Here is a 57,671-nt window from a genome sequence, read left to right on the forward strand (position 1 = left end):
TTCCTCCTCATTATCTAAACACACATATATATAATTTAATTTTTTCATTTTTATTAAAATTAAAAGGTTTTGAAATTTTTATTTCTTTTCCCTTTGACAGTTATTATTATATAATAGTAATTATCCGTTGTAAAGTCTTTTACAGAAATTTTTTAAATATAATTAATATTAAATCTATTACCATTTTTAAATACACTGTTTATTATTTTTCTAATGTATATTTTTGTTAAATAACAAAACAATGCCAAATTTTCAAATTATATATTATGACAATTGTATAATAATACAACAAAAAAAAGACTATAGATTAATCTATAGTCTTTTTCCCTTAACAGAAATTATCTGTTGTTTCTTTGTTGCTTTCTTGCTCTTCTGCAGTCTGGGCATCTTACTGGTTCGTTATCGAATCCTTTTTCTTTGTAGAATGCTTGTTCTCCTTCTGAGAAGATGAATTCCTTACCGCAATCTTTACATACTATTGTTTTATCCATTCTAATTCCTCCTGTTTAAAGACTTAATTAAAACTTATAAATTCTCTAAAAGGAGAAAGTTATAACCTAATTCATTCTTTAATCATTATTTGTATTTGTATTTCTACTTCTTTAATCTTAACAAATTAATTACTTTAAATCAAGTTTTTTTAAAAATTAAAGATTTTTTAGTTCAATTAAAAATTCTATTATTTTTATAATAAAATATAAAAATAGAGAGTTCGTAGAAATCTCTACAAACTCCCATATTTATAAACTATCTGTTATTTCTTTGTTGCTTTCTTGCTCTTCTGCAATCTGGGCATCTTACTGGTTCGTTATCGAATCCTTTTTCTTTGTAGAATGCTTGTTCTCCTTCTGAGAAGATGAATTCCTTACCGCAATCTTTACATACTATTGTTTTATCCATTCTAATTCCTCCTGTTTAAAGACTTAAGTTAAACTTATAAATTCTCTAAAAGGAGAAAGTTATAATCTAATTTATTCTTTAAAAATATTCTTTGTATCTCTACTCTATTAACCTTAACATAGTAATATAAAATATGCAAGAACTTTTTTACTACCTACTTTTACTATGATAATGTAATCATATTTAATTAATAAAAATTTAGTTTCTAAAATATTAATTAAAATACTTAGTTAAATGAAAATTTATATAAAAAATAAGTCTTAGAAAAATTTCTAAGACCTATTAATTAATCTATTTTTATGATTTTAAGCGAAATATCTATCTAATAATCCTTTGAATGCTTGACCATGTCTTGCTTCATCTTTACACATTTCATGTACTGTGTCATGAATTGCATCTAAGTTTAATTGTTTAGCTAATGTTGCTAAATCTTTCTTTCCTTGGCAAGCTCCAAATTCTGCATCTACTCTTGCTTTTAAGTTTTTCTTAGTGTCAGCTTCTAAAACTTCTCCTAATAACTCTGCAAATTTAGCTGCATGTTCTGCTTCTTCAAATGCTGCTCTCTTATATGTTTCTGCTACTTCTGGGAATCCTTCTCTGTCTGCTTGTCTTGACATTGCAAGATACATTCCTACTTCTGTACATTCCCCTACAAAGTTTGCTCTTAATCCTTCTATTACTCTTTCATCAACGCCTTTTGCTACTCCGATTCTATGCTCGTCAGCCCAAGCCATTTCTCCCTTTTGTTCTACAAATTTATCTGCTCCTACTCCACATACTGGGCACTTTTCTGGTGCAGCTTCTCCTTCATAAACATATCCACATACTTGACATACAAATTTTTTCATAATTTTCTTCCTCCTCATTATCTAAACACACATATATATAATTTAATTTTTTCATTTTTATTAAAATTAAAAGGTTTTGAAATTTTTATTTCTTTTCCCTTTGACAGTTATTATTATATAATAGTAATTATCCGTTGTAAAGTCTTTTACAGAAATTTTTTAAATAAAACTATATTCTAATTAAATATTCAAAAAATTTTATGAATAATTTGTTTCTTAAAAGATTTTTTTCTCAATAATTTAATTATATCTTTTATAAAAATAAATTGCTACTTAATTAACAAACAAAAGAAAAAGTTATCTATTCGTTAATAATTTTTCACTTTTAAAATGCAAATAATAATTTCCTCATTTATAGAAATTACAAATAAAATTTTAATTAATATACTTTATAAAAAAATTTATGTTTAGTTACTATTGATTTTAAATAGCCTCTTAGTCCCACTTAATTCCTTATTAAGATGATCTTAAAGTTCAATCTATCAATATTAATTTAAAACACAAACTACAAAAAAATAGAACTAGAAAATTTTAAATTTTCTAGTTCTATTTTTATTTATATATTTTAAGGGGTAGTGTGCTAATTATTTTTCAAAATATCTATCCAATAATCCTTTGAATGCTTGACCATGTCTTGCTTCATCTTTACACATTTCATGTACTGTGTCATGAATTGCATCTAAGTTTAATTGTTTAGTTAATGTTGCAAGTTCTTTCTTTCCTTTGCAAGCACCAAATTCTGCTGCTACTCTTGCTTCTAAATTTTTCTTAGTGTCAGCTTCTAAAACTTCTCCTAATAATTCTGCAAATTTAGCTGCATGTTCTGCTTCTTCAAAGGCTGCTCTTCTATACATTTCTCCAACTTCTGCATATCCTTCTCTATAAGCTTGTCTTGACATTGCAAGATACATTCCTACTTCTGTACATTCTCCAGTAAAGTTAGCTCTTAATCCTTCTATTACTCTTTCATCAACGCCTTTAGCTACTCCAATCCTGTGTTCATCTGCCCAAGCCATCTCTGCATCTTCTTCTACAAATTTGCATTTTGGTGCTCCACAAACTGGACATTTTTCAGGTGGTTCTTCTCCTTCAAAAACATATCCACATACTGTACACATAAATCTCTTCATAACTAATTCCTCCTTAAGTCATCTTATAACTTTTAATTTAATATTTTAAGTTTAAATTTACCATCTAGGGCTTGTTTAGTTATATTTCATAGCTATAAAATCAACAAATTTAAGCTTATCTTTTATTATTTTTATTCTTTTGTATTTTAAATAATTTTTCTTTTGTATAACATACTTTTATTTACATAATTTATCTTCTGTATATTATCTTTTTTATCTCTTGTTAATTAATATATTTATCTTTTGATACTCTTTAAGAGGCCTCTATATTTATATATAATACACTTAAATTTTTATAATAAAAGGTCTTTTAATCACATTTTACTCTTTGTTTAACCATAATTAAAATATAGTATTCTTTGTTAATATATATTCATATTACTTTTGCCTTTAACTTACTAGTTTTCTATTGTTATATCCACTTTAAAATATATTTTTATTATTTATTCATTATATAATTCCATTATTTTTTTGCATTCTTTTATTATTTCATCTTTTATTTTCTTAGGTTCTAAAACCTCAGCAGAACTTCCCATTTCCATTATCCATTTAATTACATCAGTTTTCCCTTCAATAATTCCATTATAAATTAAATAACCTTTATCGTTATAATCTTCTATTTTTTCATGAACTACCCACTTATGCTCTTTAAAACATTTTGCATATGGATAATATATTTTCAGCTTTATATTTATTTTTTCTCTATCACTGTATATTCCTATTCTACTATTTAAATACTCTTTAACATCAAAATTTCCTTTATTAAAGGTGTCATCTAATTTTTCCAATTTCTGAATTCTCACAAGTTTAAAATTTCTAATTTCTTTTCTAAATTCACAATAAGCAAGCATATAATTTGCTCCTTGATATAGATATATTGCATATGGACAAACTATTCTTGTCATACATACATCACTTAAATTTGAATATACTATTTTTAGCTTATTAGAATTTACTATACATTCATTTATAACAAACCATTTTTCTTTTAAATTTTCATTATATTTATTTTTTCTCTTAACTTGAGCAGTAGCATTTTCATTCCAGAACCAATTATTGCTTACTTTTTTATAATTAGATAAAACTTTTATAATACCAGAATTAAATTCTCCTTTAAGTGGAAATGTTCCAACTTGTATGCAATTAATTGCAAGTTCCAATGCTCTTATTTCATTATCAGTTAAATTGGCATTAAATGGTATATTTCTTTTAATACTATATCCTCCGTATCTCCCCCTTTCTTCCTGTATCATTATACCCGCCATACAAAGATCATCTTTATATCTACTTATTTGTCTTATATCAACTTCTAATTCTTCTGCAATTTCTTTTCTAGTCATTTTTTCCCTGCTTTTAAGGAGCATTAACATATTTAAAGCATTATTTACCTTACCCAATAGTATTTCCCTCCTCTAATTTTTAATTTTAATTACTAAATTATTAGTTGATAGCGCATTTCAAAATAAAAGTGGGATTTTGCCCCCTAGCAAAATCCCACTTAAAATAATTCCTAACTTTTGTCTTTATGATAATAGTTATACTATTAATTTACCACCTATTTTTGAGAAAACTTTTAATAAATTATGACAAAAGTAATTATTTGAATACCTTAATAATACACTTTAATGGTGACATATAAATGTAACAATATTATTTTGTATCTTATTAACTAATACTGTGTTATCATATTTAAAAAATGTTATATATATTTAAAAGCACAATCAATATTAATACTGAATTGAATATTTTTAAAATATTTTTTTCTGAAATTGTCTTATTAAGTCTATATCCTATAAAGCCTCCCAAAACACCACCTATAAGCATTACAGGAAGAACACTTAAATTGTAACTTGAAAATCCTGTTGTACAAGCTATAGATAATATTTTAGCTCCTTGTGAAAATAATATAACTATAATTGAATTTCTAGCTGCATCTCTTGCTTCCATATTGAAAAATATAGTAAATATGGCTACATTTATTGGTCCTCCACCTATACCTAAAAAAGCTGCTATAGCTCCAAGTATTACTCCAAGTATAAGTATTACAAAGCTACTTTTTAAGTTATACTTTTTGAATTTATCAGATTTATTCATATATAAAAATACAAATAACAATAAAATTATAAGCATTATACTTTGAATATTCATAATCAAAGTTTTATTTGGAACTTTTAAGACTAAAACTTTAAGTAACTTTTGTCCAACAATTCCTCCAAGTATTGATCCACCAGCTATTATAGTTGTCCTTTTTATATCTATCTTATCTTTTTTCATTAATTGTTTTCCTATAGATACAATAGACATTATAAATATTGTTGATGATGATAGTAAATTAACTGTTGGAAGAGAAAAACTTGATACCGCATCTAAAACGGGTTTTATTATAACTCCTCCTCCAATTCCAGCAGCAGCTCCAATTGTAGTTGCCACTATTGCTACTAAGAAATATATTATTATATTCATAGCATTCACCTAACTTATCCATTCTCTAAGGTTTTACATAAGCATATCCCTCATTTTGTTTCTTTATAAGTTCCATAACTCCAGCTGGAACTACTTTTACAAAATCACAAAGTTCATCTTTATTTATTTTCATCTTATTTAATGAATTATTACAAGCTGCAAAAACAACTCCTTTATTTGATAATTCACTAATTTCATCATAAAATCCAAGATCCTTTGAAACATTTTCTTTCAAATTAACTATTGGAGCTCCATGAACTAAAAGTTCAATAATTAAATCTTCTTTTTGTTTTAAAAGATTTACTATATTACCTAAAGCTAAATCCCATTTTTCTTTTTCATCTACATGTAATATAACTTTCATTTTTATCCTCTCCTTTTTTATACTTACATAATAACAACTTAAAATGTAATGACAATTTCAAAACTTTGAATAATATATAAACTTAACTATTAATATTTTATATTTACTCTTAACTTTACTTATATAAAAAAAGTAAGCTATCTTAAATTAAATAGCTTACTTCTTATTTATTAGACTGTTATTTTTAATTTTTTAACTAATTTAACACCTATAATTCCACCTAAAGTTAATGAAGGTAAGAATACCCAACCTGATAGTGACATATTACTTATTCCTGAGTATAATGCTCCAACATTACAACCTAATGCAATTCTTGCTCCATATCCCATTAATAATCCACCAATTATATAATATATAACATCTTTTAATTTAAAGTTCTTCTTAAAATTAAAGTGTCCTGCAAGTAATGGTGAAATTAAAGCACCAACTAGTATACCCATATTTCTCATTGAACCTGGATCATTAAAGAATCCACCTCTAACTGTATCCATTTGACCTTGGAACCATCCCCAAGTAGAAACATCAACTATTCCAAGAGCACCATAAAACCATGAAGCCCAATGAGCAAATACTGCTGTAACCCCCCAGCTTGTACCAGTTACTACTATTATAGAAATAAACATTATCATTAATAATACTGCACCAGTATAATATGACCATCTTCTAACAAAAAATTTATGATATGTTTCTTTACTAAAGAACTTATATTCCTTTGGTTCTTTTAAATCTTCTTCCCATTTTTCATATTTTAATGGTTCATATTCATTTTTTCTTTTTCTCATACTTTCATATTTCTTAGCTATTATGTATATAATTAAAAAGCCTAACAATGATAAAAGTATTGTTCCAATATAACCAAATACATCTGGTAAATAAACTTGTGCATGTACTTTAAAGAATACACTTTCTTTCCACCAAGGCATATCATGTGCACCCCAAAGTGCTCCTGTACAGAAGAAGAATAAAACTATAAGACCTCTTCCTTCTCCTTCACCTGCATCAGTTAATGTTCCTGAAGCACAACCTCCACCAAACATCATACCAATACCAAATAATATTCCACCAAGAACTGTAGCTATGTTTGCAGGTTCTACATAATCAGAACCTGGTATTATTGCTGCACCTGCAGCTGCTTTATATGCAACTTGTGCTCCATTTATGTATGCTCCATAGTGAATAGCAGCTGTTGCTATTAATGTTATTGCAAATAAAAACATTAAAGCTTTTGTTAAACTACTATCTCCAGTATTATATATTCTTCTTATTCCTCCAGCAAAACCAAATCTTGATCTTTGAAGTATATATCCAATTGACAATCCTATTAACAATTGAAATGTTAACATATTATTTTTTGAAAATTGGAAAATTGCAAGTGCTATCATAGCAAATAATAATATAAATCCTGATACAACTTGTTTCTTATTCATATTCATATGTATAATTCCTCTCTTTATTAAATTTTAAAATTTATATTAAGGAAACTTATCTTTTGCCTCCTTAATATAATTTATATATTCATTAATAATAGATAACTTCTAATCAAAGTTATATTTTGTTACTATCTTATCTCTCTTTTGTGTCATATCATTAAAATATTCATAGAAACAAATTCCCATAAAACCGCCTGCAATATTATATATATTATTGAATCCTAAATGCTTAAGAGCTAAACATGCATTATAACTTCTTTGTGCACTTCTACAATGTAAATAAACTGGTCTATCCTTTGGAATTTCATCTAATCTATCTCTAATTTGACTTAAAGGAATATTTTTAGCATTTATTATATGTCCATTTTCATATTCATCTTCTTCTCTAACGTCTACTATAAATGCTCCCTCTTGTACTAATTCTCTAACCTTTGTAACATAAACTTGTTTAAATGTCTTTTGCATTAAATTTGATCCAACAAGTGCTGCATGATTTACAACATCCTTAGCAGTTCCAAAAGGAGGTGCATAGCAAAGCTCTAAATCTCTTAAATCCTCTAATGTTCCATTAAATTTAATTAATGTAGCTATAATATCTACTCTCTTATCAGCTGCTCCTCTACCTATTGATTGAGCACCTAAAATTCTTCCTGTTGGAACTTCATATATAAGCTTAAAGTGTAATGGTTCACTGCCTGGCATTAATCCAACTTTATCTTGTGGAATAACTCTTACAACATCATAATTAATATTTAAATTTAATGCTTTTATTAATCCCTCTGTAAGTCCTGTTGATGCTCCATTATATCCAAAAACTTGTATACATGATGAACCAATGTATCCAGTATTTCTATTTGGAATTCCATTTATGTAATCTGCCACTGCTCTTGCTTGTTTTTGAGCTGGTCCTGCAAGAGGTAATCTTGTAATTTGTCCTGTTAATGGATTAAATACTTCTACAGCATCTCCAACTGCAAATATATTTTCATCATTTGTTCTGTAATTTTGGTCAACCTTTATTCCACCAGTTTGTCCAATTTCAATACCAGCTTCCTTTGCAAGGTCTGTTTCTGGAGTAACACCTATTGCCATAACTACTGCATCAGCTTTAATTTTCTTTCCTGATGCTAAAACAACTGTATCTTTCTCAAAAAACGCTACCTTATCACCTAAAATTAAATTAACTCCTCTGTCATACATTTCTTTATGTAATATTTGAACCATATCATAATCAAATGGTTTCATTATTTGATTCATAGCTTCAACTAAAGTTACATTATAACCAGCTTCAATTAAGTTTTCACAAACTTCTACTCCTATAAAGCCTCCCCCAATAACAGTTATATCTTTAGTTTCATTATCATTTATAAAATTATTTAATTTAGCAATGTCAACTACATTTCTTACTGTAAATGAATTAACTTCTTCTAATCCTTTTATAGGTGGAACAATAGCCTTTGCTCCAGGAGAAAGTATTAATTTATCATAACTTTCTGTATATTCTTTACCATTTACAACGTTTTTTACTCTAACTTCTTTCTTTTCTCTATCAATTGCAATAACTTCTGTATAAACTCTTGCATCTATTCTATATTGGCTATAAAATTTATCAGGTTTCATTAAAACTAGTTCATCACTATCTTCAACAATTCCACTTAAATGATACGGAAGGCAACAATTTGAAAATGACACGTGAGGTCCTCTTTCAAACATTATTATATTATCTTCTTCATTAAGTCTTCTAAGTCTAGCTGCAGTTGAAGCTCCACCTGCAACTCCTCCAACAATTACAAATTTTCTACTCAATATACTCATCTCTTTCTATATTTTAATAAATAAACTTCTCATAACATTGTGATTTATTTCACGTTAAAAGCTTAACATATCTTTAACATTCTGCATAATAACTCTTTGTTATCTAAGCATAAATAATTTTTATAGCAAGACTTTTATTTAAAGGGATAAACAAGGATATTTTGCCATTTAACACATAATTTTATAAAAAATTTTTCTCTCTTCTAGTTTGACAGTATATGTGGGGTACTATAAAATAATATTAAATTCTATTAAATGTTTATAAAAAATATATATTTTTTTAACAATAAAATTTATAACTAGGGATGTGTTTTTAAATGAATTTAACTTATTTACAATCCTTTTATACAACAGTTAAATGCAATAGTATATCAAAAGCAGCTAAAGAATTGCATCTTACACAACCAGGTCTTAGTATGCAACTTCAAAACCTAGAACAGGAAATTAACGCTAAAATTTTAATTAGAAGCAATAAGGGTGTATCTCTTACAGCTGAAGGTTCTGTATTATTTGAGTATGCTGAAAATATGCTTTCTCTTAAAGATAATATATTGAAAGATATACAAAATTTAAATAACAAAAACAAATCAATTAAATTATGTTCTTGCAAAAATTTAGGTGAACATATTCTACCATGTAGCCTTTATACTTTTAAAGAAATATATCCTGATATTGATATAAGTATGGAAGTTAGTAACTCTACAACGGTAATAGAAAAAATTAAAAATCATGATATAAATATAGGAATAATACAAGAGATGGAAATACCAGATGATATAGATGCTATTCCAATATTAAAAGATAGATTAGTTCTTACAGGAGGACCTCAAAGTACTATAAATAATATGACTCTTGAAGAATTGAAAAATATTCCATTAGTTTCTAGAGAGGTTGATTCTGCAAATCAAGTTCTTCTTGAAAATAGATTAAATAATTATAATATTAAATTAAATGATTTAAATCTTGTACTATCTCTAAATTCTCCTGAAGCAATAAAGTCTTCTTTAAGAAGTAATATGGGCTTTGCATTTTTACCAGAAACAACCATAGAACATGAAATTCGAACATCTAAACTAAAAAAAATCCTTATAAAAGATTTTGATATTCCATTTAACTATTACTTTGTACATAGAAAAAATTATCAATTTACAAATCATGAAAAGAAATTACTTAGTTTTTTAAAATCAAAAAATAGATGTTTTTGTTATTAAAAATTTACCTGTCTTAAAATGGACATAACTATAAGGGTAAAATTGCAATTTGCAATTTTACCCTTTTTTATATAACTACAAAACATTATTTTTTAATTATTAATGTTAACATTCCTTTTTCTATTAGATTTAACAAAATAAAATATTCCACCAAATAGTATCCATAAGCTTAATGCAAATAATTCAACAGATTTTAAAGAAGCTGGTGAACTTGGTACTAAAAGTAAAAATATAAATAATGAACTTATTAATATTCCTAAAATTCCAAATATCCTTTTTGAAAAAACATTATTATTTTTAAATACTATAAAAGAAACATATAGATATGCAATAGAAGCTCCAAGAGAAGACATATTCACAATAACATTAATAACTTCTCTTCCAAACCAAGGAGCTATAAGGCTAATTATTGATGTAAATATTATTGCATTTTTTAGCACTCCCTCTTTATTTTTCATTGAAAGTCTATCCCATATCATTCCTTTAGATGAAACTGATCCAATAAGTTTTGTTGTACATATCATAAATCCATTAATACCACTTATAACAGCTGCTGTAAGTGCAATTATAAGAAGTATAAATCCAAAGGTTCCTAAAAATTCAAATACAGCACTTCCAAGTGCCCAATGTTTTAATATTGCATCATTTCTAGAATAAGCCATAGCTGTTGTAATATTTAAAATGTTATATATTAGCGTTCCAATACTTAAAGATATTATTGCAACCATAGATGCTTTTTTAGGTGAAAATTTAAATTCCTGACTTAATTGAGGAATTGCATCAAACCCAATAAAAGCAAAAGGAGTTATTGCAAATATAGTTAAAACCTCCTTTAGATTAAAAGAGTAGTTGTTTAAATAATTTGAAATTATAACTTCTTTATTTGTTTTAAAAATCATTCCAATAAATACTGAAAAAATCATTATAACTAATAATATTATTATGATATTTTGTATTTTACTTGTGCTTTTTATTCCTTTTATATTTATATAAGCAAATAATATTATAACTATAGCTGATGTTAGCACTTCTCCAAAATAAACTGGACTTCCTGCTATTTTATATAAATATCCAAATTTTAATATTCCTCCAAATAATTTTTCAACTACTAGTGGAAAGGCTGTAGCATTTAATGGAATCATAGTAAGATAAGCTAAAATAAGAAACCACCCTACAATAAAGCCATGCTTTTCTCCTAGATATTTATAAGTAAAACTAAATTCTCCTCCCTCTTCCCTGTGGCATTCCATCATTACCCTATAATTTTTTTCTATTATTATAATGCAAATAGTACCAAGTATTAATCCTATAGCTGTATTAATCACTCCAGCTTTACTTAAAAATTTTGTTCCTGGAAGCATAAATGCTCCCCATCCAATAATTGACCCAAGTACTATAGAAAATACATCAAATCTATTAAGATATTTCTTCATATGTTCTCCTTTAAACAATTTTATAATTGTTAATTTTTTATCTATATAAATGTTACTATATTTATTCTATCCTTTGTAATAACAATTAATTATAGTAGATAAAACTTTTTTATATCAAAATAATAAAAAAGTAAGTTATATTAAAGGAAGTTTAAATTTCTATATAATCAACATGTAAATGAAAAATATCCAAAATAAAAACTCATATATTCATAACTTTATTAGCAACTTATCTATAAGCTAGCATAAAAGCTCTTTGAATATATGAGTTTTAATTTATTTTGATATTAAATTTATACCATATATAACGTATTCATTTTTCCATCCACTAAAAATATATAATATGTAATTTCCTTTTCTATCAGGTACCTTTATTTTCTCAGTTGTTTTTCCTATCGATTCAAATAGTCTTTCATCTAAGTCAACAGCTTTATCTCCATCTAATAAACAAATACCTATACATTCCTGATTGTACTTAGTAAAATTTATGTCTATATACTGTCCTGATTTTGCTATAATTTTAGGAAGTCCACTTCCTTTTATAACATCTTCTTTTTCCTTTTTTACTATTTTAATATTATCTTTTTTTGATGAGTATACAATTATTTTTCCTTCTTTTGAAGTGTCCTCATCTTTTATTATTACTTTCGGAAGACTGTTTTTTTCTTTTTTGGAGATACCTTTTTTCCCATCTTCCCTTTGCTCTTTAGAGCCACCATCATAACTTTGTAAATATAATTCCAATTCAGATACATCCGTATCTTCTGTAGGTGTACTAACCCTTCTTTCATATATTATGCATCCAGATAATGCTAACACAATTCCTAAGGTAATCGTTAGTACTAAATACTTTCTAAAACTTTTCTTCATTCTACTTCCCCCATGTAATTTTCTTAAGCAAGTAAATACATTTATATATTTATTCTATCATTTTTAGAGAAATATTCCAGTGCATTTTCCAATTTTAAAATACACTGTATTTTGTTTATATTATGTACTTATATTTATATTTCATAAAACAATACCCTTTAAATGTTTTAAATACTTAATTCATTTAGATTTTTATTCTTAAATATTATAATTTTAATATTATTTTTGTTTAAATAAAATTTATTTTAAATCTTCTATAAAAACATAATAAAATATTATTTCCCCTATGTTGAACTAACATTTATTTTAAATAAAACTAAAAAACTTATTAATAGTTACTTAAGTAACCCTCTAAAAATCTATCTAAAACAAAACTTAATTTTCAAATTTAACATTGTTAACCCATTTATTAATAATATTAAGTTTAAAAGAATTAACTCTAATATGTAATAACTTATTTTTAATAATCAATTAAATGCCTTTATATGTCTTTTCCACTCTGATAATATAAATGTCATTAAATAATATTTATTTTATAAAAAATTAAGGAGGTGGATGAAAACCTTATAGTAATTAATCTGTAATTAAAGTTTTAAATTACAAGGGGGTGCTTTATTTGAAAAAATACAAAGGTTATATATATATCTTTCTAACTGCTTTATGTTTCAGTACTCAAGAAATAACTGGTAAATATTTAGCATTAGATCATCTTAATGCATATCAAATAAATTCAATAACATTTCTAATTGGTGCTATTATTCTTTTGCCAATGGCTTTAAAGGATATAAAGAAAAATCACCTTAAACTTACTGCAAAAGACTGGGGATATCTTTTAATTTTAGGTCTTGTACAAGTTACTATAGGTATGTCACTTTTACAAGAAGCTTTATTATTTACTACTCCAGCTATTGTCGCTATAATTGTTTGTTCAAATGCAATGATAACTATTCCAATTGCAAGGGTCGTTTTAAAAGAAAAAATGGATAAAAAAGCTTGGATTCCTATAATAATGGCTGCAATTGGAATAGTTATTATATTCAACCCATTATCTGGTGGTGCTTCTGGAAAAGGTTTATCAGATCATATAATTGGTGTTACACTAGCACTTTTAGGAGCAATATCAATATCTTTCTTTAATGTATTAGCAACTAAAACAATAAATAAATATGGTAAAGCTGTAACAAATAGTTTTTCTTTCTTTCTTGGTGTAGCAGTTATGTTTATATGTATGCTAGTTCTTCATATCCCAATTATAAAAGGAATACATCTACATGATTTAGCATTGCTATTATATGTAGGTATAGTTGTTAAAGGACTTGGCTTCTTATTCTTCGTTAGTGCTATGAAAGAAACTTCAGCAATAACTGCAACAAGTGTATTTTATATAAAACCAATTTTAGTACCTATACTAATGTTTTTAATTATGGGACAAGTAATTAAACCAAATGTTTTACTTGGAACAGTAATAATAGTTTGCTCATCACTTATACTTTATAAAATTAAAAAGTCAAATGCAGCACATAACTTAAGTCCTTCTCATTAAATTTTTATATATAAAAAGGAGTATCTCTTATTTTTTAAAAGATACTCCTTTAAAATCTTATACTAAACTAATTCAAGTTCAGTAATTTCTTTGCTTATTATTTCTGCTGAAACTTTTTGGACTAATGATCCTCCAGATGTTGCAAAAACATCACTTGAAATAATTAAATCCATTATTGTATTTGCAGTTGTATTATTTACATCATCTTTTATATCCTTAATAGATATACTAACTTTTTTGTCTAATTCGTTTTTAAACCCCATTACTAATGATTTTTCTATCATATTTATTCCCCCTTAATATTTATTTCTTAGGTTAAATTTTTATTCAGTTTTTGATAAAATACTATCTTCTTCCCTTTCTATTGCAACTATTGGATATTTTACAATTCCTGATAATGCATCTCCTAAATTATATAATTTCTCATCTGTTGCAGTTAAGTTTATATTATTAAATTTTTGATATTTAATAATATCCCTTCCATTACCATCCTTACCTCTTTTATAGCTAAATTTTAAAGCTATTTGATCAACTGTTTTTGTTATCATTCTTACCAACTCCTTTCACCTAATATATATGCACTTATATAAAAAAACTAAAAAGGATATTAGAAGATTTTTTAATTATCCTCTAATATCCTTTTAATTAATCCACATTATTAGTTCATTTCACTAATAATCCACACTTTTATAAACTCCTCATCCCTAAAAACTCTATTATTTTTTTCTCTAAAAAAAACTTTCCTATCGCACATATTCTTAAACCATTTAACCATAATTTCTCCCCCTTTTATCTCTAGTAAACATTTTCATTTTTCATAAATATTATACCATATTATCCTTTTCATGATAATATTTGTATTTTAATATCCCTTTATTTTTATTAATACACATTATAAATTTTTATAAAAAAATTTTGTCTAAGTGGAACAAAAATCTTAAAATCTTTTTGTTTCACTTAGACAAAATTAATTTAACTTCTCTTTTAATTCTTGTGCATTTATTTCAGTAATAACATCTTTATTAGCTTTAATCTCTTCTTCAGTTCTTTTTCTTCCATTTGTAATTTCGATTTTTTCTTTTCTTCTAGTTAAAACCCTTAAAGAACAACCACCTAGTGATAATATTGAAACCGAAATTAAAACCGTCAACAAAATTGCTAACTTTTTCCCCTTCATTTGTTCCTCCAATATTTATTTTATCTTTTGTATTTACATCTAGTTTACATATTATTAATAAACATTATAATTTTATAATATTATTAAAAATTTTTCAACAAAAAATAATCTTAAAATATTATTCTCATAAATTTTACTTAAAATTTTTAAGAAAATACTTTAAGATTATTAAAAAAATTAAATACTGGGAGTGTGTAGAGTGCATTTAATTATTATTTTTTCTCTTTAAATATATTAAATATTGTAGCTCCTATTGCTAGTGTAGCAACTCCTACTGCTAACTTTTTCTTATGTGGAAAAGTAAACTTTTTAGGTTTTTTTGATTCTACAATAACTAAACTACTATCACCTTGATTGTTATAATTTCTGTAAAGACTTTTAAGTCTTAAATATTTTTCCATTGAAAAGTTATTCATTAAATCTGTAGTACATCTATCAATATAACTTCCTAAACTTTCTTTATTCTTTCTTTCAATTCTTTTTCCATTATCATCATCAAATACATCATTTTCTATTGCTTCTTCTTCTAATCTTTTAATTATAGCTTCATTTTCATTCCATAATAATGCATTTATTAACTGTTCCTTAAGCATACCCATCCCCTCCGTTTATTAGATCATTTCTTTAATTTAATTATAATATTTTTCTATAAATATTTCCCCTACAAACTTATTAAAATTGATTACAAATATGTTACTTTTCTTATTTATAAATAAAGCGCCTAATAGAAAATACAAATTATTTTTCTATTAGGCACTTTTATATTAATTATTTGAATTTATTTTTTTATTTAATTCAATAATACTTCCTCTTTGATCCTTATTTATTGTTTTCATATCAATTTTTTTAAGTTCATCTTCAGCAGCTTTATATTTATTTGCTTTTACAAACTTTTGTGCTTTCTTTATATGTGCATCATTTGATTGTTTCTTACTTTCTATATCAGTAAGTTTACTTTTTAAATTATCTATATCATCTTTAATTGCAAAATCTTTATATTCTACTGGTATCTCATTTAATTCTTTTTCTGATTTTTTATATTCTCCATCTTGAAAATGAGTTACAGCACCTAAATAATCACTAACTATATTCATTAACGTATTTGCTTCTTTGTTATTACTATCTTGATCTAATGCATCTTGTAGTGCATCTTGTGCCTTCATATATTGTTTATTATTTATATAGTCCTTTCCCTCTTGAATTGACTTTGTAACCATTGAATTTTGGCAACCTACTAAAGATAATCCTAAAAATATTACTGCAATAATCCCACTTATTTTTCTATTTATTTTTTTCATTTTTTCTCCTCCTTTATTGAAGAATTTTATAGTTTAATTATATAATAATTATTTTAAAATTAATCAAATTTCACAATAAATTTTCAAAAAACATAAAATTTTATATTAGATTTATTCATTTGATGAAATATTATATTATGTTATTATTATATTATCTTATAAATAACTACATTGGAGGACTTTTAGTGGATATTTTGTGTGAAATCCAAAAAATGTATAATGATTTTTCTGATAAAGAAAAAAACATTGCAGATTATATTATAAAAAATAGTAATATGATTAAAAATATTAATATTAAAGAATTAGCTAAAAATACAGGAACTTCTGGAGCTACTATTACAAGATTTTCAAAAAAAATTAGTTGTGATAGTTTTGTTGATATGAAAATTAAGTTAAATGCTCATAAAGTAGAAAAAGAACATAGTAATGAAATGGATATGTTCTCATATGTATATCAATATTATAATGAAGTTATTGAAAAAACTAAGTATTTAATAGATAAAAATTCTATATTTAATATAGTAAATGAAATTAAAACTGCTAATAAAATATATATTTATGGAGTAGGTAGTTCAGGTCTAACTGGTGATGAAATAATGCAAAGATTATTAAGAATGGGCTTTAATGTTCATTGTATATCTGATTCACATATGATGATAATAAATAGTTCAATAGCTTCAAAGGATGATTTAGTTATTGGTATTTCAATTTCAGGAGAAACAACAGAAGTTGTAAATGCTCTTAGAATATCCAAAAATAACGGAGCTAAAGTTGTTTCAATTACAAGTTTTGAAAATAGTTCTATAACAAAGTATTCTGATATTAATTTTACAGTTTATAATGCTAAATTTGTTGATAAAGAAAGATTTATAAATTCTCAATTTTCAATTATGTATCTTTTTGATTTAATTTCTATGGTACTGCTTAAAGATGCAAACTTAAGCAATAAGATGCAAATAACTGTTGATGCAATATTAAAAGGCGTATAAAATTATACGCCTTTTAACATTTATTAGTATTTATTTTATATAGCTTATTTAAAATTAAAATTACAAATTGCTTTTTATAATTATTTTATACTTTTATAAGGATATCTTAAAGGCAATACAGACATAAATTCTTTTAATTCTATAATTTTATTATCATCATTAAATTTTATCCATGACACACCATTAAAATCATTTATATCTTCATTATGTTTATGTTTAAAATACCACTGACAAATAAATGTTTTATCTAATATTATAATATCTTTAATATCCCAATTTAATACTTCACTGTTTTTGTGCCAATCATCAAACCATTTTTTAATCTCTTCTAGTCCACTATATGCAGGTCCCCATGATTCTATATAAGATACATTTTTTGAAAAAGTTTCTTCAAGAACAGAATTATCATTAACTATCCATGAATTAAAATATTTTTTAACTATACTTTCTTTACTCCATCTATCTGCCTTTTTATCAATATTTTTTATAAAATCATTTTTACCATTACAATATCCATCAATATCATATTTAAATTTTTTTGCTAAATCTATCTTCAAATTTTCATACTTTTTTGCTTCATCTTTATTGGAATTCATATAATCCCTAAAATTTAAATGTCGTTTTATTTCTTTATTTCCTGTCTGAAAAATATGTATATGGTGAGTTCTATTATATAGACCTTTAATAAAAAATCTACGTTCCTTTATCCCAAATTCACCTTTTTTTATATAGCCTAATTTCATCATAGCCTCATTATAATTATCAATATTTTTAATATCCTTTACTTCAATTAAAATATCTATTACAGGTTTAGCATATATTCCTTTAATTGATGTACTGCCTATGTGATGAATTTTTATTATTTCATCATTCATTATATCTTTTATTTTTCTTGATTCTTTAATAAATTCTTTTTCCCAATTCTCATCATAAGGAACAACTTCTATTACCCTTGCTTTATCTTCATTTATCAAAAAAATCCCCCCTCTATTTAATTTAATATAATTATATTAAATTTCATGCTTTATACTTATATTACTATATTTATCTATTTTTATGTAAGTATTGATTTTATACAGACTTATATTAAGCTTTAATAAACTCACTAATGAACTTTTAGTAAACATTTACACATTGTAAATAATTTAAAAGGATTTTTAATTATTTGTATAGAAGTAATAATAAAGGAAGGTGGTTATTATGAAAAAAAGATTATTATTACCCTTAGATGGAAGTGATAGAGACTTAATAGCCCTTAATTATGTGAGAAATAATTTTGATCCAAAGGAAACAGATGTAGTATTACTAAATGTAGGAGAAATAGTATTTATTAATGGTATGGTTGTCCCTGAAATACTAACTGAAAATAAAAATTCAGGAAATGACATATTAAATAAAGCTAGCATGGAATTAAGTGAGTTTAATTGTGAAAAAGAATTTGCATTTGGCTATGTAGACAAAGAAATTTTAGACTACTCACAAAGTGAAAATATTGATGCCATTATTATGTCAAAGAATACTAAGAAAAAGTTTATAGCAATTGTTGGTTCTGTTACTGCTCAAGTACTAAAAAAAGCAAGATGTACTATGATAATACTTCCTCAATCTTAAAAAAATTAGTCCCTGTAATTTAACAGGGACTTTATTTATTATATTATTTTAATAATTTTCCTATTATTTCTGTTGCATCCATATACTTTGCAATAGATTTATCATAATTTAATCTATCGATTATTCTAGCTAAGAATTCTGACATATCAACGCCTTTAAACCATTTAGAATCCATTAATTCTTGTGGTATATATGTTAAGTTAGTGCAATATACTCTTGATATTACTCCATCTTCATAATATTTCTTAAACTTATCTAATCCTTCTGTAAAGAATCCAAATGTTGTAGCAACATATACGTTTCTAACATTTCTAGTCTTTAATTCTTTTGCAATATCAAGAACTGATTCTCCTGATGCTATCATATCATCAACTATTAAAACATCTTTTCCTGAAATTTCTCTTCCCATATATTCATGTTGAACAATAGGATTTTTACCATTAACAACTAAAGAATGATCTCTTCTCTTGTAGAATAAGCCAACATCAACACCTAAAACACTTGAATAGTATATAGCTCTATCCATAGCTCCAGTATCAGGGCTAATTACAAGTAGCTTTTCTTTATCTAATTCTAATGAAGATTCGTTGCTTATAAGTGCTTTTACAATATCATATGTTGGATATATATTTTCAAAAGATAATAAAGGACTAGCATTTTGAACATTAGGGTCATGTACATCAAAAGTAATAACTTCATCAACACCTAATCTTTCAAGTTCTTGAAGTGCTAATGCACAGTCTAAAGATTCTCTACCCTTACGTCTATGCTGTCTTGATTCATATAAAAGTGGCATAATTACAGTTATTCTTGCAGCTTTTCCTTTAATAGCTGAGATAGTTCTCTTTATATCTTGGAAATGTTCATCTGGACCTTTATGATTTATAAATCCAAACATTTTATATGTACAACTATAATTTCCAATATCACATAAAATATAAATATCCTTTCCTCTAACACTTTGAGAAATCTTAACTTTTCCTTCTCCATTAGAAAATCTTATTTCTTCAGTTGGTATTAGGAATGATTTCTTAGAATTTCTCTTCTCTTGAATATACTTATCAACAGCATTTCCTAATTCTGTACAGCTTTCTAATGCTATTATTCCTAATTCATGGTTTAATTCAGTCATTTATCTATCTCCTTTTTTATATTTTAAAATATAGTATATCATTTTTCATATATAGTATATCATTTTTATCCTATATTTCATATTAATTGTATTAATTTTTATAATTTTTTTATTTAAATACTTGCTATAATTTATTCTTTATATAATGTAACATATATTATTGTAAAATAATAAAATTAATTTTTAAATATTATACTTAAAAAGATCTATACTATTTCTATTCAATTTAATTATAATATTACCTATTTTATTTTCAAGTTCTTTTTTATAAATATAAATTATTAATACATCTTTATAAATATATATTAATAAACCTATTAAACTTGTACTAATTATATTATACAATAATTAATATTTACTTACATTAATAATATTAATTATTATAATAATTTATTGAACTAAAAAAAGAGAATTAAACTTTAAAGTTTAGCTCTCTTTTCTAATAATTTAATTAACTAAATATTGTTCTTTCAAAATTTCTTATTTTCTCTCTATTTCCATAATCTACTTTAACTTCGTAAAGGCTTATTTCATTATCACTTATATCATACTCTTCAGTATCTATAGGATCTGAGCCTGTAGCATAATCTTCCAATATATCTAATAGAGCTGAAGCTGGTGCCATAGCATCCTTCTCATAGAATCCTCCAGTAGTTAAGTCTATATTTATACTTAATAATGAGTCTAACCCATCATGTAAAGTTTCATCATCAATTCTATTAAAATATTTAAGTAATAAATATAATGCTGTATTTAACTTTTTGCAATCTACATTTGGAAGTTTTTCAAGCTCGTCTTCACTAAGTAAAATTCCATAGTTTAATATTCCCTCTATTATTTTTAAACCTTGTAAACTTGTAACTTCTCTATATTTTATATGTTTAATTAAATTTTCTTTGTCATTACTATTTATGTTATTATTTATCATTATTATCTTTTTTAGTAATTCATTAATGTCAAATTTTTTCATATGTATCATCTCTTTTCTTTATAGTATTATACAATATAATTTTAACAAATTTATTAGTACAAAAAATTAATCAATGATTATTTTTTTATAAATATTTCTTAATTTTTTTAAAATCTTATTAATTTAATTCTTAACTTTTATTAATTTACCAATACTATTTTCAATTATTTCTTGAACTATTTCTATTTCTTTTATAGTAAGTTTAAAATTATACTCCTCTTCAGTTTTTCTAAAACTATTTTCTATAATCTCTATAACCTCTTTATTATTATTTATATATTCTTCCTCTTTATCTGATTCTAAGTTAAGACCATGATTTAATATTAATCTTTCTATCATAACGCTTATATGAATATATAAAAGCATTCTAAGGTAAGCTGAAAAATCTAAATTAAAGGAATTTTCCATTTTTAATATTATTTGCTCAACATCATTTATAATTTTATTTGGATTAAGTATACTTAATTGATTCATTATATTTTGAAGAGAAAATATCTTTGTAAGTTCTTTTCTTATCTCTCCAATTTTTTCTTTTTCTAAAAACTCAAATAATACTTTATCTAAAGCATCTTCATTATTTGATGAAACTAAATCTTCTAACAAAATACAGCTTATTCCTTCTATTTTTAAATCAGTTGTGCTTATTATAAGTTTAATATCATATTCTTTAAATATTTCATCATCAGCACCTCTATTTGCTAAGTTTCCATATTCATAAGGAATAATATTAATATCAACATCTCCAAGTCCTTTAGCTAAAAGTTCTTTGATTTTAACAGATGTACCAAGCCCTGAAATACAAGTTGTAAGTATAGCTCTCTTTTTCTTTTTGAACTTTATAAAGTTGTACTCTATTTCTGAATTTTCCTTAATAAAATCTTTAATGTGGTTAAAATTCTCACCCTTTACAACTTTCTTTGAAATATTAATAACAAATTCAGTTGTAATATTATTTACAACTAAAATATTTCCCTTTATTAATCCTTTTAACTCCTCATCTATTAATAATAAACTTTTCATATCAACTAATATAACTGTATCTTTAGCATTATTTGATTTTTGCATATAGTTTTTTAGTATTTTGGTAGTTTCCTCTAAAGAAATATTCATAGGTATATCAATAGCATCAAAAATAAAATCTCCAAAATATTTATTAACTGCACTTGCAATGCTACTTCCCGTTGAATAGCCATGTGCAATTATTATTCCATTTATTTTTATTTCTTTATTATCCATTAGTGTAAAAATATATAAAGCAATAAATAATTTTATACTAAAATCACTATTAAAGTCTAAATTATTACTAACATTTCTAAGTATCTTTTCTGCAATTATGTATTGTCTTGAAAAATCTTTTATTTCTATATTTTCTAATTTATTTTTAAGTTCTTCCTTAAATTCCAAATGTAGTCCATTACATTTAGAGAAAAATAATAATATTCTACTAAGTACCTTTGAAGTACTTCCATAATATCTAAGTCCATAATTTTCATTTATTATTTTTAATGTATTTGTTACTATATTTAAATATATATTTTCTAAAATATCATTACTATATTTTTCGTTATAAACTATGTGACTTAAACAAGTATTCATAACAATAGTAATTCTATGTCTTAGCTCTTTCATTGATAATTGTTTTTCATTATACTTTAAAAGAATATTTATAAGGTCTTTATATTCATCTTCTATATATTTTTCAATAGTTCCTTCTCTCTTCTTTTCCTCTTCAAGTTTCTTTTTATTTTCTTCATATTCATCCATAACTTCCTTATGAAGAAAATAAACTGGTCTGCTTTTAATCTTTATAACTTTATTTTCTGTTACTAAAAGGTTTAAATAATGACTAACAACATTTCTTCTTAATTTTAATATTTCTGCAATTTCAAGAGTTTGTACTCCTTCAAAATTTTCATCTTTAAGCAATTCTAAAGTTAATTCTTTTAAACATTTTTCTATTTTATCTTTATTACTCACTTATTCTTCCTCTCAAATTTTAATTTAATCCTTTTCATATGAATTATATCATCTCTATAAGAAATGATACAACATTTGCTATGCTAAATAAAATTCATTTAACTTTTTCTTTCTCTCTTTCCAATCAGGCATTACATCATCTAAAACTTTATAAAAATTCTTACTATGATTAGCCTCTACTAAATGTGCTAATTCATGACACATAACAAATTCAATTTCATAAATAGAAGTTTTCATAAGCTCACTATTTAATGTTATAACTTTTTTAATTGGATTACATGATCCCCATCTGCTCTTCATCTTTCTTATTTTTATTTCAACATGAGGAATCCTATAGTGTAAAAATACTTTAAACATATTGGTATAAATACTTTTAAATGTTTCTTCACACTCATTTCTATACCATTTATTTAGAAGTATTTCCTTTTTTCTATTATTATTTTTATCTTTTAAAAATACATATATTTCATCTTTCCCTTTTTTAACATATTCCTTTTCACTTTTTACAGCTTTTATCTTATATATATTTCCTAAATATTTAATGTTATCTTCCTTTACCTTTTCTGCTTCCTCTAATGATTTTTTTCTTCTTTCATTAAATTTTTCTTTGTGATTTAAAATCCAATCCATTTTTCTCTTTATAAAATCTATAATATAACTTTCATCAATTTTACTATTTGCAGTTACAATAACATCTCCATTTGTTTTAACTCTTAAGTTTATGTTTTTTACATTTTTTCTTATAAGAATAAAGGAAAGACTTTTTCCATTATAACTTATGTTAAGTTTCTTCATAAATTTCTCCTAATCTTTACACTATACAATTTATATAATATAACTTTACTAATTAATTTACAACAAAACATAAGAAGGTACATAGTTTTTTAGCTATGTACCTTCTTATTTGTTTTATATTTTAATTATTTATCTTTAGAACCTTCATAGTCCTTAATAAACTTTTCTATCCCTGCATCAGTTAATGGATGCTTTGTCATTTGAATTATAACTTTATATGGAATAGTTGCAATATTCGCTCCTGCCATTGCTACATCTAATACATGCATTGGATTTCTTATACTTGCTGCTATTATTTCAGTTTCTATTCCATGTATTGCAAATAATTCTGCTATTTCACTTACAACATCTATTCCTGGATTTCCTATATCATCTAACCTTCCAAGAAATGGACTTACAAAACTAGCTCCAGCTCTTGCTGCAAGTAATGCTTGAAGGGGAGAGAATATTAGTGTTACATTTGTTCTTATTCCTTCCTTTGAAAGTACGCTAACTGCCTTAAGTCCTTCTTCACACATTGGTATTTTTATTACTATATTTTTATGAAGTTTAGCTAATTCTCTAGCTTCTTCAATCATTTTTTCACTTTGAAGACTTATAACTTCTGCACTTATTGGTCCATCTACTATACTGCAGATTTCTTCTATAACTTCCTTTAGATCTCTTCCTTCTTTTGCTATTAATGATGGATTTGTTGTTACCCCTGATAAAATTCCAAGTTTACTGGCTTTTCTTATGTCTTCTACATTAGCAGTATCTATGAATATTTTCATAAAAACTCACTCCTTTTTAAATATTAAAACTTAATTTAATTATATAATGTATAACCTTTACAAATAGTCTTTTCCTAAACTTTTCACTAAATGTTAATTAATATATAATTATAAATTAGTTAAACTATATAATACTTTAAAACTTTTTTAATCTAATGAATCTTTATTAATTATTTAAGGCTTTATTAAATTTTTCTTCTATAAAATCTCTTGCATTTTTTATATCTTTCCTAAAATCTCCATTTCCTGTATACCAAAATTCTGTAACAAATCTTCTTACTCCCATATCAAAGGATGTTTTTATTATATTTTCAAAATCAACATGTCCTGTTCCAAAAGGAATTTCTCTAAACTTTCCAGGCACTGTTTCTTTAAGGTGCACTGCCATAATGTGACCTTCTCCTCTTTTTAAATCTTCTATTACATCTTCATTATGTTCTAATGCTGCATTTGTTATATTTCCACAATCAGGGTATACTCCAAGGTATGGTGAATTTACTTTTTTTACATAATTCATAGCCTTTCCTACTGTATTCATAAATTCTGTTTCCATAGTTTCAAAGGCTAAGATTATTCCAGACCTTGCTGCCATTTCAGCTGCTTTCTTTAAATTTTCAAAGAAAAACTCTTTAGTTTTTTCATTGCCTTTTTCATAATAAACATCATATCCTGCAAGTTGAATTATTCTTATTCCTAAATCATCTGCAAGTTCTATAGCCTTTTCCATGATTTTCATTCCATATTTTCTTGTCTCTTCATCTTCACTACCTATAGGATATTTTCTATGTCCACTAAGACACATTGTTCTTATTGGAACACCAACTTCATACATAAGATTTACAAGAACTTGTCTCTCTTCTTTAGTCATATCAAGTCTTCTAAGCTTTTCATCAGTTTCATCTATACTTATTTCAACAAAATCAAAATTATTATCTTTTGCACATTGAAGTTTTTCTCTCCAATTAAGTGTATTTGGCATTGCCTTTTCATACAATCCAACAACATATTCTTTCATAAAACTTCCTCCTTAGATTTTAGCCTTCACCTTGTCCATAGTAGGCATTTGGACCATGTTTTCTTGAAAAATGTTTATTTAATAAGTCATCTGACATACTATCCATTTTTTTATTTGCTAAAATTTCTGTATTGTATGCCATCATAGCAACTTCTTCTAACACAACTGCATTATGGACAGCTTCCTTTGGATCTTTTCCCCATGTAAATGGTCCATGATTTTTAACAAGCACTGCTGGAATATAGTCTGGATTTATATCTTTAAATCTTTCTACAATAACTGTTCCTGTATTATATTCATAGTTACCTTCAATTTCTTCCCTTGTCATATCTCTTGTACATGGAATTTCATCTGCAAAATAGTCAGCCTGTGTTGTTCCATATGGCTTTATTCCCTTTCCTGCCTGAGCAAAAATTGTTGCCCATCTTGAGTGAGTATGTACAATACCACCTATATTTTTAAATTCCTTATAAAGCTTAATGTGAGTATCTGTATCTGATGAAGGTTTATATTTTCCTTCTATTACATTTCCATTTAAATCAACTACTACCATATCTTCTGCTTTCATTAAGTCATACTCAACACCTGATGGCTTAATTACAATAAGTCCTTTTTCTCTATCTATTGCTGAAACATTTCCCCATGTAAAAGTTACTAAATTATATTTTGGAAGAAGCATATTTGCTTCATATACTTCTTTTTTTAAATCTTCTAACAAATTAAAAACCTCCTTAAATATTACTAATTTTCTAAGTAAATCTTCAAAATACACTAAATTTACCTTTTAATTAAGGCAGAAACCTAATTTATAGATTCCTACCTTATTTTTACTTATTCAGTTACAAAATATAAAGCAGCTTCTCCAAGTTCCCTATTTGCAGATATTATAATATCTCTATCATTTTCATTAATTACAAAAACGTTACTTGGTCCTACTCCAGATTCAATAACTTCTGTTTTAAATTTTAAATTTTCCTTGTCTGTACATTGAACATAAAATAAATCTTTATCACATCTTCTATATCCACCAATTATTGTAGGAATTCCTCTAAGCTTTCCACCCCAAACAACATGTCCAAAATCCATTTCCTTTGGATATTCATAAACAATTTTATAAGTGTCTCCATATTTTTTGTTTATTCTAAAATGTTTGCCATGGAACTCTTCTATTGTTACTAATTCATCAACACCATCTTCATCAATATCAACAACAGCCACATCACTTGTTGGTCTATCCATAATTTTTTCTACAAGCCATTCATCTCCATCTTTTTGAGGAGGAGTTACTCTAAATATTCCTTCTTGTGAAGTTACAAGTCCAACCATTTTCCCATTATACTCACTTCTACAATAACCATGATTTTTAGTTAAACCTTCTTTAATAACTTTAAGTTCTATAGGCTCATTTAAATCTTCTTTAATTTCTCCAACATATATCTTTCCAGGATCACTCCAATCATCCTTTGAAGTTTTGCTATTACATAATACTGATCCTAAAAAGTATAGCTTTCCCTTAGCTTCTAATATATCAAAACGATGTAAGTATGGTAATTTAAATAAAGTTTTAATTTCCCATTTCCCATCTACAAATTTACCCCATGCTATTGTTGCATTTTCTGATTGAAAAGTTGGAAAGAAATTTTGAACTGCAAGAAAGTCTCCATTCTTTCCTGGTATAGGAATTATTGACATTGTTCCTCCTGGTCCTTCCCATACTGTTGATTGCTTAAAATCATCACCTTCATACATAAAGCATGGACCTTCACCTTCAGTTGCTATAAGTATTTTTCTATCTCCATCTATAACTGTACTGCTAGTTGCATAACATCTATGCAAATTAGTTAAAAACTTTTTTTCAAATTTCATCTTAAAGGTCATCTCACTTTCAAAATTAACATTTTAAAATCTAAAACTATTTGTTTACTATTTTATCAATTATTTTTTCTTCTATTTCTTTTTCTGATAGTAGATTTTTAAGTCCTATTATTATAGTTCCTGATTCTTCTGCCTTTGAAAAATTCTTTTTAAGTGCTTCTGAACAAAATACTACATCATATCCTGATGCTTGAGTTTTTGCTTCTCCAATACTTGTATGATGAATTGATACAGGTATATTTAACTTTTTAAATATTTTCTCTATTTTCATTTTAATAATTTGACTTGATCCCATTCCATTTCCGCATGCTGCAATAACTTTTAACATAATTATCTCCTCCTAAAACTTTTTCCTATTTTAAGCTTCCGCTTCTTTTTCTTTATCTTCTAAATATCCTTCATAATCTTCAACGATTTTAAAGTATCCTTTTTTATCTTTTATATATTGAATTTGAGGTATTATAAGCATTCCAATAACTACTAGTGCAACACCTATATATCCTAAGTTCTTCATTATAAATCCAATTCCTGGCCATAATGTATCCCAGTCAAAATTACCATGCCATCCACCATATTGTGCAAGTCCAAAATAATAAGCTGCAAAGGCTCCTCCTAAAACTTGTAATAATCCTGAAACAAAAGGTATAATCATTGATGCTTTTAAACCACCCTTTTTATTTGCAAATACTGCAAAGGTTGCATTATCAAAAAATAATGGTACGAAACCTGAAATTATAAGTACTGGACTCTTAAATACTACAAGACCTATTATTGCTAAGAATTGTCCTAAAGCTCCAAATAAAAATCCTATAGTTACTGCATTTGGATGTCCAAATCCATAAGTTGCAGCACAGTCTACAGCTGGCACTGAACCTGGTAGTAATTTATTTGATATACCTTGGAAAGATTCTGTAAGTTCTGCAACGAACATTCTAACTCCAAGTTGTAATATACTTAAATAAACTGCAAAATTAAGAGATTTTTCTAATATGTAAAATAAGAAATTTGTATTTTGATTAAAACCTTTATCAATATTATGCATTAAATCCGGTCCTAGAATTAACATTATTATTCCAAAGAAGAATGTCATTAATATACCTGTTGCTACAACGTTATCATTAAATATTGATAAAAATCCTGGAAGTTCTAATTCTTCTATCTTCTTTTTATTGTTACCTATTTTTCCAGCTATTTTATCAGTTATCCATATTCCTAACATTTGTTGGTGTCCTACTGCAAATCCACCACCTTCTGTAAGTTCTTGGCAAGGTTCTACAGTAAGATTTGAAAATACTGCCCAATATGTTCCAAGTAGTAATCCTAACATAACTACTACACCCATATCTTGTAATTGTGGGAAACAGAAGAATACTAACCATAAAGCTGTTGCTGATTGTTGAACCATTACATGTCCTGTTATAAATACAGTACGAACTTTACTAAATTTTCTAAGCAATACAAGCACTAAATTAAACATAAAGGCTATAAGTAAAACTACCATCATCATTGAAAAAGATCTACCAATTCCACCTATGGCTTCTTGAGCTGCAGTTTGACCAAAATAAGGATCTATTACTGCTGCTTGAAGATTAAAACGGTCTTTAAGTCCTGCAAGTATTGGACGGAAGTTACTAACAAGTCCACCTGCTGCAACATTTAATATTAAATAACCAACAGTTGCCTTTATAAATCCTGCTATAGCATCATACACTGGTCTTTTAAGTAAAAGGTAACCAATTAGAACAATAAAACCTATAAAAAATGCTGGTTTAGTAAGAATGTTGTCTTGGAAAAACTCCCAAATTGAAATTAAAAAATTCATATAATTTATCCTCCCTTTATATTGTTTTCTCACAATTACTTATCTTCTTGGGATTTTCTTACCTTAAAATCTACTTATAAATAATATGGTAAAAAAATTTTCTACACTAATTTTTTTAAGTCTTCAACGCTTTCAGCTTCTAATAATTTTTCTACAACTTCTTCATCAGATATAAGCTCTACCATGTTTGAAAGATTTTGCAAATGTATATTATTATCTGTTGATGCAAGCACAAAAAATAATTGTGCTTCATTAGACTCATCATTTCCAAATTTCACAGGAGTATTCGTTTTCATAAAGCACATAGATGTTTCATTTACTCCACGACCTTCTTGTGCATGTGGTATTGCAATCTTTGGTGCAATAACTATATAAGGACCATATTTTTTTACACTTTCTATTATTAAATCTGCATATTCTTTTTCAATTGCTTTTTGCTCTATTAAGGGAGCGCATGCAGCCTTAACTGCATCCTCCCAATTATCAAAGCCTTGGTGAAAAGAATATCTCTTTTTTTCAATTAATTCTTTTAACATAACAAAACACCAACTTTCAAAAATCCTCTTATAAAAATGAATTATATGGTAAATTAATTTCTACCTCAAAGCAATCATCAAATCCTCTTGGATAATGATATTCCCTCTTATCCTTATCATCTGGGAAAGTAAATTTTCCTCCAACTTGCCATATAAATGGTTTGAATTTATATTGTAATCTATCTTTTTTCATATCATATAATGCTAATATTTCATGAGTATCTGCTTGGAAGTTTGACCATATATCATGATGGAATGGTATAACTACTTTTGTATTAAGTGCTTCTCCCATTCTTAAAATATCGCATGAAGTCATCTTATCTGTTATACCTCTTGGATTTTCTCCATAAGAACCAAGGGCAACATCAATTTTATGTTCATTTCCATGTTTAGCATAAAAATTTGAATAATGTGAATCTCCACTATGATAAAGATTTCCACCTGGAGTTTTTATTAAGTAATTTACTGCTTTATAATCCATATCAACTGGCATCTTTCCTCTTAAATCTCCTTCTGGTGGAGCTGTAATTAATGCTGTTCTATCAAATGATTCTAAAGCTTCTAATTCAACATCTTTAATTTTTATAATATCTCCTGGTTTAACTACTATACATCTTTCCTCTGGTACTCCCCAGCCTACCCATTTATCTACACAAGCTTGTGGTCCAATAAAAGGAACATCAGGTGAACAATTTTTAAGTACAGCTGCTGCTACATTTATATCTATATGATCATTATGATCATGAGTAGAAATTACTGCATCTATTTCTCTTATTGCAAATGGATCTAATACAAAAGGTGCAACTCTTAAATTAGGTTGTAACTTTTTACCTCCACACATTCTTGCCATTTGATGCTCTGGATTTATGTAAGGATTTTTCTTTGTTTTCTTTCCACTACCACACCAAAAATCTATACAAAGGTTAGCATTACCTTCTGTTTTAAGCCAAATACCTGTACATCCAAGCCACCACATTGAAAATGTTCCAGGCTTTACTACTTCATTTTCTATTTCTTCATTTAACCAAGTTCCCCATTCAGGAAAAGTGTTTAATATCCATGAATCTCTTGTTATATTATTTACATTACTCATTTTGTCTTCCTCCCCTTCATATCTGAACGTTTTGTTTGTTTTTAAAGTTCGTTTAATCATTTATTGATTTAATTATATACTGTATACGTTTTTTTGACAAGCTTTTTTTGATTGTTTTTTATCAAATAATTAAATTTTAACTATTTTTCACCATTTTTATACATTTTATATGTTCTTTTTGAACGTTTTTCATTATTTATTTTGATTATTTCATTGATTTTTTTTATTTTTTTTTGTAAAATTAACATATAATCACTTTTTAAGTTCATTTATTTTATTTTTAAAATAATCATATAAATAAATTAATAATAACTTGTGTTTAGTTATACAAAAGATAAAAATACATGATTTAAAGGAGGCTAAAATTTTGAAAAATGCAAAAGGTTTTGTTTTTAAAAGGCAGCAAGCCATATTAAAATACTTAAAAGAACATAAAGAAGCTAAAACTGATGACTTAGCAAAACTTTTAAATACTTCTAATATAACAATACGTAGAGATTTTCAAAATCTTGAAAATGAAGGTGTAATAAAAAGGCATTATGGAGGCGCAGCACTTATAGAAGGTGCCTTAAACGAAGATCCTTATTTTAATAACGAAAATGCAGAAAGGCAAAAAATTAAAGAAGCAATAGCAAAAAGAACTTCTGAATTTATAGAAGATGGGGACAGTATTTTTATAAATTCCAGTTCTACTGCCATTAAAGTTTTAGAGTATATTAAAGATAAGAGAGTTGTTGTTATAACAAATAACGGTAAAGTTCTTAATATGAATCTATCTCCTAAAATAGAGGTTGTCCTTACTGGTGGAGAAGTTTATGGAAGAAAGCAATCAATGGTTGGAGATATTGCAACTCAAATAATATCAAAAATAACAGCTACAAAATGTTTTATGGGAGTTAGCGGCATAACTTCTAGTTCTGGAATAAGCACTTCAGTTCTTCAAGAAACTACTGTTAATATGAAAATGCTAGAAAACTGTAATGGGCCAACTTTCATATTAACTGATAGTTCAAAAATAGGAATACATCATAACTTTTCTAGCGGCGATATAGATAAAGTAAATTATGTTATAACAGATAAAAATGCTAATAGTGAGGAAATTAAAAAACTACAAGAAAAAGGTGTAGAAGTTATTTTTGCATAAATAATCTAACTCTAAATATTTGATTTTTTAAGTGTTTATATTAAAAAGTGTGTAAAACCACTTAAACTAAGGCTATGTTTTAAACTATTGTTGATTTAATATAGAATCTATAAAATTTACTCAATGGGTAATTAAGTAAATCTAAAGACTTTTCTAAAATCAACATATGCTAAAACATAGCCTTAATTAAATATTTTTATTTTACTCTAATTAAATTATTTCTTTTATATTTATTTCCTATAATTATAGGTGATTTTTCAACTTCAACTATACTAGTATCTATTCCAAACCACTTCTCTGGAGATACTGCTATTTTTTTTACGAATAACTTAAAACTTAATATAAAGCTATCCCAAGATGAAAGTTTACTTTCATTAGATAATGTTTCTTCTAAAAGAATAAACTTAAAATCACCAACTGTAGGTCTATTATCATCATTAATCATATATTCTTTTGGTACAAACTCTAATTCTCCACTTGCAACTAAATCTTGTATAACTTGACCTAATAAAAAGTTAACTCCTTGATCAATTCTAAATCCAAGTTTAAATCTTACACTAAATATTTGGTTTTCAACAATTGTTTTTACTCTATACTTTTCAGTATAAGGTTCATCTGTAACATCTATATTTACAAACCAATAATATTTAGAACGTTTTGGTAATTTATTAAAAATAGAATATAGTATTTTATTTTCAACTTCATTCCATTTATAAGATTTAGTTAAATAAACTAAATTTGTAGAATATAATGGTATTTCTTTATCTTCTTCTATTGCCTTAAATTTATTTTTATACTTTAAAAGATCATCAAATTCGCTATATCTCTTTTTGATTTTTGCACCATATATCCAAACATACATTATAAAGATTAATATTCCTGCAATAATTAATGTTATATAACCACCACTAACTATTTTAAAGATATTTGCATATAAAAAGCTTCCTTCTATTGTTCCAAATACAATTAGAACAATAACTGAGGCTATTGGTCTATTTTTAACATACTTCATATATTGAGATAACAATATTGTTGTCATAAGCATTGTAACTGTAATTGCTAGTCCATATGCTGATTCCATATTTTCTGATTTCTTAAAGTATAATACAAGTGATATACATCCAATACATAATAATAAATTTATACTTGGAATATACAATTGTCCTTTTTCATCATTTGGGTATCTAACATGCAACCTTGGAAAAAGATTTAACTTTATAGCCTCTGATACTAATGTAAATGATCCAGAAATTAAGGCCTGACTTGCTATAATAGCTGCAAGAGTTGCAATTATTACTCCAATTATAATAAACCAATCTGGCATTATTAAGAAAAATGGATTTTTTGATATTAATTTCCCATTATTCATTAAAAGGTAGGCACCTTGTCCAAAATAATTAAGTAAAAGACATATCTTAACTAAAATCCAAGTGTAATAAATATTTTTTCTACCGCAATGTCCAAGATCTGAATAAAGGGCTTCTGCTCCTGTTGTACAAAGAAATACTGCTCCAAGAACATATACACGACTAGGATCATCTATAAGTAAATGCATTGCATAATATGGATTTATTGCTTTAAGTATTGATGGGCAATGTACTAATTTCATAATCCCAAGTGTTGCAAGCATTAAAAACCATACAAGCATTATAGGTCCAAAAACCTTTCCTATCTTTTCAGTACCAAATCTTTGAAATAAAAATAAACCTGCTAGTATAGTTATTACTATTAAAATTATAGTATCTCTTTCAAGGGGTAAAATAATATTTAATCCTTCAATTGATGAGGTAACTGTAACTGGCGGTGTAAGTATTCCATCTGCTAAAAGGGCAGCTCCTCCTATAATAGCTGGTATAATAAGCCATTTAGAATGTTTTCTAACTAATGTATATAATGCAAATATTCCGCCTTCACCATTATTATCAGCCTTTAATGTTAATATTACATACTTTATTGTTGTTTGTAATGTTAATGTCCAAAACACTAAAGAAACTCCTCCTAAAACAACACTTTCAGCTGAATAACCGTTATTGGTTGAAAGTATTGCCTGCATTACATAAAGAGGAGATGTACCAATATCTCCATAAACAATTCCAAGAGCTACAAGTAAAGACCCTATTGTAACCACATTCTTTTTCATCCCCCTATTTTTCCTCCTTTGTTTAGATATAATATTAGCATTCTATTTTCTTTAAAGTTAATTGTCAACCTACTAGAAATATCTAAATCTCCATAAACTTAAAGTATTTATAATCATTTTTTAAATATAATAATAAAAAGCTAGTAAATCAATAATTTACTAGCCCTTAAACATTAATTATTTTGATTGCTCATAAACTTCATATCCACAATCTCTTAAAGCTTCTTCTATACCTTCTACATTTTTATTTTGAGTTCTTATCTTTTTCTCTCTATTATCATTAAAAACTAAAGTAAATTCTGCATAGTCAATTGTTCTTTCTATTTCAATATATTCTACACCTTCCGTATCCTCTAACTTTAGTATCTTACCAATCTTTTTAGAACCTACATAAAAACCTCTATCATTAATAATCATAATTGATATATACATTATAAGTATTACGTATAGGTTTTCTTCCTTTAAGTATGCTATAAGAATTAATCCTACCTGTAACAAAGCAAGTAGTAATAAAAAGTATGTAGAATTAGTTCTACCCTTCCATCCTTTTTTAAGCAAATCAATAAATTTAACACTATTTTCTTTTAAATATTTTCTATTTCTCATGAAAGCAATAAATAATGAACAATTAAATACAGTAAGAACTGTAACTAAACATATATTAAGAACTTCCAAAATAACATCTCCTTTTTTATTTATAATAAACTTCATATATTACTAATTTAATTTTTCTACATAAGTTTCTTTATTAATAATTTTTATTGAATTTATTAACACTCTTTGTGTCAATATTTCCTAATATAAAATTAATACAATATAGATTATACAATCCTTTTCTAAAGATATTCTTAAATTTATCTATATAATGTCTTATTTTACTAATAAATTTCTTAAATAATATATTTTATTTCACTTTCTGGAAAATACTTATTTATTTTTTCTATAAAAAATTCTTTTATTTCAAATAGATCCTCTTTTTTATAAACATATTTTCCATAACCAAATTGACCATACTTATAAGTTCTTTTTTCATCATTCATAGGTAATTTATTATCAGGAAATATATCCATTATTATATTTTTAGCTCTTGTTGTATATCTATGGGAAATAACTTCAAAGGTTAATTTATGCTTTAAATTAATTGGCAATTTTTCTTTTAAATTCTTTAATAGATTTTCATAATCACTTTTCCAACCATCATATATAAATACAGGTGCAATTATAAAACCTAATGGATAATTAGCCTTAGCTATTTTTCTACTTGCATTTATTCTCTCACAAATAGATGCTGTCCTTTTTTCATAATTATTTATTGCAAAATCTGTATTTATACTAAATCTTATTTCTGTTTTATTATTATGTTTTAAATTTAGTAAGGAATCAACATCTGTATATTTTGTTACAAATCTAAATTTTGCAAAATCATTATTTGCAAAAAACTCTATTGCCCTTTTTAATAAATTAGTATATGGCTCAAATGGTATAGGATCAGATGTAGCAGAGCCTTCAAATATTGTAATATTAGGCTTTCTTTCAGAAATATATTTTTCTGCTTGATTTAATATATCTTCTATATTGACATTTATTTTTGCATAAGGTTTATCTCCTAAATTGGTATTTAAATAACAATATTCACAATTACCAATACAACCACTTACTAATGGCAATTGCCAATGTGCTGATGGTTTGCAAGACTGAAATTTACCTACCCTTTTAACTCCTACTACAATTGTATTTTTTCCTTCTTTATAAAATTCTCTTATATCATCACCTGGTATATTTTGTTTTATTCTATTATTATTAAGCTTAACAATTTCTATATCTTTAAAATCCTTAAAATAATTATAAATATCCTTTCCAATATCATAATTTAATGAATTTTTTTCAAATAAAATCCTCCTAGGTTTAAACATAGGTTTATCTCCCTTCAATAATATTTTCTTTTACTAAAAACAAAAAAATAATAGCAGTATTTACTACTATTATTCCTAATTTTCAAATATAAAATCATAATTTAATAATAACAATATTAAATTGCAGTATTTCATTAGTTTTTACTTAATATTTAATTTAATTATAAAGTTTATTTCTTCCACTATACTTAATATTTTAATTAATTGTTAATATTCTACATATTTTATATTTATATAAGTCTTCGTTGCTATAATTGTAATAATGACTGTTATTTAAAAGGGGGAAGTTAAATGAAATTCAAGTCATTTTTCTCAAATCACAAAAAAGCTATAATAGCCTGTGTAATTGTATTATTTCTAGGAATCTTTATTGGAAAAGTTGAATCGCCTTCAGATAAAGATATAAGTACTATTAAATCTAAAAATATAGCATTAGCCTCTGAAATTTCACAAAAAGACAGTTTATTAACTACTAAAAAAGCTGAAGTTTCTTCTTTGCAAGAAAAATCTAAAAACTTAGAAAATAAAAAAGAAGATATTGAAAAAGAAATTAAAGATAAAGAAGAAGCTAATGCAAAGAAAGAGGCAGAACTTAAAGCAAAAGAGGAAGCTAATGCAGCTAGTAAAAAATCAACCTCTTCTAAACCTAAGAAAACTTCATCTGAAAACAAAAAAAATAAACATGAAGTTGGAACTATGGTTTGGATAACTAGAACAGGACATAAATACCACAGAACTAACCATTGTGGAAACACTAACCCAAGCAATGCAACAGAAGTTTCTTTAAAGGAAGCTGAATCTATGGGGTTATCACCTTGTTCTAAATGTTTCTAATTTAAGGAGGTTTTTATTTTATGAAAAAAGTTATTGGTAAGATACTTTCTGTTTTTGTAGTATTTATTTTCTTTTTTATAGGCTTTGGAATTGGTTTAGATGGTACAACTACTTCAGCTAAAGACTCTTTAGAAAAAGAATATGCTCAAGAACAAAATTCTCTTAATGAAAAGAATTCTGAATTATCTAAGGTAGATGAAGATATTACAACTTTAAATAATCATATATCTGAATTGAATAATTATATAAAAGATAATTCTAAAAATTAATTATTAAAGTAATATACTAATTTAATATATTATTTTAAAGCTTAATTTACATAATTATTAAATATAAAAAGGACTTTTCAACTGAAAAGTCCTTTTTATATTATCTATTAAATTTATTTATATTTTTATAATTATTTATTGCTTTTCTAGTTTTTATAAGTTTCTTTTCACTGTCTTCTATACTATTTGATGATATTCCTATAAATAACATATCTATTACCGCAAGTTGCGCTATTCTTGAAGCCATAGCCCCTTCTCTAAGTTTTTTCTCTACTTCTGGAATATTTAACGTAATTGTAGAATATTTTGCCAAGGTATTATTTATACTATTTTTAGTAATTGAAATTACAGCTGCTCCTATTTCATTTGCATTTCTTACACACTCTAAAACTTCATTAGTTTCTCCAGAATAAGATATTGCTATTGCAACATCTTCTTTTTTCATTAAAACTGATGTTGTTATTTGTAAATGAGTATCTATATGAAAAATTGTTCTTTTATTTATTCTACTTAGTTTATGAAAAAAATCTGCACCTACTAATGAAGAATTTCCAACGCCATAAATATAAATATTTTCAGCTTTTATTAAAATATTTATAGCTTTTTCAAGTTCATTTGGATCTATCATTTCACATGTTTTTTCAATAGTTGAACCTAATGAACTTTTTATATGCTTTATTAAACTACTTGAACTTAATTCTTTTCCTAAATACTCAAAATTTGACTGTTTATCATCTTGTTCCTTTATATTAATTGACACTTGTAATTTTAACTCATTAAAACTTTTAAATCCTATTCTTTTTGCAAATCTAACAACAGTTGAAGCTGATGTTCCTGTTTTTTCTCCAATCTCTTTAGCTGTAAAACTTAAAATCTCTTTATAACTACAATTCAATAAAAAATCCGATATTTTTCGTTCTCCATGAGTAAACTTATTATAATTATTATCTATAAACTCCAAGACATTCATTATATTCCTCCTAAATACCTAACTATTGAGCAATAAAAGAAAATCTTTTTCCTCCTTTAATATATTTTAAAAGACATAAATCTTCTTCAATAACCCGAGCTACTATATTTATTCTATCATCTTTTGAAGACTTTTGTTTAATTATTTGAAGTTCTCCCATATACCTTAAATACTGCCTATTATCTATTGTTATATAACCAATCTCTCTTATATTTGATATTTCAGGTTCTATAATATCATTTTTCCCCAAAAGAGTTCTACTTTCCTGTGCCCTTATTGCATCTCTTGCCTCATCAACTCTAGCCGTATATTTATTTTTTAATAGCCTTAGGCATACTTCGCTTTTAGTAAAAACTTCTATTCTAAGCACTACTTCATCTTTATTTACCTTAGTCAATTTCATAAGCTCATCATCACTTGGTAATGAGTCACCAATAAATATATCATTACAGCCTAATGCATATAACTCATTTGCTGCAACTTCTACATTTAAATCTCTATGATCTTCTAATGTTGGAAGTCCTTCTTTTAATGGTGATCTCTTTCTACTATTTGATTGTACGAATGCACAAACTTTAATATTTCTTTTATTTAAAATACTATTAACTTTTATCATATACTCTTTTGAAATTCCTGTTCCTCTTCTAGGATAAAAATTATGTAATGCATCTATTTTACAAAAATCTGCATTATATCTTTCTAAATTATCTAAAAAACTTGATGTTAATGTAGAAGCATTAATTTGTATATTAATTCCATGCTCATTTTTACTCATATTAGCTATATCTTCTTCATTATATCCATAATCTATTCTTATAGTTTTTATTCCAAGCTTATAAAGACCATATATATCTTTATTTTCTAAATCCAAAAGTTTAAATGTATTAGGTGAAATATCACTAATTATATCCATATTATATTCTTTTGCCTGTTTTAAAAATTCTCCAACCTCACTTTTTAATACTGTATAATCTGCCTCTGGAACTTGGAGAGATGTAAATATTCTTTTATAACCTAATTTATATGCTTTATTTAAAAGCTTCATATTCTCTTCTTTACTATTATCTAATCCAAAATATACCGATATGCCTAAACTCAAAAAACTACCTCCCCTTTTTAAAAATTAAGAAGCTTATAAAAAGTATTATAAGCTTCTCTTTTTATATTAAACTATTTTTATTCTACTGGATCATTAAATTTTAAAATTCTTGTTGCTATGTATCCTGCAATATATGCTACTAACAAACCAATCAAAAATTTACCTGCATTATTTGTAGTAGCTGCAAGAGGAATTCCTGAAAGACCCATTGATGTTGCACCTACTTTTAAAGCAGCTTGTACAGCTCCACCAAATGCTCCACCTATACATGCACCTATAAATGGTCTTCCAAGTGGTAACGTAACACCATATATTAATGGTTCTCCAACACCTAACATTCCAACTGGCAAACTTGATGCTATAGTTTTTTTAATTCTTTCATTTTTAGTCATTCTATAAACTGCAAATGAAGCTCCTACTTGTCCAGCTCCTGCCATTGCAAGTATTGGTAACAATATATCTATTCCTGATGAACTTAAAAGTTGTGCATGAATAGGAGTTAATCCTTGATGTAATCCTGTCATAACTAATGGTAAGAATGTTCCACCAAGCACAAATCCTGCTACAACTCCACCCTTTTCAATAGCAACTTTAGTAACATCACCAATTCCTTCTGCTATAAATCCGCCTATTGGTTGAAGTGCATATACAGCTACAAATGTTGATACTAAAATGACTATTAATGGTGTTAAAAATAAATCTAATGTATTTGGAACTATCTCTCTTACCTTCTTTTCAAGCCATGATGAAAAGGCAACTACTAATAAAACAGCTATAATTCCACCTCTGCCAGGTACTAACTTTTCACCAAATAAAGATATGTTTGAGAGTGCTGGATGTGAAATAACTGCTGCCATAACTCCACCTAACATAGGTGAACCACCAAATTCTTTTGCTGCACTAACACCAACAAAAAGATTTAATCCAAAAAACACTGAGTTTCCAGCTACTTTTAATAAAGATATAAAACTACTACTTGCTAATGATGGATCTATTTTCAGTATTATATTTAAAATTGATGTTACAAGTCCACATGCTATAAATGCCGGTATAAGTGGTATAAATATATTAGCTACTTTTTTAAGCACAAGTTTAACTGGAGTTTGATTTTTTTTCTTTATTTCACTTTTTAATTTTTTTGCATCTTCCAAAGTTTTTTCAACGTCTTCATCTATATCTCCAATTAATTTGCTAAATTCATTTTTAACCTTGTTAACTTTACCAGGACCAATAACTATTTGTAATTGATCATCTTCTTCAACCAATCCTAAAACTCCATCTAAGTTTTTTAATTTTTCTTTATCAACTTTTTCTCCATCAACAACTTCAAGTCTAAGTCTAGTCATACAATTAGTTACATTTTTAACATTGCTTTTTCCGCCTACAACTTCCAAAATGTCTTTTGCTAATTTTTCAAAATTTTTACTCATTAAAATACCTCCCCTTAACCTTTAACTATTTGATTTCATTTAAAGCATTAGAAATATACCCATTATTCCTATCTAAAATAGCTTTTGCTTCTTCTTTTGAAATCTTTGATAATATGATAAATATTGAAAGTTTAACATCAAAATTAGTTTCTTTAAGTTTTTCTTCCACCACCTCTCTACTTGCGCCAGTAGCTTCCATAACTATGTTTTTACTTCTTTCAACCAGCTTATCATTAGTAGCCTTTACATCAACCATTAAATTTTCATATACTTTACCAAGTCTAATCATAATTCCAGTTGAAATCATATTTAAAACCATTTTTTGAGCTGTTCCAGATTTCATTCTTGTAGAACCTGTAACAACTTCTGGTCCCACAATAGGTGCTATTTCTATCTTCGCCTCCTTTGCTATTTCTGAATTTTTATTACATGCCACTGATACAGTTAATGCTCCTATTTCATTGGCATATTTAAGTCCTCCTATTACATACGGTGTTCTTCCCGATGCAGCCAATCCAACCAGTACATCATTTTTCTTTAATTCTATTTTTTTTAAATCTAAGATTGCAAGTTCTTCTGAATCTTCTGCTCCTTCTTTTGCAATAAACATAGCCTCTTTCCCACCAGCTATTAGTCCTTGAATCAACTCATGAGACACACCATAAGTAGGAGGACATTCTGATGCATCTAAAATCCCAAGTCTTCCTGATGTGCCTGCCCCTATGTAAATAATCCTCCCATCATTTTTTAGTCTTTCAGTAGATAAATCAATAACTTTTGCTATTTGAGGTATTTCATTTTCAACAGCTATTGCTACTTTTTTATCTTCATCATTTATTTTTTTTAACATTTCATAAGTGGAAATCCTATCTATATCCATAGTGTTTTTATTTCTATTTTCAGTTACTAGTTTTTTTAAATTTATACTCAAATTTAACACCTCCATTAATTACTTTTTATTATTGATTACGTTTTCATTATAAGTCTTTTAAAACAAAATTGCAATACTTTTATTTTTTATTGAAATTTCGTTGCTAAAAGTTTCATAAATAACTTTTATAGCAAAAAAATAATAGTTTTTGCAACTACTCCTTGAAACTTTATTTCATAGTCTATACCTACTATTAAATTTTCCAATTAATTTTCATAAAATTTCTATAATCTAATTCAAAATATATAGTTTTAATTTAAAACTAAAAAAGAGTAGTTTTAATAACTACTCTTTTTAAATAAATTTATATTTACGCTGGTAATGAATTTCTCTTTTCATACCCGCTATCTTTTTCTTTTCTCTTATTATATTTACCATTACCTTTATCTTTCTTATATTCATATATAACCTCAATAAGTTTTCCGCTTATTGTAACTGCTACTATAGAAAACAATATTTGAATATAATCTAAATAAATTAATGATAACCCAAGAACAATCCAATCACTTAATATATATACATGATTTACCTTAAGTGGAGTAAACTTACTTCCTAAAAGAGCTATAACATCATCTCCACCAGAAGCTCCTCCAGCTCTAAGGACAATTCCTACACCTACCCCAACAAATATTCCTGCAAAAATACTTGCTATTAACATATTTCCTGTTAAATTTGGAATTAAAAATCCTATACTTTCAAATATTCTATAGGAAATAGAAAAACATATTGATGCAAAAATTGAAAACAATAAAAACTTCTTTCCAAAAAATCTTGATCCAATTGCAAATAATGATAAATCTATTATCAAATTTGTTATTGATGGTGATATGTCAAATAAGTGTTTAAATAAAAGTATTAAACCTAAAACTCCACCTTCAGTTACATTGTTTTGATAATTAAAATTGTAGCTACCAAAAGCTAAGATACTTGAGCCTATTAAAATTAATAGTAAACTTCTCAAGTTCTTTTTCGTCGAATACAAAATATCACTCTCCTAAATTCTATTTACAAAAAACTTTATTATTTTTTATAAATACCGTTACAAACATTATATTCCTTTAGCTTATTAATATCAAAATTTTAAACTCTTTATATCATGTAATATATACTATTATAAAATATTACCTTTTGTGAAATTACCCTAGTCTCCTTTAATTAAGCCAATTAATATCTACTCATTCTTCCTTCACCCTCATAATATTTCCTTTATATTCCTATATAATTTAAAATAATCTCCTTATCCTTGACTTTATCCTAAGCACTAATATATAATTAGAAGAAATATTACAAATAAATATTCTATTGCTATGATTAGAAGTAGTACTATAACCTTGTAATTTCAGAGAGCTGCTATTTTGCTGTGAAGCAGTATTACAAATATGGGAACTTGTCTATGAGCTTACTTGAATTAAATCAAGTACGGTTTTAACCGTTAAATTATTGAGTGAGAAATTTATTTATATAGATTTCTAACAAGAGTGGTAACGCGGAAGTATCCTTTCGTCTCTTATTTTAAGAGATGAGAGGTTTTTTTATTTTATTTAACTATTTAAGGAGGAATTAAACAATGGGAAACTATGGAACTGCCATAGATAAAAAATGGCAAGAAAAATGGGAAAAAGAAAATTTATATAAATTTGATCCCACAAAATTAGATAAGAAACTTTATGTACTTGAAATGTTTTCTTATCCATCAGGAAGTCAATTACATGCTGGACATTGGTTTAATTATGGACCAGTAGACACATGGGCTAGATTTAAAAGAATGAATGGATACAATGTATTCCAACCAATGGGCTTTGATGCTTTTGGTCTACCAGCTGAAAACTTTGCTATAAAAACTGGTATTCATCCACAGGATTCAACTGATAAAAATATAAAAACTATGGAAGCTCAACTTAAAGCAATGGGGGCTATGTTTAACTGGGATAACGAGATAGTAACTTGTAGACCAGATTATTATAAATGGACTCAATGGTTATTCTTAAAACTATATGAAAAAGGTTTAGCTTACAGAAAAAAAGCTCCTGTAAACTGGTGTCCTTCATGTAATACAGTTTTAGCTAATGAACAAGTAGTTGATGGTTTATGTGAAAGATGTGATACAGAAGTAACTAAAAAGGACTTAACACAATGGTTCTTAAAAATTACTGATTATGCAGATGAATTACTTGAAAAACTAGATGATTTAAACTGGCCAGAAAAAACTGTTGCTATGCAAAAACACTGGATTGGTAAATCAACTGGTGCTGAAGTTAAATTTAAAATTAAAGATCATGACTTAACATTTGATGTATTTACAACAAGAGCAGATACATTATATGGAGTTTCATATGTTGTTTTAGCTCCAGAAAATGAATTAGTTAATAAGATAGTAACTCCTGAAAATAAAGAAGCAGTTGAAGCTTACAAAGAAGAAGCTAGTAAACAATCAGAAATTGAAAGACAATCAATTTCTAAAGAAAAGACTGGAGTATTTACAGGAGCTTATGCTATAAATCCTATAAACGGAAAAGAAGTTCCAATTTGGGTTTCTGACTATGTTCTTGCAAGCTACGGAACAGGTGCTGTAATGGCAGTTCCAGCTCATGATGAAAGAGACTTTGCTTTTGCAACTAAGTTTAATCTTCCAATAAATAGAGTAATAGCTTCAAAAGATGGAAAAGAAACTGAGCTTCCATACTGTGAACATGGCATATTAGTTAATTCAGGAGATTTTAATGGATTAACTACAAAAGAAGCTAAAGTTAAAATAGTTGAAGCTTTAGCTAAAGATAATGAAGGTTGTCAAAAGGTTAACTTTAGATTAAGAGACTGGCTAGTATCAAGACAAAGATATTGGGGTGCTCCAATTCCAATAGTATATTGTGATAAATGTGGAATTGTTCCAGTACCTGAAAAGGATCTTCCAGTTAAATTACCATATGATGTTGAATTTGCACCAGATGGTAAATCTCCTTTAGCTAAATGTGATGAATTTGTAAATACTACTTGTCCATGTTGTGGTGGACCAGCTAAGAGAGAAGTTGATACATTAGATACTTTTGTTTGTTCATCATGGTATTACTTAAGATACCCAGATAACAAAAATGAAAGTGCTCCATTTAATAAGGAACTAATCAATAAAATGCTTCCTGTTGATATGTATGTTGGAGGACCTGAACATGCTTGTATGCATCTTCTATATGCAAGATTTATAACTAAAGCATTGAGAGATATGGGATATTTAAACTTTGATGAACCATTTACTTCATTAGTTCACCAAGGATTAATTTTAGGACCTGATGGATTAAAGATGAGTAAATCAAAGGGAAATACTATATCACCAAATGATTATATAGAAGAGTATGGTTCTGATGTATTTAGAATGTACCTAATGTTTGGTTTTGCTTATGTTGAAGGCGGCGCTTGGAGTGATGATGGAATAAAATCTGTTGGTAGATTTGTAGATAGAATTGAAAGAAATCTTGAAAAAGCAAGAGAAGCAATTAATTCAAAAGAAGGTAAAACTACAATTGATAAGGCAGAAAAAGAACTTAACTTCTGGCTTAATACTGCAATTAAAGGTGTAACTGAAGATGGAGAAAAAATGCAATTTAATACTGCAATAGCAAGAATGATGGAATTTGTAAATGCTCTATCAAAATACAATAATGAAACTACTAAAAACTTAGAATTCTTAAAAGAAACTATAGAAAGTTTCATTAAAATACTTGCACCATTTGCACCTCACTTTGCAGAAGAACAATGGAGTTTACTTCAAAATACAACTTCTGTATTTAACGAAGCTTGGCCAAAATTTGACCCTAAGGCTTTAGTTAAAGATGAAGTTGAAATAGCTATTCAAGTTAACGGTAAGATTAAAGCTAAAATAAATGTTCCTTCAGATCTTAATGAAGAAGGAATTAAAGAAGCTGCTTTAGCTGATGAAACTATACTAAAAAATACTGAAGACAAAAACATAATAAAGGTTATTGTTATCAAAGGAAGATTAGTTAATATAGTTGTAAAATAACAAAAAAAGAGTAGAGAAATTTTTTCTCTACTCTTTCATTTTTTATAAACTTAAATAATTTACTAACTCTATATTATTTTCTTTTATATAATTTAAAACCTTTCTGCTAGTTAAAGTTTCAACTTCCCTCATTCTTGGAATAGAATAGGAACTGTTTTCATAAATATATTGATCTAAATAACCAGGATGGCACATTATCTCTAATAAATCTACCTCCTTATTATTTTCTAATATACTTATAAATCCATCTTCTGTAATTGAAGGCATTCTATGAAAATTATCAATAAACTTGTCTACCTTCTTTATTTCCTTAGGTAACTTTGTATTTGTTTCTTCTACTAATCTTAAAGGAATATTATATTCTATTGCTAATTCTTTAACCACTTCTAAAACCTTTGGATTTCTGTGTACATGATGATGGGTATCTATATGTGTTGGTTTTATTCCAAAGGAAAGAAATCTTTCCATCTGGCATTTAAATTCTTTTCTAATATCTTCTACTTTAATATTTTCATCAATTTTATCAATTTTTAAAAATTTTCCCTCTTTATCTACTAAAGAATATACATCTTTAGAAATAGGGTATCCAGCTGTAAGTGTTAAATGAATTCCAACACCTAAACCATCTAAATTTTTAGATAAATTTGCAGCATACTCAGCATCTTTCATATTAGCCATTAATGTAGCTGAACGTACTACTCCATTTTTATAAGCCTCTATTATACCTAATGTGACTCCCTTTGATATTCCAAAATCATCTGAATTTACTATTAACCTCAATTTAAAATCCCTCCCATATAACTCTCTACTCTACTTAATTCTAGCATTAAATTTACAATAATAAAATAATAGTAAAGAAAAACCAAAACTAATTAAAATTCACATACTATTTGCAACAATAAATAAAGGCTTAATAATAAAAATAAATTCCTATTATTAAGCCTTCTATTAAAATTTCAAATTTTAATAATTATGCATTCAAGATTTCTTTAAATTTTCCTAAAATACTATGAACTAGTTTGCTATCTAGTTGATTGTACCATTTTAAATAACCTGATTCTTGAAGAGATTCAAATATTTTTTTACTAAGTTCCATCCAAATTTCAGGAATATATACCCAAACTATTTCTTCATATCTACAGCTTAGTAAAAAATGTTCAACTCCCCAAAATACATAATCTTCAATATTAAGTGCTTCATTAAAATGTTTATAATCACTAACTACTTTATCTGTTAACTTATATCCATATATATCAACATAAAAATAATCAAATTTTTCTCCCCTTACATTAAAAGCATCCTCTTTAATTATTTTTATCTTTTCATTTTTTTCAAAGTTTTTTTCGTAAAGCTTTATTATATCATCATTAATTTCATAAACAATTATCTCAGAAACTTTATTATTCTTTGCCATTTCTTGAACTACATAACCAAGTCCAAGTCCTACAACCCCAACTTTTCCATGAGCATATTTTATAATACCATATGAGCTTTCAATTTCTTTAGGACTAATTCTCATAACATAGTTATCATTGTTTTTAAGTTCTGGAATTTTAACACTAAATTCTTCTTCATTTTCATAAAGATATCCATAAGTCTTTTTATCTACTCCAAAGCTTTTTATAATCTCATGATTTCCAATTTTTCCGTCTTTAATTTTATCATTATATTCTGTAATTTTTTCTAATATGAAATTTTTGTCATATGGTTTCACTAAAAACCATCCTTTCTAAATTTAATAGTAATTTACTCTTAAATAATAAATTCGCCCTAAACTCTAGTATACCTTTATTTTTTTTATTGTACACAAAAAGTTTTTAATTCTGACTGGTTTACTTTGAATTCAATTGTGTTATAATAATTATAATATTAATTTAAATCTTTAGATAAGGATAGGTGAATGAAATGAAAAATATAACAATAAGTGAAGAAGCTTACAATGAATTTAAGGAATTCTTAGATGAAAATAAAGTTGATAATTACAATATAAGAATTAATTTAGCTGGTATGGCTTGTAGTGGTCCTGTATTTAACATAACTGTTGATGAAGGAACAGATGAAGACGTAGTAGAAGCTATTAATGATATAAACTTCATTGTTGAAAAGAGATTAATTGATGAATTTGGTGGATTTATACTACTTTCATCATCAGAAAATAACGGAAATGGATTAAGCTTAAAACCAGTAATAGCACCAGAAGGTGGCTGTGGTTCATGTGGTGGCGGATGTCACTAATCCTAAATTAAAAAAGAAGTAGGAATAAATTTCTACTTCTTTTTTTAATCTAAAATATTATATTTTATTTCTTAACTTCTTTAGTAAAGTCATAATCTGTATAATCTTTATTTACGTTGTTTATCTTGTTTAAAATATCAATCCAATATTTATTCTTAACAACTACAGCTTCTTTCTCTTTACCTTCAACTTTTGATAATGTAACTTCATTAAAATCTTTAAATACTTTATTCACATTTAAGGATATATTCCTCATAACTTTAAAGTCTTTCTTTGCCTTACCAGTAAGCAATAATTCATTTTTTTCTGTATTCATTATATTCATTAAAGAATTTCCTAAATAATTTTCAACTCTTGAATAAATTTCATTTTCTAAAATAGAACTTGTATCTATTTTTTTCTTTGATAACTTACTTATAGCATTTTCCTTATAAAAACTATAATCATCCCAAAGTTCTATTATACAATCTGAAATATCTCTGTAATTGGTATATAATGTCAATAATTCTTCATTATCAATTTTGTTCACTTCTAAAGATTTATTTATTATTTCAAGAATTTTATCATTTTTTACTTTAATGCTCTCTATATTTCTATATGAGTTTATTCCTACTCTATGTTTATATGATGAATTATTAATACAAAGAAGTATATTTAGTAAAAAACTAATTAATAAAATTATTATAATTAGGATTGAATAATTTCTTTTTTTTAACCCCTTATCCATACGCTCTCTCCTACTTATTATCTTAAAATAATTTTAACATAAAGGTTACATTTTTACCACAATCATATTACTTTTTTGATATTTCATTAATTTCTTTAATTTATATTTAATATATTCTAAAATTATCTAGCCCAATCATGAATAACCCCTCTTATCATTTCAAGTGCTGCTGCCCCATTTTCCTTCTTTTGATTTTTTGATTTCATATGTTTAATTATTCCTATACCTTTATTAAGAGAAAGCTTTTCTTCACCTGTTAATACCCAAATTACATTTTTTATTGTTGGTTTTACTGTAAGTTCTTTTTCACCAACTCCATCTGTAAAATAGATAAGTACTCTATCTGAAAGCCTATTATCCTTTATATATTTAAATACTGGTGAAAATTTAGTAGCTCCACTTTTTCTGCTTCTTTTCATTATATCCTTTGGAGTTTTTATATCATAAACCTTTCTTATTTCATCATCACATTCAATAATTTTAATTTTATCTACTCTACTTCTTGTAATGGCTAAAACTTCCACCATAATCTTGTGAACTTCCTCTTCACTCATACTTGCACTAATATCTATTGTAACAATAACTTCTGGAATAGTATCCTTTAACCTTCCTCTTAAATCTAATCGACTTGGCTGCCTTCTATCTCTTCTTACAATTGTTTTCTTGTATCCACTTTTTACAGTTGGTAATAATCTTTTTAGACATTCTTGCCAGTTAACACTTTCCTTCTCTTTATAAGCTAAAATAATATCTAATATATTTTTAGGTGCGTTATCCTTTATAGAACTTATTGCAGTTTTCTTTGTAAGTTCCTTTACCCTTTCATCATCTATATCAATCTTTTCCCATATATCATGGGCTGATTCTACATCATATTCCCTTTTTATTTTGTCACTATCTTTTTTCTTATCCTTATTTTTCTTTTCTCTCTTTTTTATAACACTATCTATTTCCTTTGCATAATATTCTAAAGGCATATCATCCTTTAAATCAATGTTATATTCCATCTTTACTGAATCTATTCTCTTACACTCCATAGGAAGATGTTTTATAAATTGATTTATTGCTATATCCATAGAAATATTTACAGCTTCTTTACTATAAGAATCCTTAAGTTCTTTTTCCCTTTCATAATGATTAAACATTAAATGATATATTTCATGCTTAAATAATGCTCCCATTTCCCTTTTTGAATTATTAAGAAATAGTATTGGGTTAAAAAACATTTTAAATCCATTTAAAGTTGGAATTGTAGCAAGTGACCAAGAAATATCTAATTTAATTTCTCTATCAACTTTAAGCATAAAATTTCCAAAGAAGCTTTCTTCAAATTCAACTTGTTCAATTATAACTCCTTCAACTAACCTAAAAAAATTCCTTTTAAATTTAGCTGAAATATCATTAATCTCACAAAATTCAAGGGCTTCTTTTAAGAGAAAATTTCTTTCTTCCTCAAAGTTTGTACCCATATTAACTCTCCTTTATTTTGTATTTGGCTATATTTTAAGTAAGTATAAAGAGCTATCTAAATTTAGCATTCTTAAAGTATAGCTATATATTTTAATATTCATATATAGAAAAGAATGCATCTAAAAATTCATCTTCATCTAAAAGTCCTTCATAAACTTTTCTGCTTCCTTCATTTTTGATTTCCTTCATTATTCCAAGTCTTAAATCTCTTGGGTAATATTTTAAAAGCTCTCCAAAAACTGATAGTTCATTATTAAATTCATTTAATTCTTCAAGGTAAACTAAACATGATTTTGCTAAAATATAAAGTCTTGAATTATTTTCCTTTTCCACTCTTTCTTTAATATAGCTTGGAAGTATATCAAAGCCAAAAACTTCTTCTGCTTTTATCATAGGTCTTTTTTTACTATTAATAAAACTTGCAAAATCAGTTGAAATACTTACTCCTAAGTTTCCTTTAACAGTACTTAAAAATACATCTAAAGAGTACCTTTCTTTATTCTCTTTGTATATCTTATAAGCTTTAGAAACTCGTTCATAACTTCTTGGAGTTGCTTTAATACTTTCATTTGAATTTGGAGTATTAAGATATTCTGGAAATACCCCTATAAATTCAATTATATCCTCATCAATATTTCCATCCTTACTCATTCCCCATTTAATCCATTCTTTAACATCAACATCCATTTCAAGCCATACAAATCTATCTTCCTGTGCTGGATCCATATCAACTACTGCATATTCACTATCTCTAAAATTTTCATATTTATTTGATGGATTCATTGCAGCAATTATTTTTACATCCTCTGGAAGATAATATCCATTTATTTCTCTATTTAAAATTAGATTCATAAGCTCCTGTTGAACTGCATGTTCACACCTATTTAATTCATCAATAAATAATAATACTTTTCTATTATTATTTACATAATCAGATACTTCCATAAGTTTACTATGAGTTGCATAAATAGTTCTTCCTCTTTCAACTGTTGGAAGTCCTCCAATTTCTCCTTCCTTTAACAAATTTGCATCTATAGTTATAAGGTCATAATTATTTCTTTTTGCTATTTCCTTTGCTAAGGCAGTTTTCCCAATTCCACTCTCTCCTATAATTAGAGGAACATCATTAGCTTCAATTACTAATTCTGCTGCACTTAAAATCTCTGAATATTTCATATTTAGTCCTCCTTAAAGCTTACAATCCACTAAAAGTTTCTTTGCTTCCTTATCTCCATATTCTCTAATAAAAGAAATTTTATTCATTTCTAAAATTTCTAAAGCTAAGAAATCTTTCATATATTTCTTTGTCATTTCTTTATTATTTAACTTTTCTATTAGTACATCCACTACAAGTTCTGGATCTATGCTATCGTAAATATACTTAACTACATTAATATTGTCCTTTACAAATAGCTTCATTTCATCATAAGAATAGCCTTGAATATAATTTATAGCTTCCTCATCTTTAATTATTGAAAGTCTTTTTACATCCATTGTTGGCTCTTCTATAAATCTTATAGCTCCCCAATAATTCAAAACTGCTTCTCTTTGAACTTTTTCACTTGGATTTTTTATATACTTTATAGCATCATAATCCTTTGAAACAGCCAAAAGGCTCAATTCTTCTGTAGGATTTTCAATATACTTAATAGCCCATCCCTTTCCATTAATTGCTTCTTTCATTATTTTTTCACTTGGATTTTTTATATATTTTAAAGAATTCCATAAAGTTCTAACTGAAAGTAGTGCAATATCTTCATCTAAATTATCTATATATTGTATTGATAAAGGATCACCTTTTATTGCAAGTCTTTGAAGTTCTACACTAGGCTCTTTTATAAATTTTATCATCATTCCATTTGATGAAATTGCAGCCTTTTTCATCTCCAAAGTAGGATTTTCTATTTCCTCTATTCTGCTTGGATTTTGCTTTATCATATTTATTATTTTATTTTCATCCAAATCTAACACCTCATGATTATAAATTTTAAGTCATTTTATATCTATATAAAAATTTCTTTTTTCGACATTTTATATTATATAATAATTATTATTTACAATTATATCATTTCTGAGTCTTTCACTCAACATTACCCATAAAAAAAGCAGCATAATTATAAATTCAAATCATGCTGCTTTTTTTATATTATTCTTTATATTTATCTATCTCTTTTTTAACTGAACTAAGTAAGTTATTAAGTTCCCAAACGTCACCATTTTCAATTAATTTATTTAAAGCTTTTTCATAGCGACTAGCTTCTGGAATTTTCCCTAAGGAAATAAGCACTAAAATATTATTCATTATATCTGAAATAATAGCTGATTTAACTTCAAATAACTTTTGAGCATCTTTTATTTCATCCTTAATTTCTAGCATTTCTTCATCAAGTTTAAAAGCTGCATCTGCTGCACTTTTTAATTTCTTTTTAAGTTCAACTGGTATTTGTTGCTTATATTTGTAGTTTAGTGAATGTTCTATTGTTGCCCAGAAATTCATTGCAAGGGTTCTAATTTGAAATTCTGCTAAAATTTCTATTGGCCCTTCAGCCATATTCACAGTATACTTTATAATCATGTGATAACTTCTATATCCACTAGATTTTACGCCCCTTACATAGTCCTTTTCATATAAAACCTGCATATCCCCTCTACCGCGGATAAGTTCTACAACTTTATCTATATCATCAACAAATTGGCACATAACCCTTATGCCAGCTATATCTTCCATTTCAAATCTTATTCTGCTAACAGGAATACCAAATTTATTGGCCTTTTCTAAAATACTTGAAACTTCTTTAACCCTTCCAGTAACAAATTCAATTGGAGAATATTCTTTTTTCTTTCTATATTCTTTTCTTATACTTCTTAGTTTAACTTTTAATTCATCTACTGCCTGTTCATAGGGCATCAGAAAACTCTTCCAATCATTAATAGCCATATAAATACCCCCACCTATTCTTATTACTACCCCTATATTATACCAAAAACTTTTTCTTCTGTAATTAGTTTACCTACAAAATACTTTCTAGTCCTTGATTAGTATTGGATTAAAATCTAAAAAGTCAGCTGCTGTCATTATATATTCTACCCCATGAAATTCCCCTTCTAAAACTCTACTTAAACAGTTTCCATGAAGATGTCCATAAATAACTTTTTCAACTCCATATTCTTTGCATATTTCAGTAAACTCTGAAGGTTCAAATTTTTCATTTGTTGGAGGATAATGAAGCATTACAATAAACTTAGAAAAGCCATGTTTCTTTGCTTCATCTAAGGAAAGCTTTAATCTTATTCCTTCCCTTAAATAAATTTTTTCATCATGTGCAGTAAATTTATCACTACCTGGACAAATCCACCCTCTAGTGCCACAGATGGCATAGTCTTTATATTCATAAAAATTATTTTGAATAAACTTAGTTTTTTCAAACATACTATTTAATTTGGCAATACTTCCCCACCAATAATCATGGTTTCCTTTTGATATTATCTTTTTACCTGGAAGATTCTCAATCCAATTTAAATCCTCTTCACTTTCATCAGATTTCATTGCCCAAGATATATCTCCTGCAATTAATACAGTATCTTCTTCATTTATTTTAGATAACCAATTTTTTTTAATTTTTTCATCATGCTTGCTCCAGTGTTCCCCAAATATATCCATTGGCTTATCCCCACTTAAAGCTAAATGTAAATCTGATATAGCATATAACGCCATTATTTTAATCACCTTTCTATTAATTATAAAATTCCATTAATATTATATCATCATATACTTAGTGATTTCCAATATCTTTAGTAAATATTATTTATTTTAATAGCCCCTTTAATTTTTATCTCTTATTGCTCTTTTAGCCATTACTATTGATCCAATTTCCTTTGAACCCTTTAAGTTAACACCTTTTTCTTTACCTTTGCTTGCCTTAATTTTTTCTTTATTTGCTGCTATATTTACCTCTTCTATATTTTCAGTTTTTATTTCCTTTATAAAAGCCATAATACTTAAAAATATAATAATTCCAAAAGGTAGTGCCATTACTATTGTTGCTGTTTGAATCATTTCAAAACCTCCAGCAAATAAAAAGGCAATTGTAAGTAAACTTTGTATAACTCCAATTATTATTTTTCTAGAATTTTTAGGATTTAATTTACCATCACTTGCAATTACTGATAATACATAAGTTGCTGAATCTGCTGATGTAACAAAAAATGTAAATAATAATACTACTGCAATAATACTTAAAACCCATCCAATTGTTGAATACTCATTTAAAATAACAAAGAGAGCAGTTTCAACTTTAAGAACAGCTTCCCTAGCAACTTCTATTGGTGCTGTCATTCCTAATGTTCCAAATACAGAGAACCAAATCATACAAAAACCTGCTGGCACTAAAAGTACTCCCTTAATAAATTCTCCTATTGTTCTTCCTTTAGAAACTCTAGCTATAAATATTGCTACAAAAGGTGCCCAAGCAATCCACCAAGCCCAATAAAATATTGTCCACTTTGAATACCAATCACCCTTTGCAAATATACTAAACTTATCTATAACAAGAGCTTGTGCATATTGTCCAAGTCCCATTATAGTATTATTTAATAAATCTATCTTTGGTACTATAATAAATGCTCCTAAGAAAAATAATACAGCAACTCCTAAATTCAAATTAGAAAGAATCTTAATTCCTTTTTTAACCCCAGTAGTTGCTGAAATTAAAAAAAGAATCGTAATTAAAGTTATTATAATAACCTGAATAAGTTTAGTTTCTGGAACATCAAACAAATAATTAAGCCCACTATTTATTTGGAGAGTTCCCATTCCAAGAGATGTTAATATACCTGCAATAGTAACAAATATTGTTAATACATCTACTGTTTTTCCTATAAATCCCTTTGCATTTTTTTCTCCTATTATAGGAATTAAAACAGAACTTAATAATATTGGTTTTTTCTTTCTAAAATGCATATAGCCAATTACAAGTGCTAAAAGTGCATAGCAAGCCCAAGCTGAAATCCCCCAATGAAGCCATGATTTTCTATATGCAAATCCTATAGCCTCTTTAGTACCACCTTCCATACCTAATGGATTTAAATAGTGAGTTAAAGGTTCTGCTAGTCCCCAAAATACTAGCCCAATTCCTATTCCTGCACTAAATAACATTGCAAACCAAGAAATATTAGAAAATTCTGGTTTTGAATCATCATCTCCAAGTTTAACATTTTTATATTTACTAAATAATAAATATATACTAAACAAAAAGAAAAACGCCATTAAAATCATAAAGTACCAAGAAAAATTATTTGTTGTAAAAGCATAAGCAGTATCAAAAAATTTCTTAAAATTATCTGTAAAAAATATTCCCCAAACAAATATTAATAAAGATATTCCTATTGTGAGATAATAAGTTATATTTTTTTTAAAATTAATCTTTAATTTATTAAACATATTTCCTCCTTATTTGAAAACTTATATTTTTTATAAAGTTGTCAGTTTTGTTAAAAAAATAAACTTCATTGCTATAAGATCACTTTAAATAAATGTGTCTATTTTGAAGTTTAAAAAATTTTCAAACAAATATAAAAATATAAGTTGAACTTTATTTAATTTATCAATCTGGTAACTTTATATTATCATATAAGTTGTTAGTTTGCAAATTACATACTTTTTATAAAAGAAAAAATAATTATAAATTTAAACTATATTTTGAAATATAGCTTAATAAATAAATGGATATCCCCTATTAAGTTACTGTTATTTATGGTACAATTAGTCACTGATAGGAGTGATTAATATGGCAAGAAAATCGTCAACTCCAGCATACTTAAAAATAGCAATTGATATTGCTTCAAGAATAGTAAATGGAGGATTTAAAGAAGGTGAAAAACTTTCTGGTCGTTCTACTCTTGTAAGTCTTTACAATGTTTCTCCTGAAACAATACGTCGTTCAATTGCTTTATTAAAAGATATGGATGTTGTAAAGGTAGAAGAAAAAAGTGGAATACGAATTAACAGTAAAGAAAATGCAGGTAAATTTTTAGAAAAATTTAAAACTAAAAGTGAATTTGCCAACATAAAAGAAGAAATTTACAATATTATTAATGAAAAAAAAGAACTTGAAAAATCTTTAGAGGATAATATTCAAAATTTAATTGAATTTGCTACTCAGCTTAGAAATGTTGGCCTTATTGTTCCCTATGAAAGTTTAGTTCAACCTAACAGTTTAATGATTGGCAAAAATTTAGGTGAATTGAATTTTTGGCATAATACTGGAGCTACAATTATTGGTATAAAAAGAAATGATAAATTATACCTTTCACCTGGACCATATTTTGCAATAAATGAAGATGACATAATAGTTTATGTAGGTGAACATGATGTTATAAAGAACGTTAAAAACTACATAACTTCTAAAAAATAAATTAAAAATACTCCAAGAATTTTAAAACTCTTGGAGTATTTTATTTATAACTTATTCAACTATTAATCTATAGAATTTTTTCTTTCCTCTCTTTACAAGAGCTGATCCTTCACTAAAGTCACTTTCTTCTAAAGTTCTCATAAAATCAGTAACTTTTTCATCATTAATTGAAACCCCACCTTGTTTCATTAATCTTTTTCCTTCTGCTTTTGATGGGAATATATTAACTGCAACTAATACATCTAATAAGCTATTTCCTATCATATCCTTTGATATTGTTTCAGTTGGAACATTGCTCATATCATTTCCACCTGCAAAAAGTGCAGCTGATGCCTCTTCTGCCTTTTTAGCTTCTTCTTCTCCATGAACTAATTTAGTTACTTCAAAAGCAAGTACCTTCTTAGCTTCATTAATTTCTGCACCTTCTAAAGCTGAAAGCTTTTTAATTTCTTCCATTGGTAAGAATGTTAATAACTTTAAGCACTTTTCAACATCTGCATCAGCAACATTTCTCCAATATTGATAGAAATCAAATGGTGAACACTTTTCTGGATCAAGCCATAAAGCTCCTCCAACTGTTTTTCCCATCTTCTCACCTTGGCTATTTGTTAAAAGGGAACATGTCATTGCAAATACATTGTCTTGTGATTTCTTTCTAACTAAATCAACACCTGCAATCATATTTGACCACTGATCATCTCCACCTAATTCCATCTTACAGTTATATTTTTTGTTTAATACATAGAAATCATATCCTTGCATTAACATGTAATTAAACTCTAAAAATGAAAGTCCATTTTCAGTTGAAAGTCTTTTCTTAAAACATTCAGCTGCAAGCATTCTATTTACTGTAAAATGTGCACCAACTTCTCTTAAGAAATCTATATAATTAAGATCTAATAACCAATCTCCATTATTTACAATAAGAGCCTTGTCATCTGTAAAGTCAATGAATCTTTCCATTTGCTTCTTTATTGAATCAACATTATGTTGTATTTGCTCTTTAGTAAG

57 protein-coding genes and 1 other annotated feature (1 of these 58 running past the window's edge) are annotated in these 57,671 nt (G+C 26.4%); of the genes, 10 read left to right on the forward strand and 47 right to left on the reverse strand.

The window, feature by feature from the left end:
* Positions 1-338 precede the first annotated feature (338 nt).
* The 9 genes from J2S18_RS13610 to J2S18_RS13650 form a co-directional block, all read right to left on the reverse strand.
* Positions 339-491, reverse strand: a complete 153-nt coding sequence (locus J2S18_RS13610) for a zinc-ribbon domain-containing protein (protein WP_204596206.1) — start codon at positions 489-491, stop codon at positions 339-341.
* A gap of 256 nt (positions 492-747) precedes the next feature.
* Positions 748-900: a zinc-ribbon domain-containing protein gene (locus J2S18_RS13615; RefSeq protein WP_204596206.1), complete on the reverse strand. Its 153-nt coding sequence runs from the start codon at positions 898-900 to the stop codon at positions 748-750.
* Positions 901-1,205: 305 nt separating this feature from the next.
* Positions 1,206-1,748 carry an NADH peroxidase gene (locus J2S18_RS13620; protein ID WP_307487591.1) on the reverse strand — a complete coding sequence of 181 codons (543 nt, stop codon included), beginning with the start codon at positions 1,746-1,748 and terminating at the stop codon, positions 1,206-1,208.
* Positions 1,749-2,332: 584 nt separating this feature from the next.
* Positions 2,333-2,878 (reverse strand): NADH peroxidase, encoded by a 546-nt coding sequence (locus J2S18_RS13625; RefSeq protein WP_307487593.1) that lies wholly within the window; start codon positions 2,876-2,878, stop codon positions 2,333-2,335.
* Positions 2,879-3,321: 443 nt separating this feature from the next.
* Positions 3,322-4,275 carry a helix-turn-helix transcriptional regulator gene (locus J2S18_RS13630; protein WP_307487595.1) on the reverse strand — a complete coding sequence of 318 codons (954 nt, stop codon included), beginning with the start codon at positions 4,273-4,275 and terminating at the stop codon, positions 3,322-3,324.
* Between the two features lie 292 nt (positions 4,276-4,567).
* Positions 4,568-5,341, reverse strand: a complete 774-nt coding sequence (locus J2S18_RS13635) for a sulfite exporter TauE/SafE family protein (protein WP_307487596.1) — start codon at positions 5,339-5,341, stop codon at positions 4,568-4,570.
* A gap of 25 nt (positions 5,342-5,366) precedes the next feature.
* The gene (locus J2S18_RS13640; protein ID WP_307487597.1) at positions 5,367-5,705 is read right to left on the reverse strand and encodes a DsrE family protein; all 339 of its coding nucleotides are present in this window, start codon (positions 5,703-5,705) and stop codon (positions 5,367-5,369) included.
* A gap of 170 nt (positions 5,706-5,875) precedes the next feature.
* Entirely contained in the window at positions 5,876-7,132 is a 1,257-nt protein-coding gene (locus J2S18_RS13645; protein ID WP_307487732.1) for a YeeE/YedE family protein, read from the reverse strand.
* A 108-nt stretch (positions 7,133-7,240) separates the two neighbouring features.
* On the reverse strand, positions 7,241-8,941 hold the full coding sequence (locus J2S18_RS13650; RefSeq protein WP_307487599.1) for an FAD-dependent oxidoreductase: 1,701 nt from the start codon (positions 8,939-8,941) through the stop codon (positions 7,241-7,243).
* A 326-nt stretch (positions 8,942-9,267) separates the two neighbouring features.
* On the opposite strand from J2S18_RS13650, the gene J2S18_RS13655 reads away from it, so the two are divergent.
* Positions 9,268-10,161, forward strand: coding sequence for a LysR substrate-binding domain-containing protein (locus tag J2S18_RS13655; protein ID WP_307487601.1), 894 nt, complete (start codon positions 9,268-9,270; stop codon positions 10,159-10,161).
* Positions 10,162-10,253: 92 nt separating this feature from the next.
* On the opposite strand, the gene J2S18_RS13660 is transcribed toward J2S18_RS13655, so the two are convergent.
* Together J2S18_RS13660 and J2S18_RS13665 are read right to left on the reverse strand one after the other, a co-directional pair.
* On the reverse strand, positions 10,254-11,594 hold the full coding sequence (locus tag J2S18_RS13660; protein WP_307487603.1) for an APC family permease: 1,341 nt from the start codon (positions 11,592-11,594) through the stop codon (positions 10,254-10,256).
* A gap of 276 nt (positions 11,595-11,870) precedes the next feature.
* Positions 11,871-12,464 carry a hypothetical protein gene (locus J2S18_RS13665; protein ID WP_307487605.1) on the reverse strand — a complete coding sequence of 198 codons (594 nt, stop codon included), beginning with the start codon at positions 12,462-12,464 and terminating at the stop codon, positions 11,871-11,873.
* A gap of 607 nt (positions 12,465-13,071) precedes the next feature.
* Between J2S18_RS13665 and J2S18_RS13670 the strand changes: the two genes are divergently transcribed.
* A complete protein-coding gene (locus J2S18_RS13670) occupies positions 13,072-14,007 on the forward strand; it encodes a DMT family transporter (RefSeq protein WP_370873854.1) in 936 nt (311 codons plus the stop codon).
* A 62-nt stretch (positions 14,008-14,069) separates the two neighbouring features.
* Here the strand turns inward: J2S18_RS13670 and J2S18_RS13675 are convergent, their stop codons facing one another.
* The 5 genes from J2S18_RS13675 to J2S18_RS13695 all read right to left on the reverse strand — a co-directional run bounded on the left by J2S18_RS13675 (position 14,070) and on the right by J2S18_RS13695 (position 16,482).
* Positions 14,070-14,291, reverse strand: a complete 222-nt coding sequence (locus tag J2S18_RS13675; RefSeq protein WP_307487608.1) for a DUF2922 domain-containing protein — start codon at positions 14,289-14,291, stop codon at positions 14,070-14,072.
* A gap of 39 nt (positions 14,292-14,330) precedes the next feature.
* Positions 14,331-14,555, reverse strand: coding sequence for a DUF1659 domain-containing protein (locus tag J2S18_RS13680; protein ID WP_307487609.1), 225 nt, complete (start codon positions 14,553-14,555; stop codon positions 14,331-14,333).
* Positions 14,556-14,974: 419 nt separating this feature from the next.
* Complete coding sequence (locus tag J2S18_RS13685) at positions 14,975-15,184, reverse strand: hypothetical protein (protein ID WP_307487610.1); 210 nt, start codon at positions 15,182-15,184, stop codon at positions 14,975-14,977.
* A gap of 212 nt (positions 15,185-15,396) precedes the next feature.
* Positions 15,397-15,777, reverse strand: a complete 381-nt coding sequence (locus J2S18_RS13690) for a hypothetical protein (RefSeq protein ID WP_307487612.1) — start codon at positions 15,775-15,777, stop codon at positions 15,397-15,399.
* Positions 15,778-15,948: 171 nt separating this feature from the next.
* Entirely contained in the window at positions 15,949-16,482 is a 534-nt protein-coding gene (locus J2S18_RS13695; protein ID WP_307487613.1) for a tetratricopeptide repeat protein, read from the reverse strand.
* Positions 16,483-16,667: 185 nt separating this feature from the next.
* Here J2S18_RS13695 and J2S18_RS13700 point away from each other — a divergent pair, with 185 nt between their 5' ends.
* A complete protein-coding gene (locus J2S18_RS13700; RefSeq protein WP_307487615.1) occupies positions 16,668-17,471 on the forward strand; it encodes a MurR/RpiR family transcriptional regulator in 804 nt (267 codons plus the stop codon).
* A gap of 80 nt (positions 17,472-17,551) precedes the next feature.
* Here J2S18_RS13700 and J2S18_RS13705 read toward each other — a convergent pair whose 3' ends face one another.
* On the reverse strand, positions 17,552-18,445 hold the full coding sequence (locus J2S18_RS13705) for a GrpB family protein (RefSeq protein ID WP_307487617.1): 894 nt from the start codon (positions 18,443-18,445) through the stop codon (positions 17,552-17,554).
* Positions 18,446-18,671: 226 nt separating this feature from the next.
* On the opposite strand from J2S18_RS13705, the gene J2S18_RS13710 reads away from it, so the two are divergent.
* Entirely contained in the window at positions 18,672-19,082 is a 411-nt protein-coding gene (locus J2S18_RS13710) for a universal stress protein (RefSeq protein ID WP_307487618.1), read from the forward strand.
* 43 nt (positions 19,083-19,125) lie between these two features.
* On the opposite strand, the gene J2S18_RS13715 is transcribed toward J2S18_RS13710, so the two are convergent.
* The 12 genes from J2S18_RS13715 to ulaG all read right to left on the reverse strand — a co-directional run bounded on the left by J2S18_RS13715 (position 19,126) and on the right by ulaG (position 31,070).
* Positions 19,126-20,214 (reverse strand): ribose-phosphate pyrophosphokinase, encoded by a 1,089-nt coding sequence (locus J2S18_RS13715; protein WP_307487620.1) that lies wholly within the window; start codon positions 20,212-20,214, stop codon positions 19,126-19,128.
* A 451-nt stretch (positions 20,215-20,665) separates the two neighbouring features.
* Entirely contained in the window at positions 20,666-21,184 is a 519-nt protein-coding gene (locus J2S18_RS13720; protein WP_307487622.1) for a hypothetical protein, read from the reverse strand.
* Between the two features lie 123 nt (positions 21,185-21,307).
* Complete coding sequence (locus tag J2S18_RS13725; protein WP_307487624.1) at positions 21,308-23,161, reverse strand: PRD domain-containing protein; 1,854 nt, start codon at positions 23,159-23,161, stop codon at positions 21,308-21,310.
* A 78-nt stretch (positions 23,162-23,239) separates the two neighbouring features.
* Positions 23,240-23,956, reverse strand: coding sequence for a M48 family metallopeptidase (locus J2S18_RS13730; protein ID WP_307487626.1), 717 nt, complete (start codon positions 23,954-23,956; stop codon positions 23,240-23,242).
* Positions 23,957-24,081: 125 nt separating this feature from the next.
* The gene (gene fsa, locus J2S18_RS13735; protein WP_307487628.1) at positions 24,082-24,729 is read right to left on the reverse strand and encodes a fructose-6-phosphate aldolase; all 648 of its coding nucleotides are present in this window, start codon (positions 24,727-24,729) and stop codon (positions 24,082-24,084) included.
* Positions 24,730-24,895: 166 nt separating this feature from the next.
* Complete coding sequence (locus J2S18_RS13740) at positions 24,896-25,744, reverse strand: L-ribulose-5-phosphate 3-epimerase (RefSeq protein ID WP_307487629.1); 849 nt, start codon at positions 25,742-25,744, stop codon at positions 24,896-24,898.
* Between the two features lie 19 nt (positions 25,745-25,763).
* Positions 25,764-26,462, reverse strand: a complete 699-nt coding sequence (gene araD, locus J2S18_RS13745; RefSeq protein ID WP_307487631.1) for an L-ribulose-5-phosphate 4-epimerase — start codon at positions 26,460-26,462, stop codon at positions 25,764-25,766.
* 113 nt (positions 26,463-26,575) lie between these two features.
* Entirely contained in the window at positions 26,576-27,610 is a 1,035-nt protein-coding gene (locus tag J2S18_RS13750) for a hypothetical protein (protein ID WP_307487633.1), read from the reverse strand.
* A 46-nt stretch (positions 27,611-27,656) separates the two neighbouring features.
* Positions 27,657-27,947 (reverse strand): PTS sugar transporter subunit IIB, encoded by a 291-nt coding sequence (locus J2S18_RS13755; protein ID WP_307487634.1) that lies wholly within the window; start codon positions 27,945-27,947, stop codon positions 27,657-27,659.
* Between the two features lie 30 nt (positions 27,948-27,977).
* Entirely contained in the window at positions 27,978-29,441 is a 1,464-nt protein-coding gene (gene ulaA, locus J2S18_RS13760; RefSeq protein WP_307487635.1) for a PTS ascorbate transporter subunit IIC, read from the reverse strand.
* A gap of 101 nt (positions 29,442-29,542) precedes the next feature.
* Entirely contained in the window at positions 29,543-29,977 is a 435-nt protein-coding gene (locus J2S18_RS13765; protein ID WP_307487637.1) for a PTS sugar transporter subunit IIA, read from the reverse strand.
* A gap of 28 nt (positions 29,978-30,005) precedes the next feature.
* Complete coding sequence (ulaG, locus tag J2S18_RS13770; RefSeq protein WP_307487638.1) at positions 30,006-31,070, reverse strand: L-ascorbate 6-phosphate lactonase; 1,065 nt, start codon at positions 31,068-31,070, stop codon at positions 30,006-30,008.
* Between the two features lie 367 nt (positions 31,071-31,437).
* Here ulaG and J2S18_RS13775 point away from each other — a divergent pair, with 367 nt between their 5' ends.
* Complete coding sequence (locus J2S18_RS13775) at positions 31,438-32,214, forward strand: DeoR/GlpR family DNA-binding transcription regulator (protein ID WP_307487640.1); 777 nt, start codon at positions 31,438-31,440, stop codon at positions 32,212-32,214.
* A gap of 196 nt (positions 32,215-32,410) precedes the next feature.
* Here the strand turns inward: J2S18_RS13775 and J2S18_RS13780 are convergent, their stop codons facing one another.
* The 3 genes from J2S18_RS13780 to splB form a co-directional block, all read right to left on the reverse strand.
* A complete protein-coding gene (locus tag J2S18_RS13780; protein ID WP_307487641.1) occupies positions 32,411-34,354 on the reverse strand; it encodes a KUP/HAK/KT family potassium transporter in 1,944 nt (647 codons plus the stop codon).
* A 177-nt stretch (positions 34,355-34,531) separates the two neighbouring features.
* Positions 34,532-35,029: a hypothetical protein gene (locus J2S18_RS13785; RefSeq protein WP_307487642.1), complete on the reverse strand. Its 498-nt coding sequence runs from the start codon at positions 35,027-35,029 to the stop codon at positions 34,532-34,534.
* A gap of 215 nt (positions 35,030-35,244) precedes the next feature.
* Complete coding sequence (gene splB, locus J2S18_RS13790; protein ID WP_307487643.1) at positions 35,245-36,267, reverse strand: spore photoproduct lyase; 1,023 nt, start codon at positions 36,265-36,267, stop codon at positions 35,245-35,247.
* A 291-nt stretch (positions 36,268-36,558) separates the two neighbouring features.
* On the opposite strand from splB, the gene J2S18_RS13795 reads away from it, so the two are divergent.
* Together J2S18_RS13795 and J2S18_RS13800 are read left to right on the forward strand one after the other, a co-directional pair.
* Positions 36,559-37,101 carry a hypothetical protein gene (locus tag J2S18_RS13795; protein ID WP_307487644.1) on the forward strand — a complete coding sequence of 181 codons (543 nt, stop codon included), beginning with the start codon at positions 36,559-36,561 and terminating at the stop codon, positions 37,099-37,101.
* Positions 37,102-37,121: 20 nt separating this feature from the next.
* Positions 37,122-37,370, forward strand: a complete 249-nt coding sequence (locus tag J2S18_RS13800) for a hypothetical protein (protein ID WP_307487645.1) — start codon at positions 37,122-37,124, stop codon at positions 37,368-37,370.
* Positions 37,371-37,470: 100 nt separating this feature from the next.
* On the opposite strand, the gene J2S18_RS13805 is transcribed toward J2S18_RS13800, so the two are convergent.
* The 5 genes from J2S18_RS13805 to J2S18_RS13825 all read right to left on the reverse strand — a co-directional run bounded on the left by J2S18_RS13805 (position 37,471) and on the right by J2S18_RS13825 (position 42,782).
* Positions 37,471-38,340: a MurR/RpiR family transcriptional regulator gene (locus J2S18_RS13805; RefSeq protein ID WP_307487647.1), complete on the reverse strand. Its 870-nt coding sequence runs from the start codon at positions 38,338-38,340 to the stop codon at positions 37,471-37,473.
* Positions 38,341-38,362: 22 nt separating this feature from the next.
* Positions 38,363-39,439, reverse strand: coding sequence for a DUF871 domain-containing protein (locus J2S18_RS13810; protein ID WP_307487648.1), 1,077 nt, complete (start codon positions 39,437-39,439; stop codon positions 38,363-38,365).
* A gap of 77 nt (positions 39,440-39,516) precedes the next feature.
* Positions 39,517-40,869, reverse strand: a complete 1,353-nt coding sequence (locus J2S18_RS13815; RefSeq protein WP_307487650.1) for a PTS transporter subunit EIIC — start codon at positions 40,867-40,869, stop codon at positions 39,517-39,519.
* A 25-nt stretch (positions 40,870-40,894) separates the two neighbouring features.
* Positions 40,895-41,800 (reverse strand): N-acetylmuramic acid 6-phosphate etherase, encoded by a 906-nt coding sequence (murQ, locus tag J2S18_RS13820; protein ID WP_370873855.1) that lies wholly within the window; start codon positions 41,798-41,800, stop codon positions 40,895-40,897.
* Positions 41,801-42,110: 310 nt separating this feature from the next.
* Positions 42,111-42,782 (reverse strand): YitT family protein, encoded by a 672-nt coding sequence (locus J2S18_RS13825; protein ID WP_307487653.1) that lies wholly within the window; start codon positions 42,780-42,782, stop codon positions 42,111-42,113.
* Positions 42,783-43,098: 316 nt separating this feature from the next.
* Positions 43,099-43,311 (forward strand) — a binding site (T-box leader).
* 56 nt (positions 43,312-43,367) lie between these two features.
* Between J2S18_RS13825 and leuS the strand changes: the two genes are divergently transcribed.
* A complete protein-coding gene (gene leuS, locus J2S18_RS13830) occupies positions 43,368-45,815 on the forward strand; it encodes a leucine--tRNA ligase (RefSeq protein WP_307487655.1) in 2,448 nt (815 codons plus the stop codon).
* Between the two features lie 42 nt (positions 45,816-45,857).
* On the opposite strand, the gene chbG is transcribed toward leuS, so the two are convergent.
* Positions 45,858-46,595 carry a chitin disaccharide deacetylase gene (chbG, locus tag J2S18_RS13835; protein WP_307487657.1) on the reverse strand — a complete coding sequence of 246 codons (738 nt, stop codon included), beginning with the start codon at positions 46,593-46,595 and terminating at the stop codon, positions 45,858-45,860.
* Positions 46,596-46,785: 190 nt separating this feature from the next.
* Positions 46,786-47,529, reverse strand: a complete 744-nt coding sequence (locus J2S18_RS13840) for a polyamine aminopropyltransferase (RefSeq protein ID WP_307487658.1) — start codon at positions 47,527-47,529, stop codon at positions 46,786-46,788.
* 191 nt (positions 47,530-47,720) lie between these two features.
* Here J2S18_RS13840 and J2S18_RS13845 point away from each other — a divergent pair, with 191 nt between their 5' ends.
* Positions 47,721-48,050, forward strand: coding sequence for a HesB-like protein (locus J2S18_RS13845; protein ID WP_307487659.1), 330 nt, complete (start codon positions 47,721-47,723; stop codon positions 48,048-48,050).
* Positions 48,051-48,114: 64 nt separating this feature from the next.
* Here the strand turns inward: J2S18_RS13845 and J2S18_RS13850 are convergent, their stop codons facing one another.
* The 7 genes from J2S18_RS13850 to J2S18_RS13880 all read right to left on the reverse strand — a co-directional run bounded on the left by J2S18_RS13850 (position 48,115) and on the right by J2S18_RS13880 (position 55,687).
* Positions 48,115-48,777 (reverse strand): hypothetical protein, encoded by a 663-nt coding sequence (locus tag J2S18_RS13850; RefSeq protein ID WP_307487660.1) that lies wholly within the window; start codon positions 48,775-48,777, stop codon positions 48,115-48,117.
* Positions 48,778-48,899: 122 nt separating this feature from the next.
* Positions 48,900-50,246, reverse strand: coding sequence for a vWA domain-containing protein (locus J2S18_RS13855; protein ID WP_307487662.1), 1,347 nt, complete (start codon positions 50,244-50,246; stop codon positions 48,900-48,902).
* A 91-nt stretch (positions 50,247-50,337) separates the two neighbouring features.
* Positions 50,338-51,423 carry an AAA family ATPase gene (locus tag J2S18_RS13860; protein ID WP_307487663.1) on the reverse strand — a complete coding sequence of 362 codons (1,086 nt, stop codon included), beginning with the start codon at positions 51,421-51,423 and terminating at the stop codon, positions 50,338-50,340.
* Positions 51,424-51,435: 12 nt separating this feature from the next.
* Complete coding sequence (locus tag J2S18_RS13865) at positions 51,436-52,209, reverse strand: hypothetical protein (RefSeq protein WP_307487665.1); 774 nt, start codon at positions 52,207-52,209, stop codon at positions 51,436-51,438.
* Between the two features lie 184 nt (positions 52,210-52,393).
* Positions 52,394-53,185: a GTP pyrophosphokinase gene (locus tag J2S18_RS13870; protein WP_307487667.1), complete on the reverse strand. Its 792-nt coding sequence runs from the start codon at positions 53,183-53,185 to the stop codon at positions 52,394-52,396.
* 87 nt (positions 53,186-53,272) lie between these two features.
* Entirely contained in the window at positions 53,273-53,962 is a 690-nt protein-coding gene (locus J2S18_RS13875) for a metallophosphoesterase (protein WP_307487668.1), read from the reverse strand.
* A gap of 108 nt (positions 53,963-54,070) precedes the next feature.
* Entirely contained in the window at positions 54,071-55,687 is a 1,617-nt protein-coding gene (locus J2S18_RS13880) for a BCCT family transporter (protein WP_307487669.1), read from the reverse strand.
* Between the two features lie 346 nt (positions 55,688-56,033).
* On the opposite strand from J2S18_RS13880, the gene J2S18_RS13885 reads away from it, so the two are divergent.
* Entirely contained in the window at positions 56,034-56,660 is a 627-nt protein-coding gene (locus tag J2S18_RS13885) for a GntR family transcriptional regulator (RefSeq protein WP_307487671.1), read from the forward strand.
* A gap of 51 nt (positions 56,661-56,711) precedes the next feature.
* Here J2S18_RS13885 and tyrS read toward each other — a convergent pair whose 3' ends face one another.
* Positions 56,712-57,671, reverse strand: partial view of a tyrosine--tRNA ligase gene (tyrS, locus tag J2S18_RS13890; RefSeq protein WP_307487673.1) — the 3' portion only. The gene runs 267 nt beyond the window's last position; the window shows 960 of its 1,227 coding nt (coding positions 268-1,227); its start codon lies off the right edge, out of view; its stop codon occupies positions 56,712-56,714.

It is taken from the genome of Eubacterium multiforme (assembly GCF_030813415.1).
GTDB classification, from domain to species: domain Bacteria; phylum Bacillota; class Clostridia; order Clostridiales; family Clostridiaceae; genus Clostridium; species Clostridium multiforme.

Bases quoted from the DNA above. Each gene is read 5' to 3' on its own strand.
- J2S18_RS13610 (WP_204596206.1), bottom strand. From the start codon at position 491: ATGGATAAAACAATAGTATGTAAAGATTGCGGTAAGGAATTCATCTTC.
- J2S18_RS13615 (WP_204596206.1), bottom strand. From the start codon at position 900: ATGGATAAAACAATAGTATGTAAAGATTGCGGTAAGGAATTCATCTTC.
- J2S18_RS13620 (WP_307487591.1), bottom strand. From the start codon at position 1,748: ATGAAAAAATTTGTATGTCAAGTATGTGGATATGTTTATGAAGGAGAA.
- J2S18_RS13625 (WP_307487593.1), bottom strand. From the start codon at position 2,878: ATGAAGAGATTTATGTGTACAGTATGTGGATATGTTTTTGAAGGAGAA.
- J2S18_RS13635 (WP_307487596.1), bottom strand. From the start codon at position 5,341: ATGAATATAATAATATATTTCTTAGTAGCAATAGTGGCAACTACAATT.
- J2S18_RS13640 (WP_307487597.1), bottom strand. From the start codon at position 5,705: ATGAAAGTTATATTACATGTAGATGAAAAAGAAAAATGGGATTTAGCT.
- J2S18_RS13645 (WP_307487732.1), bottom strand. From the start codon at position 7,132: ATGAATAAGAAACAAGTTGTATCAGGATTTATATTATTATTTGCTATG.
- J2S18_RS13655 (WP_307487601.1), top strand. From the start codon at position 9,268: ATGAATTTAACTTATTTACAATCCTTTTATACAACAGTTAAATGCAAT.
- J2S18_RS13660 (WP_307487603.1), bottom strand. From the start codon at position 11,594: ATGAAGAAATATCTTAATAGATTTGATGTATTTTCTATAGTACTTGGG.
- J2S18_RS13665 (WP_307487605.1), bottom strand. From the start codon at position 12,464: ATGAAGAAAAGTTTTAGAAAGTATTTAGTACTAACGATTACCTTAGGA.
- J2S18_RS13675 (WP_307487608.1), bottom strand. From the start codon at position 14,291: ATGATAGAAAAATCATTAGTAATGGGGTTTAAAAACGAATTAGACAAA.
- J2S18_RS13680 (WP_307487609.1), bottom strand. From the start codon at position 14,555: ATGATAACAAAAACAGTTGATCAAATAGCTTTAAAATTTAGCTATAAA.
- J2S18_RS13685 (WP_307487610.1), bottom strand. From the start codon at position 15,184: ATGAAGGGGAAAAAGTTAGCAATTTTGTTGACGGTTTTAATTTCGGTT.
- J2S18_RS13690 (WP_307487612.1), bottom strand. From the start codon at position 15,777: ATGCTTAAGGAACAGTTAATAAATGCATTATTATGGAATGAAAATGAA.
- J2S18_RS13695 (WP_307487613.1), bottom strand. From the start codon at position 16,482: ATGAAAAAAATAAATAGAAAAATAAGTGGGATTATTGCAGTAATATTT.
- J2S18_RS13710 (WP_307487618.1), top strand. From the start codon at position 18,672: ATGAAAAAAAGATTATTATTACCCTTAGATGGAAGTGATAGAGACTTA.
- J2S18_RS13715 (WP_307487620.1), bottom strand. From the start codon at position 20,214: ATGACTGAATTAAACCATGAATTAGGAATAATAGCATTAGAAAGCTGT.
- J2S18_RS13720 (WP_307487622.1), bottom strand. From the start codon at position 21,184: ATGAAAAAATTTGACATTAATGAATTACTAAAAAAGATAATAATGATA.
- J2S18_RS13730 (WP_307487626.1), bottom strand. From the start codon at position 23,956: ATGAAGAAACTTAACATAAGTTATAATGGAAAAAGTCTTTCCTTTATT.
- fsa (WP_307487628.1), bottom strand. From the start codon at position 24,729: ATGAAAATATTCATAGATACTGCTAATGTAGAAGACATAAGAAAAGCC.
- J2S18_RS13740 (WP_307487629.1), bottom strand. From the start codon at position 25,744: ATGAAAGAATATGTTGTTGGATTGTATGAAAAGGCAATGCCAAATACA.
- J2S18_RS13750 (WP_307487633.1), bottom strand. From the start codon at position 27,610: ATGAAATTTGAAAAAAAGTTTTTAACTAATTTGCATAGATGTTATGCA.
- J2S18_RS13755 (WP_307487634.1), bottom strand. From the start codon at position 27,947: ATGTTAAAAGTTATTGCAGCATGCGGAAATGGAATGGGATCAAGTCAA.
- ulaA (WP_307487635.1), bottom strand. From the start codon at position 29,441: ATGAATTTTTTAATTTCAATTTGGGAGTTTTTCCAAGACAACATTCTT.
- J2S18_RS13765 (WP_307487637.1), bottom strand. From the start codon at position 29,977: ATGTTAAAAGAATTAATTGAAAAAAAGAGATATTCTTTTCACCAAGGC.
- ulaG (WP_307487638.1), bottom strand. From the start codon at position 31,070: ATGAGTAATGTAAATAATATAACAAGAGATTCATGGATATTAAACACT.
- J2S18_RS13780 (WP_307487641.1), bottom strand. From the start codon at position 34,354: ATGAAAAAGAATGTGGTTACAATAGGGTCTTTACTTGTAGCTCTTGGA.
- splB (WP_307487643.1), bottom strand. From the start codon at position 36,267: ATGTTTAAACCTAGGAGGATTTTATTTGAAAAAAATTCATTAAATTAT.
- J2S18_RS13795 (WP_307487644.1), top strand. From the start codon at position 36,559: ATGAAATTCAAGTCATTTTTCTCAAATCACAAAAAAGCTATAATAGCC.
- J2S18_RS13800 (WP_307487645.1), top strand. From the start codon at position 37,122: ATGAAAAAAGTTATTGGTAAGATACTTTCTGTTTTTGTAGTATTTATT.
- J2S18_RS13805 (WP_307487647.1), bottom strand. From the start codon at position 38,340: ATGAATGTCTTGGAGTTTATAGATAATAATTATAATAAGTTTACTCAT.
- J2S18_RS13815 (WP_307487650.1), bottom strand. From the start codon at position 40,869: ATGAGTAAAAATTTTGAAAAATTAGCAAAAGACATTTTGGAAGTTGTA.
- leuS (WP_307487655.1), top strand. From the start codon at position 43,368: ATGGGAAACTATGGAACTGCCATAGATAAAAAATGGCAAGAAAAATGG.
- J2S18_RS13845 (WP_307487659.1), top strand. From the start codon at position 47,721: ATGAAAAATATAACAATAAGTGAAGAAGCTTACAATGAATTTAAGGAA.
- J2S18_RS13850 (WP_307487660.1), bottom strand. From the start codon at position 48,777: ATGGATAAGGGGTTAAAAAAAAGAAATTATTCAATCCTAATTATAATA.
- J2S18_RS13855 (WP_307487662.1), bottom strand. From the start codon at position 50,246: ATGGGTACAAACTTTGAGGAAGAAAGAAATTTTCTCTTAAAAGAAGCC.
- J2S18_RS13860 (WP_307487663.1), bottom strand. From the start codon at position 51,423: ATGAAATATTCAGAGATTTTAAGTGCAGCAGAATTAGTAATTGAAGCT.
- J2S18_RS13870 (WP_307487667.1), bottom strand. From the start codon at position 53,185: ATGGCTATTAATGATTGGAAGAGTTTTCTGATGCCCTATGAACAGGCA.
- J2S18_RS13875 (WP_307487668.1), bottom strand. From the start codon at position 53,962: ATGGCGTTATATGCTATATCAGATTTACATTTAGCTTTAAGTGGGGAT.
- J2S18_RS13880 (WP_307487669.1), bottom strand. From the start codon at position 55,687: ATGTTTAATAAATTAAAGATTAATTTTAAAAAAAATATAACTTATTAT.
- J2S18_RS13885 (WP_307487671.1), top strand. From the start codon at position 56,034: ATGGCAAGAAAATCGTCAACTCCAGCATACTTAAAAATAGCAATTGAT.